Source organism: Nocardioides marmoribigeumensis, from assembly GCF_031458325.1.
Classification (GTDB): domain Bacteria; phylum Actinomycetota; class Actinomycetes; order Propionibacteriales; family Nocardioidaceae; genus Marmoricola_A; species Marmoricola_A marmoribigeumensis.
The window spans coordinates 901,300-956,142 of sequence record NZ_JAVDYG010000001.1; the positions used below are offsets into that span (position 1 = coordinate 901,300).

A 54,843-nucleotide genomic window follows, 5' to 3' on the forward strand; every position below is an offset into this window, starting at 1 on the left:
GCACATCGTGGCCCTCGGGGCGTGGTCGACCCCGGCGGAGGCGGTGCGCATCTCGGTGGTGCAGCTGGCGGTGATCGCGGTGCTGGGCCTCGCCTTCGGCGCCCCGGGAGGGATCACGCTGCCCTCCTCGACGGGCGTGTGGCTCCAGGTGGTCTACATGGCGGTCTTCGCCGCCGGCCTCGCGCTCGCTGCCCAGACCTGGGCCCAGGCCCACCTGCCTCCGACCCGCGCGGCGATCATCATGTGCACCGAGCCGGTCTTCGCCTCGCTGTTCGGGATCCTCATCGGCGGCGAGTCGCTGACCGGCCGGCTGCTCGTGGGCGGCTCGATCGTCCTCGCCGCGATGCTGCTGGCCGAGGCGGGGCCCAGGCGCCACGTCGAGTCGGAGGTCCCCCACCTGACGGTGTGAGCCCGGCGGCCCGGCGCGCCCGGCCCGGCCCGGCGTACTCCGACGTACGCGTGGTGAATCCATACTGGGAGCAGCACGTACGCCGGAGTACGCGCGACTCGGTGCCAGGAGGAGGTGGGGCGGCCGTGATGGCGTTCGGTGCGATCGAGCTGCTGCTCCTGCTGGCCGTGCTCGCGATCGGGGTCGTCGTCGTGGTCTCGGTGGTCGGGGCGGCCTCGCCGAGGCGGTCCGTGCCCCCCACGCCCACGCAGCCGCAGCTGCCCGGCCCGGACCCCGTGCTCGCGCGGGTGAGGACGCTGGCCTGGGACAGCCGCGAGATCGAGACCCCGCTGGCCGACGCGCTGATCGGCTACCTCAACGAGCACGAGCACGACCCGGACCACCGGGCCGTCCGCAACCAGGTGGGCGAGATCGCGTGGCAGCACCGCGAGACCTGCCCGAGCCTGTCCACGCTCGTGATCGACGCGGTCCGCAAGCCCGAGGCGTGATCAGGCCTCGACGACCACCGGGATGATCATCGGGCGACGGCGCAGGCGGTTGCCGACCCAGCGACCGATCACCCGCCGGATGGTCTGCTGCAGCTGGTAGCTGTCGTCGACGCCCTCGCGCAGGGCGGCCTCGAGCGCCGCGATGATGTCGGGGCGGATCTCCTCGAAGGTCTTCTCGTCCTCGCCGAAGCCGCGGGCGTGGATCTCGGGGCCGGTGATCACCTTGGCGTCGTTGAGGTCGACCACGACGATGACCGAGATGAAGCCCTCCTCGCCGAGGATCCGGCGGTCCTTGAGCAGGGACTCGGTGACGTCGCCGACCGAGCCGCCGTCGACGAAGACGTAGCCGCACGGCACCTTGCCGGCGATCTCGACCTTGCCGTCGACCAGGTCGACCACGACGCCGTCCTCGGCGACCACGACGTGCTCGGCCGGGATGCCGGTCGCGCGGGCGAGCGCCGCGTTGGCCTGCATGTGGCGGATCTCGCCGTGCACGGGCAGGACGTTCTTGGGGCGCACGATGTTGTAGCAGTAGAGCAGCTCGCCGGCGCTGGCGTGGCCCGAGACGTGCACGAGCGCGTTGCCCTTGTGCACCACGGTCGCGCCGCAGCGGGCGAGTCCGTTGATCACGCGGTAGACGGCGTTCTCGTTGCCCGGGATCAGCGAGGAGGCGAGCAGGACGGTGTCGCCCTCCTCGATGTGCACGAAGTTGTGGTTGCGCTGCGCGATCCGGGCCAGCGCCGACATCGGCTCGCCCTGGGAGCCGGTCGAGATCAGCACGGTGCGCTCGGGGGCGTAGTTGGAGATCTCCTTGCTGTCCACCAGCGTGTCCGCGGGGACGGTGAGGTAGCCCAGGTCGCGCGCGATGTTCATGTTGCGGATCATCGAGCGGCCGACGTAGGCGACCTTGCGCTTGTGCTCGACCGCGGCGTCGAGGATCTGCTGCACGCGGTGCACGTGGGAGGCGAAGCAGGCGGCGATGATGCGGCCCTGGCTGCGCTGGAAGACCCGGTCGATGGCCGGCCCGATCTCGATCTCCGAGGTGGTGAAGCCGGGGACCTCGGCGTTGGTGGAGTCGGTGAGGAAGAGGTCGACGCCCTCCTCCCCCAGCCGGGCGAACGCGCGCAGGTCGGTGATGCGGCCGTCGAGCGGCAGCTGGTCCATCTTGAAGTCGCCGGTGTGCAGCACCATGCCGGCCGGCGTGCGGATCGCGACGGCGAGCGCGTCGGGGATCGAGTGGTTGACCGCGACGAACTCGAGGTCGAAGGGCCCGAACGAGATCCGGTCGCCCTCGGCCACGACGTGCTGCGCGGTCTCCTTGAGCCGGTGCTCCTGCAGCTTGGAGCGCAGCAGCGCCAGCGTCAGCTTGGAGCCGACCAGCGGGATGTCGGGCCGCTCGCGCAGGAGGTAGGGCGTCGCGCCGATGTGGTCCTCGTGACCGTGGGTCAGGACGAGCGCCTCGACCTCGTCGAGCCGGTCACGGATCGAGGACCAGTCGGGGAGGATCAGGTCGACGCCGGGGTGGTTCTCCTCGGGGAAGAGGACGCCGCAGTCGACGATCAGCAGCCGGCCGGCGTGCTCGAAGACGGTCATGTTGCGCCCGACCTCGCCGAGACCGCCCAGCGGGATCACGCGCAGCGCGTCGTCGGCCAGGGGTCCTGCAGGGGTGAGCTCCGGGAAGTGGTGGGACACGGGTTCCTAGGGGGTCAGATGAGGCCCGACGCGGAGAGGCCCTCGCGGAGGGCCGCGACCTCCTCGTCGGTCAGGGGCACGAGCGGACCGCGCACGTGGCGGTTGGGCAGGACGCCCAGCAGCTCGAGCGCGGCCTTGGCGGTGGTGGCGCCGTAGTTGGGCACCCCCATGACCGCGGTGAAGGCAGGGATGAGGCGGGTGTACGTCGCCAGGGCGCCGGCGTGGTCGCCGGAGAGGAAGGCGTCGATCATCGAGGCGAGCTCACGACCGGCCGCGTGACCGACCACCGACACCAGCCCGCACGCTCCGTGGGCCAGGAAGCCGAGGGTCATGGCGTCGTCGCCGGAGTAGACGGAGTAGCCCAGCTCGGTCAGCAGCGGCACCTGGGTGACGTCGCCGGTGGCGTCCTTGGTCGAGGTGATGTTGGTGATGCGCGCGGCCTGCTCGTAGGTCTCGAGGCCGATGCGGGTCGCCGTACGCCCCGGGACGTCGTAGAGCATCACCGGCAGGTCGGCGGACTCGGCGACCGTGCGGAAGTGGTGCAGGACCCCGGCCTGGCCCGGCTTGGAGTAGTAGGGCGTCACGAGGAGCACCGCGTCCACGCCGATCTTGGCGGCCTGCTGGGTGAGCTCGACGGAGTGGGGCGTGGAGTTGGTGCCGACCCCGGCGATGATCGTGGCCCGGTCGCCGACGGCGTCCTTGACCGCCCGGAGGATGAGCCCGTCCTCCTCGGTGGTGGTGGTGGGCGACTCCCCGGTGGTGCCGGAGACGACGACGCCGTCGTTGCCGTGGTCGACGAGGTGGGCGGCGATCGCGGCGGTGCCCTCGAGGTCCACCGAGCCGTCATCCGCGAACGCCGTGGCCATCGCGGTGAGCATGCGCCCGTAGGGGGCCTCGACGGAGGTCATGGGGCCAGGTTATCGGCTCCCCGCCCCCCGACCGCGACGGTGCCGCTGGTGACGTCCCGGTCGTCGCCGGTCCTCAGGCCCGGACGAGCCTGACGAAGTCGAACGCGGTCCCCTCGTGCTCGTGGGCCTCGCGGGCGACCTCCCGCCAGGCGGCCGGGTCGAGGGCCGGGAAGTGGGCGTCGCCCTCGGGTGAGAGGTGCACCTCGGTGAGGACCACCTCGTCGGCGAGGTCGAGCGCCTGGGCGTAGACCTCGCCGCCGCCCACCACCATGACGTCGCCCTCGTGCCCGGCGCCCACGGTCAGGGCCTCGCCCAGGGAGCCCGCGGTCAGGACGCCGTCGGCCGACCACGAGGGCTGCCGGGTCACGACCACGGTGGTGCGCCCGGGCAGCGGCCGGCCGATGGACTCGAAGGTCTTGCGGCCCATCACCAGCACGTGGCCCATGGTCGTGCGCTTGAAGTGCGCGAGGTCGGGCGGCAGCCGCCACGGCAGGTCGCCGTCGGCCCCGATCACGCCGTTGTCCGCGACGGCGACGACGAGGACGACCTTCCCGGTGGTCGAGCTCGTCGAGACCTCGTCAGACGGCAATGGGGGCCTTGATCCCGGGGTGCGGGTCGTAGCCCTTGACGTCGACGTGCTCGAGGTCGAAGGCGTCGAGCTGGGTGACCGCCGGGTCGAGCCACAGCGTCGGCAGCGGCCGCGGCTCGCGGGTCAGCTGCAGCTGCGCCTGCTCGAGGTGGTTGAGGTAGAGGTGCGCATCGCCGAGCGTGTGCACGAAGTCGCCGACCTCGAGCCCGGTCACCTGGGCGACCATGTGGGTCAGCAGGGCGTAGGAGGCGATGTTGAACGGCACGCCGAGGAACACGTCGGCGGAGCGCTGGTAGAGCTGGCAGCTCAGCCGTCCGGGCCCGCCGTCGAGCCCGGGGACGACGTAGAACTGGAACATCGTGTGGCAGGGCGCGAGCGCCATCCGCGGGATGTCGGCGACGTTCCACGCCGAGACGATGTGGCGGCGCGAGTCGGGGTCGCGGCGGATCTGCTCGACCACCTGCGCCAGCTGGTCGACGTGGCCGCCGTCGGGCGTCGGCCACGAGCGCCACTGGGCGCCGTACACCGGGCCGAGGTCGCCGTCGGCGTCGGCCCACTCGTCCCAGATCGTCACGCCGCGGTCCTGGAGCCACGTGACGTTGGTGTCACCGCGCAGGAACCACAGCAGCTCGGCGAAGACCGACCGGGTGTGGACCTTCTTGGTGGTCACGAGGGGAAAGCCCTCGGCGAGGTCGAAGCGCATCTGGTGGCCGAAGACCGACCGCGTGCCGGTGCCCGTGCGGTCGCCCTTCTCGACGCCCTCGTCGAGGATGCGGCGGAGGAGGTCGAGGTACTGCTGCACCGGCTCAAACTAGCACCGGGGAGACTGGGGCCCATGGCTGCACACACCCCCACCGCCGACCACTCCGTGCGCGTGGCGTGGGCCGACGACGCCGCGGCGATCGCCGCGGTGCAGGTCGCCACCTGGCGCGAGGAGTACGCCGGGGTCCTGCCCGCCGAGGTGCTCGACGCGATGGACCCCGAGCAGTTCGCCGCCGCCTGGCACCAGGCGCTGCAGAAGCCGCGGGACGCCCGCAACCGGGTGCTGGTCGCCCTCGAGCGCAACGACGTGCGCGGCTTCGCGGTCACCCAGCCCTCCCCCGACCCCGACTCCGACCCGGTCGCCGACGGCGAGGTCGCCGAGCTGGTCGTGGCGCCGGAGCACCGCGGCGCCGGGCACGGGTCGCGCCTGGTCCACGCCGTCGTCGACACGCTGCGCGCCGACCGCTTCACCCGCGCCACCTGCTGGCTCAACGCCGACGACGACGTGCGCCGCCGCTTCCTCACCGACTCCGGCTGGGCCCCCGACGGGGCGCACCGTTCGCTCGACCTCCACGACGACGGCTCGGTCCTGGTCAAGCAGGTGCGGCTGCACACCGATCTCAGGGAAGACTGACCCCACCATGGGCGTCGGGGAGCTCGTGCGGAGGTGGCGCAGTCGCGCCGGCCTGACGCAGGAGGAGCTCGCCGCCCGGGCCGGTCTCAGCGTCGACGGGGTCGGCGCCGTCGAGCGGGGCGTCCACGCACGGCCACACCCCCACACCTTGCGCTCCCTGGCGGACGCCCTCGGCCTGACGGACGAGGAGCGCCTGGAGCTGCAGAGCGCCGCACGCCCGTCCGACGACGGCCGACCCGGCGCCGGCGCCGGCGAGGGCAGGCGACCGCACGGTGGCGGCCTCCCCGCTCCCACCACCCCGCTCGTGGGCCGGGAGGCCGACCTCGGCAGGCTCCTGTCCCTGCTGGGCCGGCAGGGACAGCGGCTGGTCACCGTGACCGGGCCAGGCGGCGTGGGCAAGACGCGGCTCGTGACGGCGGCGGCAGCCGTCCTCGCCGACGGGGGCAGCGCGGTCAGCGTGGTCGAGCTCGCGTCCCTGACCGATCCCGGGCTCGTCCCGGCGACGACGGCCCTCGCACTGGGGGCCGCCGCGACCGGTGACGACACCGTGCGCAGCATCGCCGAGCACCTCGCGGGGCAGCGGCGCCTGGTGGTGGTCGACAACGTGGAGCACGTCGTCGACGCCGCCCCCTTCGTTGCCGAGCTCCTGGAGGCCTGCCCAGGGGTGACGGTGCTGGCGTCGAGCCGGACGCCGTTGCGGCTCCGTGGCGAGGCGGTGCTGGTCCTGGACCCGCTGGGGCTGTCCGACCTGGACGACGTCGACGCGGTCTCCTCCGCACCGGCGTGCCGTCTGCTGGTCGAACGCGTGCGAGCGGTGGACCCGACGTTCACCCTGACTGCGGCCAACGCTCCTGTGGTCGCGGACCTGTGCCGGCGCCTCGGCGGCCTTCCCCTCGCCCTGGAGCTCGTCGCCCCCCGTGTCCGGTCCCTGGGCCTCGCCGAGGTCGCCCGGCGTCTCGACCAGGCCTGGACCTGGGAGGGCGCGCGCGACCTGCCCGCCCGGCAGCGCACCCTGGATGCCGCCCTCAGGTGGAGCCACGAGCTCCTCGCACCCGGCGAGCAGCGGCTCCTGCGGTGGCTCGCCGTGTTCGCCGGCGGGTTCGACGTGAGGGCGGTGGAGGGGCTCGTGGACGGACCGGGGGTCACGGGTGAGGACCCGGCGGCCCCGCTGGAGCGTCTTGTCGAGCACTCGCTGGTGGTCGCGACGCCGTCGACGCCCGCGGCGCTGTCGGTGCGCCACTCGCTGCTCGAGCCCGTGCGACAGTTCGCGCTGCGGCTCCTGGACGAGTCCGGCGAGACCCTGGACGCGCAACGCGCGCACGCGGCGTACTTCCGCGACCTCGCGGTCCGGGCCGGGGACGGGCTGCACCGCGAGGAGCAGGTCGGGTGGCTCGAGGTGCTCGACGTCGAGACGCACAACCTGCGCGCGGCGATCACGCGGAGCCTGGCCGCCGGGCTCGCCGACGTGGCGGTCGACACTGCGTGGCCCCTCGCGCTGCACTGGTGGTCGGCCGGGCTCCTCGACCACGTCGCACGCTGGATGGAGCAGGCCCTGCGCATGCCGCTGTCCGACGTCTCTCGGGTCCGGGCGCTGTTCTGCCTGGCCAAGATGCGGCACGGCGTCGGCGACTTCGCCGAGGCGTCCACCGCGCTCGACGAGGGCACGACGCTTGCCGCGACCCGGGGCGACCTGTCCGCACGGACGCACGGGACCCTCCTGCGCGGGCTGGTCGCGTTCGACGCGGGCGACGTGGCGCGGGCCACCGCGCTGCTCGAGGAGGCGGTCGACCTCGGACGCGACCTCGACGACGACGTCCTGCAGTCCATGGCCGCGGTGTGGCTCGGGACGGTCCTGCTCGACGCGGGCCGGCCCGCCGCCGCGCTCGAGCTCTTCGACGAGGGCACACGCCTGGCCCGGGCGCGCGGTGACAGGCTGGTCCTCAACGAGGCCTTCCTCAACCGCGCCGGGTGGGCGCTGACGAGCGGCCGCGACGACGACGCCGAGGCGTGGTTCCGCCAGAGCGCGCCGCTGTCCCTGGAGACCCAGGACCACCCCGACCTGGCGTTCGCGCTGGACGGCCTGGCCGTCGTGGCGGCCCGTCGGGAGCGCTGGGAGCGCTGCGCCACGCTCCTGGGCGCGGTGGGCGCGCTGCGACGCACGGTGGGCGGTCGTCACTACAACTACTACGTCCCCGACCCCGCCCTTGTCCGCTGGGCACGCGAGACCGCCCGCGAGTCCTTGGGCGAAGAGGGGTACCGCCTCGCGAGAGCCGCCGGGGAGGGCCTCTCCCCCGCTGAGGCCGTCGCACTCGCCGGCGACGTGACGGACGTGGGCCGCGACGGTCTTTGAGGGCCGGCCCGTACGTCGCCCGTACGAGTCCCGTCTCCTTCGCCCCGACCCTGGTGAGACGTGCGGCGGGGGCCACAGGCTCGTCCCGGCAGACCGGCCGTCCGGGCCGGCACCTCGTCGAAGGGACCACCCGTGACCTCGCTCCCGACCGCGCGCAACGCCGCCCTCCTCGCCTCCACCGCCCTGGCCGGGCTGACCTCGATGGCGGTCGTGGCCGCGCCGACGTCCGCCGCCGTCCCAGCCGCGGTGGTCCACACCCAGCGTGACACCGTCGCCGACGTCTGGCTGCAGGGCGAGACACCCGACCTCTGGTCCGAGCACGGCGCCCGCCGCAATGTCGACCTCACCGCCAGCCGGGTCCGCCACGCCCCGCGCATGATCACCACCACCGGCTGGTTCACGGACCTCGTCCGCACCGAGGACCGCACCTCGACGGTGTTCTGGATCCTCACCAGCGCGGGCCGGACCTACCGCGTCCAGCACACGGCGGGCCCGTCCCGCCGCTCCGGCCAGGTGTTCTTCAAGCAGTACGTCGACGGGCGGCTCCACGGCCGGTCGTGCCCCGGACTGACCAACCAGGTGAGCTACGCCGACGACCTCATGCGCGTCGTGATCCCGCGCCCGTGCCTGGGCCGGCCGGCGTGGGTGCGCTTCCACGGGGTCGCGGTGGCCTTCGACGAGGAGTCCGGGGCGAGGTACTCCGACGCGATGATGGACAGCGGGCCCGACAACCAGCTCTACTCGCCGCGGATCGTGCGGGACGACCCGCCTCGTGGTTGACGCGTCCCGGGAGTCTTGTGGTCCCGGGACCAAGGGCCCAGACTCGGTTTCGTCGGTGCCATGCCGGGTATCCCCCGGACGAGGCACTCGGGCCTCACTCGGAGGGGGTAGGCATGACTCTCGGACACCTCCCGGCGCGCTACCAGGTCGCGATCTGGGTCGTCGGACTGATCAGCAGTGCCGGGCTCGGCGCATGGCTCGCGTGGTCGATGGCGCTCCCCGTCCTTCCCGTCTCCGGCGCCGTCGTCGGCGCTCTCCTCGGCATCGCGTTCGTGGCCGGGTTCCTGCACTACTTCGGCACCGCCCCGGAGGAGTCCCCCGCCCGCCGCTGACCCCCTCGCCGTCTGCATGATGGTGCGGTGACGTCCGCACCCCCGACCCCGCGCGCGGTGGCCCGGGAGGGGCTCACGGTCGGCGTCGCCGTCGGCTTCTACGCGGTGTCCTTCGGCGCCGTCGCGGTCGCGGCCGGCCTGTCGGTGCTGCAGACCTGCGCGATGTCGCTGCTGATGTTCACCGGCGCGTCCCAGTTCGCGTTCGTCGGGGTCGTCGCCTCCGGGGGCACACCGGTCAGCGCGACGGTGACCGCGACCCTGCTGGGCGCTCGCAACGGCCTCTACGGCCTCCGCCTGCGGCCCCTGCTCGGGCTCACCGGATGGCGACGCGTGGCCGCGGCCCACCTGGTGATCGACGAGTCCACCGCGATGTCGGTGGCACGGCCGGACCGGCCGACCGTGCGCGCCGGCTTCCTGGCGACAGGCCTCGGCGTCTTCGTCAGCTGGAACCTCTTCACGCTGGTCGGGGCGCTCGCCGGCAACGCGCTCGGCGATCCCCGCGACTTCGGTCTCGACGCGGCGATCGGCGCCGCGTTCCTGGCGATGCTCTGGCCCCGGCTGCACGGCACCGTGCACCGGGTGACCGCGCTGGTGGCCGTCGCCGTGGCGCTGGGCCTGGTGCCGCTGGCCGCGCCCGGCGTGCCCGTCCTCCTCGCGGGGCTCGTCGCCGTCGCCGTCGGCGCGGTGGCACGCCCCGGCTCGGTGGAGCCGCCGGGCGACGAGCCCGTGGAGGGACAGGCGTGAGCGACCTCTGGCCGTGGCTGCTCGGGTCTGCGGCGCTCTGCTACGGGCTCAAGCTCGCGGGCATGAGCGTCCCGGAGCGCGTCCTGGACCACCCTCGGGTGTCGCTGGTCGCCGACCTGCTCCCGATCGCCCTGCTCTCCGCGCTGATCGCGGTGCAGGTGCTCGGCCGGGACGAGTCGGTCGTCCTCGACGCGCGGCTCGCCGGGCTCGCGGCGGCCGTGGTCGCCCTGCTCCTGCGGGCCCCGTTCCTCGTGGTGGTCGTGGTGGCCGCGGCCTCCGCCGCGCTCGTCCGCCTGGTCTGACGCCTCCACCCCGGCGTACTCCGCCGTACGTGCTGCTCCTGCCCGATTTGTACAGCGCGTACGGCGGAGTACGCGGTGGGGTGGTGCAGGCGCACAGGCGGGCCATGGACGGGGCCCGGTCGCCGTCCTAGCGTGAGGAGCATCCGCCCCGCTCGGAGGGAGCCCCCATGTCCCGTGTCCTCCGCCTCGCCGGTCCCGCCTCCGCCCTCGCGCTCCTGGCCGCCGCCCTGCCACTGGCCGCCCAGGCCGCGTCGCCGCCGTACGTCGCGCTCGGCGACTCCTACTCCTCCGGCGTCGGCACCCGCACCTACATCTCCGACGGGACGAGCTGTCAGCGCTCGGTCTACGCCTACCCCTCGCTGATCGCGACCGCGCGCGGCTACGCGCTCAACTTCCGGGCCTGCTCGGGAGCCCAGGTCGCCGACGTGCAGAACACCCAGCTGACGCCGCTGAGGGCGACGACGGCCTACGTCTCGCTCTCGGTCGGCGGCAACGACGCCGGCTTCGCCTCGGTGCTCACCACGTGCGCGAAGCCGTCGTGGGCCAGCGACTGCTACGGCGCGATCGACAAGGCGCAGACCTTCATCAAGAGCACGCTGCCGGGTCGCCTGTCCACGTTGTACGCCGCGATCCGCAGCAAGGCGCCCAACGCCAAGGTGGTGGTCGTCGGCTACCCGCGGATCTTCAACGGCGAGGACTGCAACGCGTTCACGTGGTTCTCCCCGACCGAGGAGTCACGGCTCAACGCGACGGCCGACCTGCTCAACAGCACGACGTCGACCGCGGCCTCGGCCAAGGGCTTCACCTTCGCCAACCCGACCAGCCGCTTCGTCGGGCACGCGGTGTGCGACGACGTGGAGTGGATCAACGGGCTGTCCAACCCGGTCAGCGAGTCCTACCACCCCAAGATCGCCGGGCACCGGGACGGCTACACGCCCGTGGTCAGCCCGCTGCTCACCGGCTCCACGGTCACCGCGACGACCGCCGTGATGCGCGCGGCCGCCGGGTCGGCCGACCGGCTGGCGCGCCAGCAGCGCGCGTACGCCTCGCGCGACGCCTCGATCCGTCCCGAGTCGTTCCGCGCCCCCGACCTGCACAGCCCACGGGTGCTGCGGGCCGCGGCGAGGGCCGGCGTGGACGTCGACGACCCGGCGAGCGTGGCGAGGGCCGACCGCACCTACGACCGCCTCGCCCGCGCCTCCCGCTGAGGGCGCGCGCTCGGCGGCGGCCGCGCGCCGCGTACTCCGACGTACGTGCTGGACATCTCGGACATCCACCACGCGTACGGCGGAGTACGGCGGGCTGGAGCGCCGGCTCAGCCCAGCGGCATGAACTCCTCGAGCCCGACCGTCAGCCCGGGGTGGGACCCGATCTCGCGGAGGCCGAGGAGCACGCCGGGGGTGAAGGAGGCGCGGTCCATCGAGTCGTGGCGGATGGTCAGCGTCTCGCCGATGCCGCCGAGCACGACCTCCTGGTGCGCGACCATCCCGCGGATGCGCAGGCCGTGCACGTGGATGCCGTCGACGACCGCGCCGCGTGCGCCCTCGAGGGAGGTCGAGGTGGCGTCGGGCACGGGCCCCACGCCGGCGTCGGCGCGGGCTCGCGCGACCAGCTCCGCCGTACGACGGGCAGTGCCGCTGGGCGCGTCGGCCTTGGTGGGGTGGTGCAGCTCGACGATCTCGACCGACTCGTAGAACGGGGCCGCCTCGGCCGCGAAGCGCATCATCAGGATCGCGCCGATGGAGAAGTTGGGGGCGATCAGGACCCCTGTCGACGAGGAGCCCAGCAGCGACCGCAGCTCGGCGAGACGGGACTCGTCGAAGCCCGTCGTGCCGACCACGGCGTGGATGCCGTGCTCGATGCAGAAGCGCAGGTTGTCCATCACCACGTCGGGGTGGGTGAAGTCGACGACCGCCTCGGCACCGGCCTCGACCAGCGACTCGAGGGAGTCGTCGGCGTCGACGCGGGCGACCAACTCGAACCCGTCGACGTCCTCGACCGCGGCACAGACCTCGCGCCCGACCTTGCCCAGAGCGCCCAGCACACCGACCTTCATCACGTCACTCACGCGGGAAACCCTACTCAGCCGACGTATCGTCAGCGCATGCGCAACCGGGTCCTCGTGGTCGGCCTGGACCCCCACCGCGTGCCGGGGCCGTGGGACCCCGAGCCCGTCGCGACGGCGGTGGCGGCCGGCATGGCCGAGCTCGCGGACGCGGGCTTCGCTGCCGTCGGCTGCTGGGTCGGCCTCGACGGCAGCGACGACGTCGAGGCGGTGGTGACCGCGGCCCTCGCGCGCGAGCCGTGGGACTGCGTGCTGCTCGGCGGCGGTCTGCGTGGCGGGGACGTGGTGCTGTTCGAAGCTCTGGTCAACCTGACAAGAAAGCACGCGCCTCGGGCGGCCATCGCCTTCAACGAGCGTCCGGACGGTCTCCTCGCGGCCGTGAGACGCCAGCTGTCCGGCTGACGGGACCGACGGACCTCAACCCAGCAAGGGGAGACGCTCAGCCAGGGCGCCGAGGGCCGCACGGTCGTCGTCGGTCAGGGGGAGGCGCCCGGTCCCCTTGAGCGCGTAGTCGCGGTCGCTCCAGCCCGAGGGGGCCCGCCCTCGCAGCAGCCCGTCCAGCACGCGACGCACCTCGGCGAGCGCGGCGGGGGTCACCGGCGGCCCGGGCACGTGCCCGGTGAGGTCGAGGTGGTGGACCGTCGCCTCGACGACGAGCGTGCTGAGGAAGTCGGGCAGCGCCAGACGGTGACCCTGGGTCGCCACCACGTCGTCGAGCGGCGCCAGGAGCGCGGCGCGACCGGCTGCCGCGGCGGTCTCGTTCCACTGCTCGACCACCACGCGGGGGGAGGAGTACGCCGCCACGGCCGCACGAACGAACCGCAGGTGCGCCCTGCCGTCGCCCGACGCGGGGTTCCAGTCGAGCCAGTAGGACACCGCGTCGGTGTCGGGTGGCTCGTCGGCCGGGGTGGCGAAGGTGACCAGTGCCCGCTGGGCGTCGAGCAGCAGGTGGAACAGCAGCTCGGCGACCGTCCACTCGGTGCGGGTGGGGGCGCCCAGCTGCGCCTCGTCGAGGTCGCGCGCCCAGGCCGTCACGCCGTCGTACACCTGGCACAGCAGCGCACCGGGGTGCATCAGGCGGGCGGCTCCTCCGCGGGCGGGGAGGACGGGGGCGGCGGAGGCAGGTCGGTGGACCTCCCCTGCGCGGCGGAGTCCGCCGCGGCGATCGCCTTCTGCACCTCGGCATCGGCGCTGGAGGAGTTGGCCTTGCGCTGCTCCTCGAGCTCGGTCAGCGAGGGGCCCATGTCGACCCGGTGCTTGACGCCGCCGGTGTGCTGCGGGATGCCGGCGACCTCGTGGACCGCGGACCCCAGCCCCTCGAGCGCCTTGGTGATCTCCGACGGCACGACCCACACCTTGTTGGCGTCGCCCTCGGCGATCTTGGGCAGCATCTGGAGGTACTGGTAGGCCAGCAGCGACTGGTCTGGCTGACCGTCGTGGATGGCCTGGAAGACGGTCTGGATCGCCTGCCCCTCGCCCTGGGCCTTGAGGATCGCGGCCTCCCGCTCGGCCTGTGCCCGCAGGATCCGGGCCTCGCGCTCGCCCTCGGCATTGAGGATCGCGGCCTGCTTGTTGCCCTCCGCGGTGAGGATCGCGGACTGCCGCTGGCCCTCGGCGGTGAGGATGACCGCGCGCTTGTCGCGGTCGGCGCGCATCTGCTTCTCCATCGAGTCCTTGATCGACGGCGGCGGGTCGATGCCCTTGATCTCCACGCGCCCGACCCGGATGCCCCAGCGCGTGGTCGCCTCGTCGAGCACGCCGGACAGCCCTCGGTTGATGTCCTCACGGGAGGTCAGGGTCTGCTCGAGGTCCATGCCGCCGACGATGTTGCGCAGCGTGGTCATGGTCAGCTGCTCGACCGCGGAGATGTAGTTGGCGATCTCGTAGGTCGCCGCGACCGGGTCGGTGACCTGGAAGTAGATGACGGTGTCGATCGAGACGACCAGGTTGTCCTCGGTGATCACCGGCTGCGGGGGGAAGGAGACCACCTGCTCGCGCATGTCGATCATGTAGCGCACCCGGTCGACGAACGGCGTGACGACGTTGAGGCCGGGCTGGAGGGTGGTGCGGTACTTGCCGAAGCGTTCGACGACCCCGGCCCGGGCCTGCGGGACGATCCGGATCGTCTGCGCCAGCAGCAGGATCACGAAGATCGCCAGGACGCCCAGCAGTGCGAGTGCGACTGTCATGTGGTTCTCCTAGGTGAGCTCGGGACGCTGCAGGACGTAGGCCGTGGCGCCCTTGACCCGGACCACGTCGACGACTGCCCCCTGCGGGATCGTGTCGTCCTCGAGGTAGGGCGCGGCCGTCCACTCCTCGCCCCCGATCTTGACCCGTCCGGTCTGGTGCGGGGTGATCTCGCGCAGCACCGTGGCGCGGGCGCCGATGAGCGCCTCCGCGCCGGTCTTGAGGTCGGGACCGGCGTGCAGCCGCTTGACCATCGGGGGGCGGACCAGTGCGAGCAGGCCGACCGCCGTGGCCAGGGCGAGCCCGACCTGCAGCCCGAACGGTGCGCCGACCAGCGCGGCGACCGCCCCGACCCCGGCGCCGCCGGCCAGCATGACGAGGAAGAGGTCGAGGCTCACGATCTCGGCCATCGCGAGCAGCACCGCGAGGATCGCCCAGGCGGCGGCGGCATGCTCCGAGAGCCAGTCCATAGCCGGAGCCTAGCCGGACGGCCCTGGCGCTCCGACGCACTCGGGAGCAGGATGCGAGGCATGGCGACGACCGAGACGCACCGGCGCATCTGCAACCTCGTGCCCTCCAAGGGCACCGACCGCGACTGGACCTTCGACGACGCGGTCGCCGGCGGCATGGTCGCGGCGCGCGCGGCACTGCCCGAGGCGCACGACCTGCGCGAGACCTGGTGGAAGGTCGGCGACCAGGGCTACACCGGGTCCTGCGTCGGCTGGGCCACCGCCGACGGCGTCGGCCGGTGGCTGATGGTCACCGCCGGCAAGATCACCCAGCGGCAGCGCCTCTCCCCCCGCTTCGTCTGGATGGCCTCCAAGGAGACCGACGAGTTCCGCGACCGCCCGACGTCGTTCGTCGAGGAGTCCGGCACGTCGCTCAAGGCCGCCATGGACGTCGCCCGCAAGTACGGCTACGTCATGGAGAAGGACCTCCCGTTCGAGGTCGAGACCGCGATGTTCACCGGCCCCGAGAACGCGTTGTACGCCGGGGCGTCGGGTCGGCGCGTCTCCTACGTCAACCTCGGTCTCGACCTCCAGCGCTGGAAGCGGTGGCTGGTCCACAAGGGCCCGATCCTGGCCGGCCTCTGGGTCGACGACGCCTGGATGTCGCTGGGCGCCGACGGACTGCTCGACGAGTGGGGCGGCGGGACGTACGGCGGCCACGCGGTCACGATCGTCGGCTACCGGGCCGACGGGCGCTTCATCGTGCGCAACTCGTGGGGGAGGTCGTGGGGGCACCGCGGCTTCGCCTACGTGACGCCGGCCTACCTCCACGCCGGCTTCTACCCCGAGTCCTACGGCGCCACCGTCTGACGTGTCGCACCGTCGTACGGCGGCGGCGGGCCCCGATGATCGAGCCATGAAGACCACCCCGTCCTTCGCCGTCCTCGCCGGGTGCGGCGCCGTCCTGTGGTTCCTCGCCGGCTTCGTGCAGGGAGGGCTGCGGAGCTCCGCCGACCCGGAGCTCGTCCTGGGCTTCGGCGAGGCGTTCCGCGCCCTGGGGTGGGTGGCGGTGATCGGCGCGGCCCTCACGCTCGTGCGGCGCACCTGATGGAGATCTGGGTCAACCCGGCGTGCTCGAAGTGTCGGGCCGCGACCGCGGCGCTCGACGAGGCGGGCGTGGACTACACGGTCCGGCGCTACCTCGACGACCCGCCGAGCCGCGCCGAGCTCGAGGAGGTGCTCGCGCGCCTCGACCTGGAGCCGTGGCACGTCACGCGCACCGGTGAGCCGGAGGCCACCGCGGTGGAGGGTCTCCCCCGCACCCAGGAGGCGCGTGGTCAGTGGCTCGACGCCCTCGCGTCGCACCCACGGCTGATCCAGCGCCCGATCATCACCGCCGACGACGGCACGACGGTCGTCGGTCGCGACCCGGCCTCCCTGGCCAGGGTCCTGCCCGGACGGCGACCCGACGCCGACGACGGGGCGCGGGAGTCCTAGCCTCGGAGCATGGCAGCGACGAAGAGCAGGAAGCGCTGGTCCGACCTGACCCCCACCCAGCAGCGGCTGATCGTGGCGGGTGGTGCCGTCGAGCTGGTGATGACCACCGTGGCGGCTCGCGACCTGGCGCGGAGGTCGAGCGACCAGGTCCGCGGCCCGAGGGCGCTGTGGGCCGCGGCGCTCGTGGTGCAGCCGGTGGGCCCGCTGGCCTACCTGCGCCTCGGCCGCCGCTGAGGTCCGGGCACGACGAGGCCCCCACCGGTCGGCGGGGGCCTCGAGGAGCGGTGCGGGTCAGCCGAAGTAGGCCCACCCGGCGCCGGTGCTGCAGGACAGCTGCGAGCTGCAGGCGTAGTCGTAGCCGTTGAAGGCCACGCCCCGGGCGCCGAGCTGCATGCCGGTGCTGCTCACGTGCCAGCTGAGCGACTCCTGGACCGTGTAGTAGCCGGTGCCGACGTTGAAGTTGACCTGCGGGAGCTTGACGCTGCTGTGGTAGCCCATCGAGTAGGCGTAGGTCGCCGACTTGTAGAGGGCCCACGCCGAGCCGTTCCAGCGGTAGACGCGGTACTGGATGCGGACGTTCTGCGCGGCGGTGGCGCTCGGCGACCGGCCGACGGTCGGGCCGGGGACGCGGACCTGGCGCTGGAGGCAGTTGCCGGCCGGGTAGCAGGTGTTGGTGGTGCCGGCGGTGACGTAGCCGGGCGAGATCGAGCCGTAGGAGCCGGAGGCGCCGTAGAGCTGCACGGCCTGCGCCGAGCCGAGGTTGGTGCCGAGGAAGGCGACGAGCGCGGTGAGGAGGACGGCGAACGAGCGACGGACGGTGGACATGAGGTTCTCCTTGGGTGTGGGGCCCCGGGCGGGGCCGTTGTGATGACTCTGGATCGAGTCGCTTAGCGGCCGCTTAGGGCCGCTCGGGGTCGGTCGCCGCCGTCAGGCCTTGACCTTGACCTGGATGCGGACGACGTCGCGGATGCCGTCCCCGACCGGGTTGTGGACGGCGTGGAGGTACCACGTGGCGACCTGGCCGACCTTGGTGGTGGAGCCGACCTTGAGGGTCATCACCACGCTGCGGGTGGCGCCCGGTGCGACCTCGAGCAGCGAGTAGGTGCCGGCGGCGACCTGGGAGGTCACCTTGGTGCCGTTGCGGCTCCAGGTGCGGCTCATCCCGGCGGTCCCGGAGCGGGCCTCGGCCAGCGACCAGTTGTCGGCCGCGTTGCCGTCGTTGCCGATGCGGACCGTGAAGGTGCGGCTGGCGCCCTTGCGCAGCGACACCGCGATGGTCTGGCCGGTGCCGGTCCGGTTGTAGACCCCGTTGCCCCTCCAGGTGCCGGTCCCGACGCGGACCTCGCCGTCGGGCCGGAAGACGGGAGCCGGCGGGGTGGTGGGCGTGGGCTCGGGCGTCGGCTCCGGGGTCGGCTCGGGCGTCGGCTCCGGGGTCGGCTCGGGCGTCGGCTCCGGCGTCGGCTCCGGCGTCGGCTCCGGGGTCGGCTCCGGGGTCGGCTCCGTCACGGGCTGCTCGATCGCGTCGCCCAGCGCCTTGCGGGCCTGGTCGAGGGCGCTCTGGCCGAAGGTGGTGGAGTACGCCGCGGCGTCGAGGTCGCCGCCCAGCAGCGACAGCGCCGTGCTGCGGGCCAGGGCGGCCGTCCCGGGGTCCGAGGCGGCCAGCTTCAGGTACTCGTAGTCCTCGCGCCCGTCGCGCATCCGCTTGAGCCGGATGGACTCGACCGGGATGTCGGTGGTGCCGCCGATGCAGCCGGGCGCCGTGCCGGGGGTGCAGGCCCTGCCGGGGTAGAAGAGCGTCGCGTCGCCGTTCATGCCGGACTCGTAGAGGCAGTTCGTCCCGCCGGCGCCGCACTGGTTCCAGGCCTGGCCGAGGCGGTAGTCGACTCCCCAGTAGAGCTCGCCGGTCGCATCGAGCAGGAAGGCGGTCCAGGGCATGGCGCGGGCCTGGGAGGCGGGCTGGTCGATGCCGTAGCCGGCCCAGCCGTTGTAGAACGGGTCGTTCCAGCCCTCCTCGCCCGGGTTGTTGCACGCCGCGGACTCGCACGAGCTGTAGAGCCAGACCTTGTTGCGCTGCCCGTCGGCGCTCTCCGCCGCCCAGGCGTCGTACGTCGGGCGCTGGTTGCCCTGGAAGGTGCCGTTGCGTCCGTCCATCATCCGGCCGAGGACGACCAGGTCGTCGATCCACCCGTCGGCGCCGTTGGCCTTGGCGTAGGGCAGCGGGGTGGTGACGAGCTCGCGCATCCTACGGGACTGGGCGACGGTGTGGTTGTCGGCGCAGGCCGCCCAGTTGGTGCTGCTCTGGTTGGGCTCGTCGCAGGTGTAGTAGCTCAGGCGGTCGGCGAAGCCGTCGGTGGTGGCCTGGGCCTTCCAGGCGTCGAGGCAGCTCGCCTTGCAGTAGTGCCACAGGACGAGGTTGGTCGCCCTCGCGCCGGGGAGACGGATCGGGCTGCCGACCGACGCGGGGGCGGCGGTGCCGTTGACGATCGGCAGCACCTGCTGGCGCCAGCTGCTCTGCATCGCGCCGGACAGCGCGGCACCCCGGTCGACCTGCCACGGGGTGGAGATCGAGATGCGGTTCTCCAGCGCGACCCGCTCGTAGACGGCCGAGAGGCGGTTGGCCTCGGCGACGTCGCCGTTGCAGGTGCCGGAGCCGGTGTGGACCTGGCACTGCTTGGTCGGCTCGGTGAGGAAGACCCCGTCGAGGGAGGACGTGGAAGGAAGGGCGAGGTTGCGGACGGTCACGCGGACCGAGACGGTGCCCACCAGGGTCGAGCCGTCCTTGACCCGCAGGCTGCCGGTGTAGGTGTCGGGAGCCTGGTCGCGGGAGGCCAGGACGTCGACCCAGAGCACGGCGCGACCGTTGGCCGGCACCGGGGTGCGGAACGCGGAGCGCTCCTGGTGGTAGATCGGGTCGACCTGCGGGACCAGCGCGTCGGGCCACTGACCCACCGTGGACTCCCCGTCGCTGAGGTGGTCGGCGGAGACCTTGAGGTAGGACTCGCGGTAGACGGTCAGCGCGCTCGCGGGGAGCGTGCCGCCGCGCGCACCCGTCAGGTCGCCGGCCTCGACCCGCAGCTGGCCGATCCCCTCGCCGTCGGCACGCACCGCGACCTGGAAGGACTCGAACTCGTTGCGCGCCACGGTGAGGTCGGCCCCGGCTGCGCCGGCGGGCGTGGCGTCCTCGGCCTTGAGCGTGACCAGCGGGCCCAGCACGGTGAGGTCCGAGACGGCCGCCTGGGCGGTGCCGGGGACCAGGGCGAGGAGCGAGGTCCCCAGCGAGGTGGCGAGCGCGAGGGCGGCGGTGCGGCGTCCGAGGTGCATCGGTGTCTCCTTCGAGCGGCCCCTGGTGGGCCGGTGGAAGGAGACTGCGGGTCGGCGCTTAGCGCCGGCTTAGCAGCGCGCTCAGCGCCCGACCCACCGCGAGGTCGCCCGCGTCCGGATGACCATGAGGACGTCGGGGTTGCCGGAGGTGTTGGCGATGTTGCGGCTGCTCACGCCCTTGACGTTGCGCCGGTCGACGCAGGCGACCTCGCCCCTGGGCGGCTTGCCGTCGGACAGGCACGCCTTGACCAGCCGGTAGGACGTCGCCCCCGTCGCCCGGCGCAGGATCCGGACGTCGGGCCACCGCTTGCCCCCGAGCACGGTCGCGTCGAAGCGCATCCGGATCACCGCGGGACGGGAGACGGTCGCGGACATCGAGGTGGCGTGCACGTCGAACGGGTAGCCGAGGTCGCTCGAGGCGCGGCTGCCGACCCGGCGCACGACGACGTCGGCCCCCGAGGTGTCGGTGCTGGGCAGCCGGAAGTCGGCGCTCTGCCGCCGGTCGGGGTCCGGGTCGCTGGTGGTCTGGGTGCCGCAGGTGGTCGTGGCGCGCACGCACCGGCCGGTGCCGTAGGTGGTGCCGGCGCCGACCGTCGCCGGGGTGGCCGTCGCCCTCGGGAGCAGGAGCGTGCCGGTGCGGACCGTGACCCGCCCGGGGGTCGGCTGGAAGTAGACCGCACTGACCAGCGTGCGGCCCGTGCCACCGGTCTTGATGACCAGCCCCTGGTCGACCAGGGTGCTGAGGGCGGCGACGCCGGTGTCGGACTGGATCTTGCCCTCGAGGTAGCCACCGTCGCCCTCGAAGCGCAGGGTGCCGGTGCCGGCGGCGGACGTGCGGTGGGGACGCAGCTCGAGCCGGGTGCCGTGGTCGGCGGCGAGGTAGGCGCCCGAGCGGACCCGCAGGAGGCCGCGCACGACGGTCGTCGTCCCGTCGCCGAGGTTGACACCCCCGCCCTTGACGTCGACGGTCCCGCGGTCGTCGACCTCGACTCGGAACGGGTCGTTGTCCAGGGCGGCCGGCGGAGAGGAGCACCCCTCCTCTCCGGGGTAGGGGTTGCCCGCCCCCGGGAAGTAGGTGCACTCGCGGGTCAGGAGCGTGCTCGCTGCCCCCGGTCCGTTGCTGGTCAGGCCGAGACGACCGAGGACGTGGAGCCTGGCGATGCCCCCGAGGGTCGCACCGACGACGTCGAGGGACCCGCCGCTGCGGACGACGGAGTCCTGGCCGGAGGCCTGGTCGCCGAAGAGGAAGAGCTTGCCACCCTGCTCGACGGTGAGGGTCGCACCGCCCGCGACGTCGAGGGTGCGGAGGTGCTCCTCCTCGCCGCCTCGGATCCGCGGCACACCCCCGGCGGGGATGCAGGCGTCGCCGTCGACGGGGACGCCGTTGGTCCAGTTGCCGGGCGTCTCCCACACGTCCGTGGCGCCAGGTCCGACGCCGAGTCCCTGCCACCTGCTCGCCCCGGCCGTCTGGCAGAAGGCCGGCAGCGAGCCGGTCGGCGTCGCGTCGGCCGAGCGCGCGGACGTCAGCAGCGTGCTGAGCAGCAGCAGCGGAATGAGTGCGATCGTCGCCTTCACGGCGTCCCTCCCCCGGGTGCGACCCCCCAGGCCGGTCCCGTCAAGGGCGTCATCGTAAGCCGAACCGTTAGGTTTCGTCGCATGGAGATCCGGTTGCTCGGCCCCGTCGAGGTGGCCGTCGACGACCGGACGGTGCCGCTGGGCTCGCCGCGCCAGCGGGCGGTGTTCGCCATGCTCGCGCTGGCCGCCCCCGGGATCGTGTCCGTGGACCGCTTCGTCGACGGGCTCTGGGGCGAGGAGCCACCCGGCAACCCGGCGGCCGCCCTCCAGGTGTTCGTGCACGGCCTGCGCAAGGCGCTCAAGACCGAGTCGCTGGACCACGTGGTGGTGCGCGAGCACGCCGGCTACCGCTTGGCGGTCGACCCCGGCGCGGTCGACATCGGCCGGGCCTCGACGCTGCACCAGCGCGCCCGGGACGCCCGCGAGGAGGGCGATCTCGCCGCGGCCGCAGCGGCGCTGGCCGAGGCCCGGGCGCTGTGGCGGGGGCCGGCCCTCGCCGACGTCCGCGCGACCCCGTTCGCCGAGCCCGAGGCGGTGCGGCTCGACGAGCTGCGCCTGCTGGTCGAGGAGGACCTCTACGACGCCGAGCTGGCGCTGGGCCGGCACCACGCGCTGGTCGACCCGCTCTCCAGCGCGGTCACCGACCACCCCATGCGCGAGCGGTTCTGGGGCCAGCTGATGACCGCGCTCTACCGCTCCGACCGCCAGGCCGACGCGCTCGCGACCTACGCCCGGGCGCGCGAGCGACTCGCCGACGAGCTCGGCATCGATCCCGGTCAGGCCCTCCAGCAGCTCGAGCTGGCGATCCTGCGCCAGGACCCCTCCATCGCGGCCCCCGCCCCCGCGGCGCCGCAGCTGCCCGTCGTCGTCGCCCCGCGGTCGCCGAGCCGGGTGCCTCGACCCACGACCCCGACGTTCGGCCGCGAGCACCTGGTCGAGCAGGTGCACCTGCTCCTGCGACGCGACGACGTGCGCGCGGTGACCCTCACCGGACCCGGGGGGTCGGGCAAGTCGCGGCTGGCCGCGCTGGCCGCGCTCGCCGCCGAGGACGACTTCGCCGGCGGTGTCGTCCACCTCGCGATGACCGAGCGCACCGACGTCGACCAGGTGCTCGCCGAGGTCGCGCTCGCCCTGACCGGCAACGACGACCCGGCCGGCCTCGACGGGCTCGACACCGACGCCCTGCTCGTGCTCGACAACCTCGAGTCGGTCGACGGCGCCGCGGGCCTCGTCGCCGACCTCGTCGAGCGGACAGCGGGTCCGACCGTCCTGTCGACCAGCCGCCTGCCGTTGCGCATCCGCGCCGAGCACGACGTCGCCGTACCTCCCCTGGACGTGCCGGCCGCCGACGCCTCCCCCGCCGAGGTGCTGGCGGCGCCGGCGGTGGCGATGTTCCTCGACCGGGCCCGGGCGATCGCCGCCGACGGCGACCACGAGCAGCGGCTGGCCGAGGTCGCCGAGCTGTGCCGCTTCCTCGACGGCTTCCCGCTGGCGATCGAGCTCGCCGCCGCGCAGGTGCGCCTGCTCGCCCCGGGCGAGATCCGGGCAGCGCTCGACCAGGACCTCGGCGTCCTCCAGGCGCGCGGCCTCGACGTGCCCGAGCGGCAGCAGACGCTCGCGGCCACCATCGAGTGGTCCTACGAGCGGCTCGACCCCGACGCGCGGAGGATCGTCGACCGGCTCGCGCTGTTCGAGCGCAGCTTCACCATCGAGGCGGTCGAGGCCGTGTGCGACGACGTCCCGGACGTGCTCGCCGCGCTGGCCCAGGTGGTCGAGGCGCGGCTCGTGCGGTCCGCGGAGTCGCGGGTCGAGGTGCGGTTCGTCGCGCTCGGCACCGTGCGGGCCTACGCCCGGGCGCGGCTGGCCGAGCAGACCGACGTCGCCGCCCGGAGGGACGCCCTGTCCGACCACCTGCGCCGGCGGGTGCTCGCCTGGCGAGAGGAGCTCGACGGCCCGACCGGCACCGCCGTCCTCGGACGGTACGACGACACCGCGGCCGACCTCGACGCCGCGCTCGACCGCGCCCTCGCCGAGGGGGCGACGGACCTCGCGGTCGAGCTGGCCTCGTCGCTGACCGACCTGTGGATCGCCAGCGGTCGCCTCACCGACGGCCTCCGGCGTACGACGGCCCTGCTGGACCTGCCCGACCTCACCGACGGCGACCGTGCCGTGCTGCACCTCGTCGCCGGCAAGCTCGCCTACCACCTGACCGACTGGTCCCGGGCGGCCTCGGAGTGCCGGGCGGTGCTGTCGCTGACCACCGACGAGCGGGTGCTGGCCGACGCGCGCTGCCACCTCGGGGCGGCCCTCGTCGTCACCGGGTCGGAGGACGAGGGCACGGCGCTCGCGCAGCAGGCGCTGGCCGCGGCCGAGGCTCTGGGCGACTACCGGATCACCGTGGTCGCCCTGTCCATGCTGGCGATCGGGTGCGCGGTGCGGGGCGACGTCGAGGCCGAGCGCGCCTACTACGAGCGGCGGCTCGAGGTGGTCGGCGAGCGGGGTGACGCCGCGCGCCTGGCCGACACCCTCAACACGCTGGCCGAGATCGCGCTCGACGAGTCCGACCCCGCCAGCGCCCGCGCCTACGCCGGGGAGTCGGTGGCGATCGCCGGGGCCGCGCTCCCGCTCGAGCGACGCGACGCGACCATCAGCCTCGCCCGTGCGGCGGCGCTGGACGACGACGCCGCCGAGGCCGCGACCCACCTGCGCACGGCGCTCGAGCTGTCCGACCGGACCGGCCAGGCGCTCGCGGTCGCGCAGTGCCTGCGGGTCGGCGGCTGCCTGGCGGTGCTGTCCGCCGACCACGTGCTCGCGGTCCGCGCGTTCGCGGCCGCCCAGAGGGTGTCCCCCTCGCCGTCCGGCACCGACGACCCGATCGAGGCCGACCTCGCCGCGCGGCTGGGTCAGGCCCGCGACTCGCTCGGCGCGGACCGCGCCGCACGCGAGTGGACGCTCGGCCGGACCCTCCCCCTCGCCTCGACCCGTGCGGCCGTGGACGGTCTGGTCTCGCAGGGGCTAAGCGAGCGCTAAGCGCACCGCTGCACCCTCGCCTCATCGGGCCCGCCGGGCCCTCGGAGGAGACGACCATGACCCGCACCCGCACGACCCTCGTCGCTGCTCTCGTCGCTGCTGCCGTCCTGGGAGGCACGGGGGTGTCCCAGGCCGGCACGGCGGTGGACCCGGTCCCGCAGCGCACGCACGCCGGCGCCACGACCGGTGACAAGCACGCGGCGGCCCGGCCGGAGGGGGGCCGGGCCGCCGCGTTCGACGACGTGACGCGCCTCGCGCGGGTCACGGGGCGGGTCGAGGTGACGATCACGCTCGCCGACGCGCCGACCCAGGCGCCGGACGCCGATGTCCGTCGTCACCTGACCTCCCAGGCGCGGGCCGGCCGGGCGGCCGTCCTGGAGGCACTCGGCGGGCCCGGGTCCACGCACAGCGTGCCCGGCGCCCCGGTGATGTCGGCGGTCGTCGACGCCCGCGACGTGGCGGCCCTGCGCAGGGAGCCCGCGGTCCTCTCGGTCTCCCGCACCAGGACCTTCACCCAGGCCGGGACCTCCACCTTCGGGATCACCAACGGGGTGCAGCTGCCGCGGTGGTGGCACCAGAAGCGGATGGGTCTCGACTGGAGCTACGCCAACGGCTACAACGGCTACGGCCAGAAGATCGTGGTCATCGACAGCGGGGTCGACTACACCCACCCCTGGCTGAAGGGGCACGTCGTCGACGGGGCCTGCTTCTCCCAGGACGGCTGCGGCAACGGCTACACCTACCGCTACGGCCTCGCGGCGGGGAAGAACTGCACCTACTCCTAGGCCTGCGCCCACGGCACCCACGTGGCGCACACCGCTGCCGGCAAGTACGGCGCCGCGCGGTCGGCCGGCATCGTCGCGGTCAACGCCAGCGTCCGCAGCAGCGCGGGCAAGCCCACCTACAAGGACGTCGACCTGGTCAATGCCCTGTGGTTCGCCTACACCAAGGTCAGCCCCGCTCCCGCCGCGGTCAACATCAGCCTCGGGTCCCGCGACATCTACTCGACCACCTGCGACAGCCGCAACCAGGACCTGGCCGGCTGGATCAGCGCCCTGCGCAGCCGCGGCACGGCGACGGTGATCTCCGCCGGCAACAGCAACAGCAGCGTGGGCATCGGCTACCCCGCATGCATGAGCAGGGCCGTGGTCGTCGGCAACGCGACCCTGACCAGCGCGAGTGGCGTCCCCGCCGTCCTGGGCGGCACGACCGGCGGCTCCAACAGCAGCTCCCTGGTCGACCTGTGGGCCCCCGGCACCGACATCTGCTCGGCCGTGCCCACCACGCTGGACAAGGACGGGACGCGCGACGGGGTCGACTGCAGCTACTACGGCACCTCCATGGCCGCTCCCCAGGTGACGGGGGCGTTCGCGGTCCTCAAGGCGGCCCGGCCGTCGTACTCCGTCGACCAGGAGCTGACCGCCTTCGCCCGCAACGGCTACGGGATCACCGACTCGCGCAACGGCGTCCGCCGCGCGATGGTCGACCTCGCCAACGCGGTCTACTACGGCTGAGGCAGCACGGGACGCTGCGCCCCGACCTCCCGTGGGTGCTGGTGGAGGGCGAAGAGGTCCACCTGGCGTTCGCAGGCAAGCGGGACGCGGTGGTGCTGACGACAAGCGCCGTCTGCCTCACCTCGGAGGGGTCAAGGGCGACGTCGACACCGGCCACCTCAACCGCACGATCGGCGAGCTCGTCCTGTGACCGGTCAGGTCAGCCCCGCATCGTCGTGCTGACCGCCGCGCCCGTCCGGACGCCCCGGACCGCCTGGTCGCGGATCGGGGCCCTGATCGTCCCCTCGACCTCCATGCGCTGGTCGGCGAACCTCACCCTGAGGCAGAGCGACCGTCTGCTGACCGCGAGCACCTCGACCCGTGACGCGGCGTCGATCGGGCTGAACGAGCTGAACCGCTCGTCGACCTGCGTCAGCAGGCTGAAGCTGGCACCGCTCCCATCGGTCGTGAAGCGGTCGCCCGGGGCGACCGGGTGCCCCACCCGGCCGCGCAGCTCGAGCCCGACGAGGTGCTGGCCGAGACCTGCGGCGTTGGCCAGGACCGAGCCGCCCTCGGCGAGCTCGAAGTCGGCCGCGACGACGTAGAAGAAGAAGCGGTCGCTGTTGCCCTCCGCCGCGGCGTCGCGGGCGACCGACGTGGACTCGCCGCCGACGACCAGGTCGAGGTCGGTGCGACAGGGGCCCGCGCCCGCCCGGGCCCCGAGGGCAGCGAGCGCGCCGGCCACGAGGACGAGGCACGCGACGACGACCACCCTGCGGCGCACCCGCTCGCCGTCGGGTCCGTAGAGCTGGAGGCCGGCCACCGAGCCAGCCTAGGCACGCCGACCAGCGGACCCGGTCCAGGTGATGCGCCCGCGTTCAGCGGGGCACGGAGTAGCGCACGTGCGTGGCCCACCGCGAGCTGACCACCTTCACCACCTCGAGGTCGAGGTCGTGCTCGAAGCCCTCGAAGAGCCGCTTGCCGCTGCCGAGCACCACGGGGGCGACGGAGAGGACGAGCTCGTCGACGCGACCTGCGGCCAGGGCCTGGCGGATGACGTCGGCGCCGCCACCGATCGACACAGCCGCGTCGCCCGCGATCTCCGCGGCCTGGTCGATCGCCGAGTCGAGGTCGTCGACGAAGCGGAACCCCCGGTCCTCCGGCGGCTGGTCCTCGGTGCGGTGGGTCAGGACGACGAGGGGACCGCCGGGGAACGGGTTGGTGCCGCCCCAGGCGCCCGCGGCGTCGTACATCCCGCGACCCACGACGCCACCGCCGATGCCCGAGACGAGCTCGTCGTAGAACTGCTTGTCCGCGCCGTGCATCGCGATGGCGTGACCGCCGGCGTAGGTCCACGGCCCGCCCATCACCCAGTAGTGGAGGCGTTCGCCGCCTCGCCCGAGTCCTTGTCCCGCGCGGTCGTCCGGACCCGTGACGTAGCCGTCCACCGACGTCGAGATGGATGCGATCACCTTGCCCATGGGCTCCTCCTCAGATCGACAAGAAGTCGGACCCGTCCGCGCCGTCGGACTCATCGGCGAGCACCGGACTGAACCTTTGCTGAGACCAACGACTTTGTGGTTTGGAGAACAAATAACCGGGCATGACTGTGGTGCCATCAAGGCTGAGCGGTCGTCTGCCGTAGGCACCGCCTCGGTGTCCCGGTCGGGCCACCGTGAACGACTACAGGGAGGCCCGTGCCATGTTGTGGACCATTCTGATCATCCTGCTCATCGTTGCTCTCGTCCTGTTCATCCTGGGACGCGTGCGCGGCGGTCGCGGAGTCTGATCGACCGAACCACCAAGCAACGGCGGCCCCGCCACCCACCCGGGTGGCGGGGTCGTCGCATGTCAGCACAGGCGGCCCGTCGCGCCCTAAGGTGAGGTCCATGGACTCCCGCACGACGTACCTGCTCGTCGACGGCGAGAACATCGACGCCACCCTCGGTGCCTCGATCCTCGGCCGTCGCCCCAAGCCGGAGGAGCGACCCCGGTGGGAGCGGCTGCTGCAGTTCGCGCGTGAGCGCTGGGGCCAGCCGACCACGGGACTGTTCTTCCTGGCGGCCAACAACGAGCTGCCGATGTCGTTCGTCCAGGCCTTGATCGCCATCGGCTACAAGCCGATCCCGCTCTCCGGCGCACCGGGCGAGAAGGTCGTCGACATCGCGATCCAGCGCACGCTCGCCGAGCTGCGCCACCGCGATGCCGACGTCTTCCTGGTCAGCAACGACGGCGACTTCGTCGAGCAGACCCGCGACCTGCTCGACGGCCGCCGGGTCGGCGTCATCGGGTTCGTCGAGTTCCGCAACAGCGGCTTCGTCGAGCTGGTCGAGGACGGCCTCGAGACCTACGACCTGGAGTACGACGTCCGCGCGTTCAAGGAGACCCTCCCCCGCGTCCGCATCATCCCGATCGACGAGTTCGACCCGACGCTGTTCCTCTGACCAGGCGGGTCCCCTCCGGGGGGACTGCTGGCTGCACCGATCGAAGGCGAATCCCCTCGACCCGACGCTCGGGCGTGGGATTCGCCTTCAGCCTCCCGCCGGCCCGAGCCGCTCAGGAGTAGCGGTGGCTCTTCGCCTCGTGGCCGTGCTCGCGGGTGCAGGTCCGACCGTTCATCGACCGGTGCCCGCACAGCTCCGGTGCCGCGGCAGGTGCTGCCCCGGCAGGTGCCGCCGGCTCGGCCGGTCGGGTCCTCGCGGGTGCCGGCGCGGCCGGGCTCGCAGGCGCCTTCGCGCGGGCCCCCGCCCGGGACGCCTCGTACTTCGCCTCGCGCATCGCGCGCAGACCGTCCAGCTTGCTCATCGTCGCCTCACCGCCCGACCGTACGGCGATGGCCCGGGCCCCGGCGGCAGGCTCGCCGCCGGACGACCCGGACCACGTGCCCGGACCGGGTCCGGCCGCTAGGGCAGCGTGAGCGACCAGGCCCCGCGACCGTGGCTCGCGGCGTACAGCACGTGCGCGTCCTGGGCCAGGGTGAGCCCGTAGACCGCGGCGTTGGGGAAGCCGGTGCCGGCGCGCAGCCAGCTCGTGCCGCCGGCGGGGAGCCGCAGCACGCCGAAGTCGGTCGCGGCGTACAGGTCCCCGTTGCTGTCGTTGCGGGCAATGCCCGTGACCGGCTGGTCGCCGAGGTCGTAGGACCGGTCGGTGTAGGTCGTCCGCTGCGGGTTGCGCGCGTCGTAACGGACCTCGATCACGTGCTGCGGCGTGCCGGGCGTGTAGGCGCCGTAGCCGGAGTAGGACACCCAGGCGTGGTTGGGATCCCGACCGTCGATCGCGATGCCGGAGATGAACCGGCCGGGCGTCGACGCGGTGTCCAGACGCGTGAAGTGGACGGTGCGCGGGTTGGCCGAGCCGGCGTCCTTGGAGATCCACAACCGTCCGGTGCGGGTCGCGGCCCACATCGTGTTCTTGTCGGACTCGGCGCGCTCGGTCGCCACGACGAACTGGCCGCCGCGGTCGTTGACCGAGCCGGAGGTGAGGTCGTTGCCCATCGGCACCCAGTCGCCGCACGGGCCGGCGTCGCGGGTGAGCGCGTTGCAGTGCTCCTCGAGGTAGGCCCGCGGGCCACCGTTGTCGTCGGTGCGCCAGACGTGCTCCAGGCCGATGAAGGCACGGCCTCCGACCTGCGGATCGGCCTTGAACGGCACGTAGAACGAGCGGTTCTCCTTCGAGCTCTGCAGCGGGTCGTAGATCGCCAGCCACGTGGTGGGGTCGTCGCCCTTGAAGTTCACCTCGGGCGTCGCGTCGTAGTAGTTGTGGTAGCGGGTCTGCGTGCGCGCGATGTCGAAGCCGGACTGGCCGCCGTCGCCGCCGATGGTCTCGAACCAGGTCGGCGAACCGGTGAACGACCAGGTGCCGTTGTCCTGCGTGCCACCGAGCAGGCTGCCGGTCGGGTTGGACGGGTTGTAGGACAGCGACTGGAACTGGATCGTGTTGAGGCCGTCGTTGAGCGGCTCGATCGCCCCGGGGATCGCCTTGAGCAGCCGCTTGCAGTCGGCCAGGTCCTCTGGCCCGAGCGGCTCGTCGGTCGCGGCGTTCTTGCGGGTGTCACAGGCCGCGGACTTGTCAGTCGTGGTCCGCAGGTCGATGCGCACGACGCCTCCGTCGGAGCCGACGAACGCGATGCGGGGGTCGGCGGAGGCGAAGACGACCGCGTGCTGGTCGGGGTGGATGCCCTTGGTGAAGGGGTACGACGGCGCGGAGCCGATCGTGGCGCTCATGTCGGCCCAGGTCACGTCGGCCGCGGGGGCGCCGGCGTTGGTGGAGCGGATGACGCCGCGGCCGTTGGAGCGCGGCGGGGCACCGGCGTAGCCGGGCAGCTCGTCGTAGTTCATGGAGCCGCCGAGCCACAGGTCGCCCGTGCCCCCGGCGACGCCGGGCTGCTCGGCCGGGGAGACCACGAAGTCGTCGTAGCCGCACTGACCGTTCTGGCAGTAGTTGTAGGCCAGGAAGCCGTTGGTGCCGTTCTGGGAGCTGCTCAGCTCGGTCCAGCCGGCGTTGTCGTAGCCACCGTCGGGCGCGCCGGCGATCGCGGCCGCGTCGTCGGTGCGGTAGACCTTCGCGACCCCGAGGTCGTCGGAGGAGTCGCCGAGGTAGATCCGCGTCCTGCCGCCGCCCAGGGGCACGGCCGAGAACTCGGTGCGGTCGCCGAACAGGTCGTCGGGGTTCATGGTCTGGAACACCTGGGTCCAGGTCGCGCCGCCGTCGGCCGAGCGCCACACGCCGTAGCCCAGCACGCCGGCGTACAGCGTGCCGGGGGTGACCGGGTCGAACTGGAGCTTGGTCACGCCGCCCTGGAACCAGTCGGAGCCGGTGCCGGCACCGGGCGGGGTCCCGTTGGCCGGCGTCTTGGACTGCAGGTCGGTGGAGAGGGTGAAGCTGGCGCCGCCGTCGGTGGAGCGGTAGACCCCGAGCGCCGGCGCGTTGGGCGGCGTACGACGGCCGCCGTTGACCGAGGACGACCCGTGCCGCGCCACCGCGGTGCCGATCACGATGGTGTCCGGCCGGCCCTGGCGGATCGCGATCGAGCCGATCGAGCGGTTGGTCGCCACCGAGGCGGAGCCGGGCACCAGCGACCAGGACCGGCCGCCGTCGGTGGACTTGAACAGGCCCAGGCCGGCCTCGGAGTCACCGGAGCCGTTGGGCTCGCCGGACCCGGCGTAGAGGGTGTTGCCGCTGGCGTCGTTGGGGTCCACGACCAGCGAGCCGAAGGCGTTGGTGGGCAGGTCGCCGGGCGGGGCGATCCACGCGGGGTGGGCGGCGAGCGCGTCGTCGGTGCGCCAGATGCCGCCGCCGGCGGCCGCGACCCAGAGCCGGCACGGTGCACCGCTGGGCGCGGAAGACTTGCCGCAGCTGGGGTCGATCGCCAGCGCGGTCACGCGACCGGACTCCTGCGTGGAGGGCCCGCTCTGCGTGCGGTAGTCGTAGAACTGAGAGGCCTGGGAGGCCACGTCGGGCGTCACCGGGCCGAGCGCCTGCCAGGCGCCGGGCGTCGCCGAGAGCGAGGCGGCGAAGGTCTTCTGGGAGCCGTAGTCCGAGCGGTCGGCCTTGTGCGCGGTCCGCTGGTACTTCGCGCGGGCACCACGGGAGCGCTTGTCGTCGACGTAGCTGCGGGGGTAGGCGCGGTTGTCGACCTGCTCGGCGGCGGGGTTACTCGGGCCCTTGCGGTCGGCCTCCCCGACGGCCGTCTCGAACCGGGCCTCCTTGCGTGGCTCGGCGTAGCCGTTGGGCCGCTCCTCCGACTCCTCCTCGTCCTCGCTCTCGGCGGCGAAGTCACCGTCACGGTGACCGACCCCGGGGTGGGCGCTGCTGCTGCGGTCGCCTCCCCCGCTGGTGCAGCCCACCGCGGCGAGCATGAGTAGGACTGCGATCAGGGCGATCCACGACCGGTGCTTCATGAGCCCTCCCGGAACTGAGAAATCTCAGGTGAGACTAAGCAGATTCTCAGCCTCCGGATAGACCCCTGGGGAGCGCAATCAAGGTGGGACCGATGCGGTCCCCCGGCTGTCCGCCACGAGCGTGCACTCGTCCGATCGGCGCGAGCCGGACGACGGGGTGCGGCGGCACGATCGACGCATCGATCCGACCTCCAGACAGGAAACACCGTGCTCATCGCCGTCCTCGACCTCCGCACCGACCCGACCGACCGCCCCGCCGCCCTCGCCCAGCTCGACCGCGAGCGGGCAGAGATCCGCGCCATGCCGGGCAACCTCGACTTCCGGGTGTACGCCGCCCGCGACGACGCCGGGGCCGTGACGGTCCTGCACGAGTGGGCCGACGAGCCGTCGTTCGCGGCCTACCTGGCGTCCGACGCCTTCGCCCGCTCCGGCGCGGTCCTGCGGCCGCTGGTCACCGAGCCGCCGCTCAGCCGCCGCTTCAGCGCGGACCTGATCGAGACGGTGTGACCACGCGTCGCGGACTAGGGTGACGGGGTGCGGGGCGAGCCGTGAGGCGTGAGGCGTTCGCGTTCGCGCGGGACTTCGAGCCGGCCCCGCCGTCGGAGCTCTGCGTGGGCCGGCACTACCTGCTGTGCGCCTCCCGCGGAGCGCTCCGGCTCGAGGCGCACGGCACCTCCTGGGTGCTCCCACCGGCACGCGCGGCACTGATCGCGGCCGGCGAGCCCATCCAGGTGTCGATCCCTCAGCCGGTGACGACGTCGTCGGTCCTGTTCGTCCCCGGGTTCACCCCGGACCCGCCGGCACCCCTCACGGTCTTCGACCTCACGCCCCTGGCCCGGGGCCTGGTCACCGAGTGTGCCGAGTGGCCCGAGGCCGAGGGCCTCCTCCCGCCGTACGCCCGCAGCATCTTCGGCGCGCTGGCGGCGGTGACGTGGCGGCTGGCCGAGCGGCCCAGTCCCGTCGCCGTCCCTGCCGGACGGTCACCGGAGCTGCGTGGAGCCCTCGCCCTGACCGCTGAGCGCCTCGGCGAGGACCTCGCCTTCGAGGAGGTCGCCCACCACGTCGGGCTCGCCCCCCGGTCGCTGGCGCGACGGTTCGAGGAGGAGTGCCAGATGACGTGGCGCGCGACGCTGCGCCGGATGCGCGTGCTGCGGGCGGTCGAGGAGCTGGCCGCCGGCGAGGACTCGGTCACCACGATCGCGCACCGGGTGGGCTACACCTCGCTGTCGGCCTTCAACGCCGCGTTCCGCGACCTGACCGGTCGGACGCCGACGGACTACCGCGCCACCTTCCGGCCCTGAGAGCGTGCTCGTCGGGTCAGGGGGCGCGGCTCATGAAGCGGAACTGCACGCGCACCGAGCTGTCGAGGCGCACCATCAGGGTCGAGTCGCTCGGCGACCACCGCTCCGGCACGAGGAACATCGTGCCGTCGCCCTGCACCAGCACCCGGAACCCGCGGTAGCGGAAGCGGAACTCGTCGCCCTCGGCGGCCGGGAGCGACGTCACGGTTACGATCCCGTCGGTCAGGAACAGCGGCTCCTGGGTGTCGAGGATGACCGGCGCCAGCTGGTCGAGGTGGCGTGCGGTCCGCATGCCGTTGCCCAGGCCGGTCCACTGCGCGACGGTGGCGGTCGCCCAGAACACGCAGCCCACGATGGCCACCACCGTGAACGCCAGCACGCCCCGGCGCAGGTTGACCTCGTCAGGGTCCGGCGAGCGCAGGAAGTCCGGCGACCCGGGCATGCGCATCGTGTAGAGCACGGCGGCGCTGCCGGCGGCGAGGAGCAGCGGCGTGACCAAGGGGTACGCCGGCCAGTCGCCGAACGCGGCGTACCCCCCGACGAGCACGACCCCGGCGGCCACGCCGAGGATCCCGGCGGCGAAGGCCACCCGGACCGCGCCCACCGACAGGGGTCGGCGCCTGATCGCCAGGTGGAGGAGCAGCAGGCCGGCGCCACCGAGCGAGATCGCGAGCAGGGGCACGAGCAGGGCCTGCGGGCTGCGCATCACGTAGTCACGCGTGCTGAGGCCGACGGTGTCGACGTCCAGGCCGAAGTAGCGGTACTGCGCGCGGGTCGAGACGTAGCCGAAGTAGAACAGCAGTGAGCTCAGCAGCGTGGCCGGGGCGACGAACTTGCTGCCGACCGCCCACCACCTGTCGAGCAGGGCTGCCCGTGACTCCTCGTCCGCCACCCTCAGCCCCCGTCGTCCGCGGAGGGCGCCGGCTGGAGCTCGATGGACTGCGGTCCGGCCGCCTCGACCTCGGCCTTGAACGACTCGCACTCGTCGACCCGGTCGGCCGGGCAGGAGATCTCCCCCGAGGTGAACGACAGCAGGCCCGGGTCCTGGGTCGAGCCGGTCCAGGTCACCGCGACGTAGCACCGCTGGGTCGTGGTGATCCGGACCTCGCCCTCCAGGCAGGGTGGGGTGTCGCCCTCGCAGGTCTCGTCCGACAGCGCGAACTCGCCCTCGGGGCTGAGCTCGACACCGGTCACCGTCACCGCGATCCAGTCGGGGAGGTCGGGCGGGTTGGTCCAGCCGACGTCCGCGCACTGCAGCGTGTCCGACACGACGATCGAGCTGCCGCCGATGGGGAGGCCGGGCAGCTCGACGGCGACGTCCTGGTTGCCGGAGTCGTCGGCCTGCTCGGTGGCCGCGGTGTCCTCGGCCTCGGGCGTGCTCGTGTCCTCGACGACCGTGTCGCCGGCGGTGTCCTGGGTGGTGTCCCCCGTGCTGCCGCTACCGCCGCACCCGGCGAGGAGGAGCAGCGCGCAGACCAGTGCGCCGAGAGGTCCTCCCCCGACTCTCGGGGCGGTCCGAGTCCTCCGCACGGCGCCTCCTCAGGCCCCGACGTCCGCATGAGGCAAGGCGTCTGCGCCCTCCACGGTGCTCTCGTGGGATGACCCCGTCAAGGGCCGTGGTGCCCCGGTCAGTCGCGGGGGCGCTTGTGACGCGGTTTCTTGTCACGCTTGTCGAAATCGCGGCGCGGCGGCCCGGACCGGTCGGCGCGCGGAGCGGCGTCCTCGCGGCGCAGCTCGATGAGCTTGCCCGAGATGCGGGTGCGCTCGAGGGCGGCGTGCTGCTCGGAGGTCAGCGAGGCCGGCAGCTCGACGTACGAGTGGTCGCCGCGGATGTCGATCTTGCCGAAGTCCGCGCGCTCCAGGCCGCCCTCGTTGGCCAGGGCGCCGACGATCTGGCGGGGCTCGACGCGGTGCCGCTTGCCGACGGCGATGCGGTAGGACGCCAGCGGCACGCTGGACCCTCGCGACGGTCGCGACTGACGGAACTCGCGGTCGCTCGTGGGCCGCGAGGGCCGGTCGCCGCGGTCGGACCTCGCGCCCTTCTGGAACACCTGCTTCGGCGGCTCGGCGACGGGCGCGTCGGAGTTCAGCAGCAGAGGGGTGTCGCCCTGGGCGACGACCGCGAGCGCGGCCGCCACGTCGACCTCGGGCACGTCGTACTCGTTGACGTAGTGCTTGATGATGTCGCGGAAGCCCTCGATGCGGTCGGTCTGCTGGAGGGCCTCGGTGATCGCGTCGTCGAACCGGGCCAGGCGCGTGGTGTTGACGTCCTCCGCGGACGGCAGCTGCATCTGGGTCAGCGGCTGGCGCGTGGCCTTCTCGATGATCTTGAGCAGGTAGCGCTCGCGGGGCGTGACGAACGAGATCGCGTCACCGGTGCGGCCCGCACGGCCGGTGCGACCGATGCGGTGGACGTAGGACTCGGCGTCGGTGGGGATGTCGTAGTTGACGACGTGGCTGATGCGCTCGACGTCGAGCCCGCGGGCCGCGACGTCGGTGGCGACGAGGATGTCGAGCTTGCCGTCGCGGAGCTGGTTGACCGTGCGCTCGCGGACGTTCTGGGCGATGTCGCCGTTGATCGCGATCGCGGAGTAGCCACGCGCGCGCAGCTTCTCGGCCAGCGTCTCGGTCTCGTTCTTCGTGCGGGCGAAGACGATCATGCCCTCGAAGTTCTCGACCTCGAGGATGCGCGTGAGCGCGTCGACCTTCTGCGGGTAGCTGACCAGCAGGTAGCGCTGGGTGGTGTTGGCCGACGTCGTGGTCTTGGACTTGACCGTGATCTCGGCGGCGTCGGTGAGGTACTTCTTCGCGATCCGCTTGATCTGCGCGGGCATGGTCGCGCTGAACAGCGCCACGTGCTTGTCGGCCGGGGTGTCGGCCAGGATCGTCTCGACGTCCTCGGCGAAGCCCATCTTGAGCATCTCGTCGGCCTCGTCGAGCACCAGGAACCGCAGCTCCGAGAGGTCGAGGGTGCCCTTCTCCAGGTGGTCCATGATCCGGCCGGGCGTCCCGACGATCACGTGCACGCCGCGGCGCAGGGCCGAGAGCTGCTGGCCGTAGCCCTGGCCGCCGTACACCGGGAGGACGTGGAGGCCCGGGAGGTGCGCGGCGTAGCGCTCGAACGCCTCGGCGACCTGGAGCGCGAGCTCACGGGTGGGGGCGAGCACGAGTGCCTGCGGCGTCTTCTGCTTGAGGTCGATCTGGCTGAGGATCGGGATGGCGAACGCGGCCGTCTTGCCGGTGCCGGTCTGGGCGAGCCCGACGACGTGACGGCCGTCGAGGAGGGCCGGGATCGTGGCGGCCTGGATCGGGGACGGCGACTCGTAACCGACGTCCTTGAGCGCCTTGAGCACGCGCTTGTCGATGCCGAGGTCGTCGAAGGTGGTGGGTGTGTCAGATGACTCGTCACTCGGCATGGGTCAAGGGTAGGGCCGCGCGTCCCTCTGGCCCGAATCTCACGGGTACGACGTGGGCGGACTCACGCCGACCGGCGCGGCCTCGATCTGGTCGATCTGACCCGTCCGGGCTATCGACGCAGGCCCGAGCACGGGCACTCTGGAGGGACCGGACCCCGGGGAGGCCGAGATGGACGCCGTCAGTGTCGACCGGATCGTCGTCGAGCAGACCGATCTCGTGCAGGCGGACGCCGACGTGCTCGTCGTCCCCGCGACCTCGTCGGGCACGTTCGGCCCGTCCTGGTCGGAGCTGGTGGGCCGTCTGGCCGGGCTGGAACGGGTCGAGGAGATCGAGCTCGGCGGCCTGCGGACCGTGCCGGTCACGACCGCCCGGGCCGTCCTGCTCGCCTTCGCCGCGACCCGCGGCCCCGGCGAGGACGCCGGCGAGGACGCCGACGAACGGATCGTGGAGAGCATCGGCCGCGCCCTGGCGGACCTCTCGCGCGACAACCCCGCGGTGCGGGTGATCGCCTCCCCCAGTCTCGGCACGGGCGCGGGTCGGCTCCCGCTGGAGCGCTCCGTCCCGGCTCTCGTGCGTGGCTTCCTCGCCGAGCCGTGCGACGCCCAGCTCATGCTCGTCGCTCGCGAGCCGGACGTCGTCGATCGGATCAAGGCCGTGCTGGGCAGTGAGGACGCCGGGTCGGTCGACGAGGCGTCGGGGACGACGGGTGCCACGACGGACCGCATGTTCGCCTCGAGCGTCGCCGACACCGTGCCGCTGCCCGGCGGCGGACGCGTCCGCGCGGCCGACCGCCTCGACACCGCGGCCGACGTCGAGATGCTCGCCTCGGTGATCCTCGCGAGGAACACCAGCCTCCCCCTGGCGATCGGGCTCTTCGGCGACTGGGGCAGCGGCAAGAGCTTCTTCATGGCACAGCTCGAGGAGCGGCTGGACGAGCTGTCGCAGACGGCCCGGACTGACGAGCAGAGCCCGTTCCTGAGCGAGCTCCGCCAGATCCGGTTCAACGCCTGGCACTACGTCGACGCGGACCTCTGGTCGAGCATCGCCTCGACGATATTCGACGGGCTGGCGGTGACGGGCGCCGACGGGACGCGGCTCGACGAGGCCCGCACGGCGCTCGGCGAGGCAGCCAAGGAGGCCGAGCAGGCGCGGCGGGAACGGCTGTCGGCCGAGCGGGAGGTGCGGTCGCACCAGGAGGACGCCAACCGCTCGGCGCAGAAGGTCCTCACCACCCTCCCCGCCCTGGTCCAGGAGCTGACCCGCGCGCCCGACCCCGACGCGCCGACCACGCCGGGAGCCGACTCGGGGTCCCGGCCGACCCTCGTCGCCGCCGACCAGGTCGCCGTGCTGACCGGCTTCTGGGCTCAGCTGAAGGTCGCAGCCCGCGCCGGCTGGGCCGAGCTGCGCGCGTCCCGAGGCTGGACCATCGGGTTCCTCGCCCTCGCGGTGGTGCTCGGCGTCGTCGCCACCCAGGTCGCCTCCTCCGGCTGGTTCGCAGCCCTGCTCCGGGTCGTCGTCCCTCTGCTCACCGCGCTCGCTCCGGCGCTCACGTTCCTCACTCGCGCGCTCAACGGCATCAGCAGGGCACGCAAGGCACGCGAGGCCGAGCTGCACGACGTGCAGCTCGCCCTGACCCGGGCACGGGTCCGCGAGGAGCAGGCCGTCCACGCCGTGGAACGGCAGCAGGAGCAGCTCGACCTGCTCCGCGACCGAGGCGCCCAGCTGCAGACGCTCGTGCAGTCGGCCGCGGTCGAGTACCGCAGCGGGCTCGGCATCATGTCCCGCCTGCGCAAGGACTTCGAGCAGCTGACCCTGCTCGTCGGTGCTCGGCCCGACGGGCCGGACGACGCGGCGCCCGCTCCTTTGCGGGAGGCCGCCCGGACGCTGGCCAACGCGGAGAACGACATCGAGCGGATCGTGCTCTACATCGACGACCTCGACCGCTGCTCCCCCGACCAGGTCGTCAAGGTGCTCCAGGCCGTGCACCTCCTGCTGGCCTTCCGCCTGTTCGTCGTGGTGCTCGGCGTGGACAGCCGCTGGCTCGAGGCCTCGCTCGCCTCGCACTACGAGACGCTGCTGGAGAAGCCCGCGGACTACCTGGAGAAGATCATCCAGGTCCCGTTCCTGCTCCGCCCAATGACCAAGGACGGCTTCTCCTCGATGATGTCGGAGCTCTCCCGGCCGCCGGTCGCGCAGAGCATGCCCGCTCAGCGCGGCGAGGGGACCGCCGGGATGCAGGGCACCACCTACGGCGCGGCGATCGACACCGGAGGGTCCGCGGGTCCGGCGTCCGAGCCGGTCGCCCCACCTCCCGGTCGCGCGCTGACCCTCACCCAGCCCGAGCTGGACCTGCTCGCCTCGCTCGGTGACGTCGTCCCGAGCCCGCGGGCCGGCAAGCGGCTGCTCAACATCTACCGCATGCTGCGGGTCTCGGCGGACAACGGCGACGCCCTCACGGCCGAGGACTCCCCGGACTCCAAGGTCGTCGTCCTCCTGCTGGGTCTGCTCGTCGGCTGCCCCGACGAGGCGTCAGAGGTGTTCACCACGCTGGCCGGCGCCGACTCCGGCTCGTTCTGGGAGATCCTCCGCTCCGGCGACCACCGAGGAGCCCTCACGCGTCTGGCGCCGCTCAAGCCGCTCGCCGAGACCGCCGACCTCGCCACCGTCCAGCTGTGGCTGCCGCGGGTGCGTCGCTTCTCCTACCGGATGTCGCGGACGCCGGTCCCCTGAGCCCTGCTCGGTCACGCCGGCGGCGCGCTCCCGTGCCGGTGGACGACCTTCCACTCGACGACGGTCGAGCAGGGCGCCGATCCCGGCCCGGCCGTGGGCGTTGCGTCGGCCCCCAGGACGGACACCGAGTCGTGTCGGGACCACAGGGCGCGGCGGGGGCCGGGACGCTCGACCCTGGTGAGCCAGGTGTGCCGAACCTAGGGTGACGCCACCGCGCCACGAAGGAGGGCCCATGAAGACCTTCACCCCTCGCCAGGTCGTCGTCATGGTCGTGGCGGTCTGTGCGGCCGTCGCGCTGGCGCCGGCGGGAGCGATCGCCGCCGCGACCCTCATGACGATCTCGGACCCCAGCAACGGCAGCAGGGCCCGCGTGGACGCCGGCCGGCTCCGGGTGGGCGACGGCACCGGAGCGCTCACGGTGGACGGCACCACCGGACCGGCCGTCCCGGCCAAGCCGTTCGCCGTCACCGCCCAGATCAGGGCCACCGGCCCCACGGGCGTGCTCCTCGCGAGCCGCAAGGGCGCGTCCCGGCTGGCCGTCACGGCGATCACCAACCACCTCGACGTCAACAGCTTCCAGGTCGCGCACTACACGTCGTACGTCGTCGACGTGACCGGGTTCGCCTGCCCCGGCAAGCCGGACGCCCTGGCACCGGCCGACCTCGAGCTCGACGTCCCGCTGGCGGTCGTCAAGGCGACCACGAGCACGGCCTACCCGACGCCGCTGGTCTTCTTCCGCACCGCGACCGCGGGGTCGACGTCCTGCCTCTACGTGTCCTCCACGCAGGTGGGCGCCGCGGACTTCGACGTCTCCACGACGATCAGCGGCTTCTGGGCGCCCTGACCTCACTGGTGGACCTTGGTCCACGACAGGAGTAGGCCTTCTGTCTGCACCCCGGGTCTGCCGAGTCACTGCCAGGCTGACCGAGTCGCCCGTCTGGGACGACCTGCCTGAGAGTTGCGGGGCTCGGTGGCCCGGGACGTGCAGATCGGCCATAGGGCTTTGCGCCAAGGCTTGCCGGCCTGGAGCGCCTCAGTGAGCGACCGACCGTCACGTCCCGGACCGGAGTGCTGAATCCGTGGGCTAGACGGAAGGAGAGCACTCACATGGAGGCTACGCCCGCACGAATCACCTTTGCCGGGATCGACTGGTCCTGGCAGCACCACGCGGTCTGCGTGATCGACGCGCAGGGTCACCGGCTCGAGGAAGCCACGCTCCCGCACTCGCGTTCCGGCCTGGCCAAGATCACCGCGCTGCTGCGCCGCCACGAGATCACGCAGGTCGGAATCGAACGTGGCGACGGACCGGTCGTCGAGCACCTCCTGCGCGAGGGGTTCGAGGTCGTCGTGATCTCCGCACGCCAGGTCAAGTCCCTGCGGGTCCGCTATGGCTCGGCGGGCAACAAGGACGACCGCTTCGACGCCTTCGTCCTGGCCGACGCGCTGCGCACCGACGCCGGACGCTGGGCGATCGTGCGTCCCGATACCCCCGAGACGGTGGCGCTTCGGATGCTGGTCCGCGCCCGCCAAGACCTGGTCGGGCACCGGATCGCGGTCCACAACCAGCTGCTCGCCGTGCTGCAGCACAACTTCCCCGGCGCGATCGGCCTGTTCAGCGGCCTCGACATCGCCATCAGCCTGGCGTTCCTGCGCCGCTTCCCCTCCGAGGCCAAAGCCGCCTGGCTCTCGCAGAGCCGGCTGGCGCACTGGCTCAAGGCCAACGCCTACTGCGGACGCCAGACACCCGCCGAGCTCGTGGCACATCTCCATGAGGCCGCGACCGGACGCGTCGATGGAGCAGCCGCTGAGGCGAGCGAGCTCATCGTCCTGACCCTGGTCGAGCTGCTCACCACCCTGCGCCGCCAGCAGACCGCGCTCGAGACCCGGATCAAAGAAGCACTGCTCGCCCACCCCGACGGACCGATCTTCCAGTCCCTGCCCCGCTCCGGCACCGTCCGCGCCGCCACCCTGCTCGCCGAGATCGGCGACTGCCGGGCTCGCTTCCCCGACGCGGGCGCTCTGGCCGCCGCCGCCGGCGTCGCACCCTCCACCCGGCAGTCCGGGACTTTCCGCAACGTGGGCTACCGACGCGGCTGCAACAAACACCTCCGCGACGCCCTCGTCGACTGGGCCCAGGACACCCCACGCGCCAACGCATGGGCCCGCGACACCTACGACCGCGCCCGCCAACGCGGCGCACGCCACCCCCACGCAGCACGGATCCTGGCCCAGGGCTGGACGCGGATCCTCTGGCGCTGCTGGACCGACCACCAGCCCTACAACCCCGACCTACACGGCCGCCTCAACGACCTCCAACACCAGGCCGCTTGACATAGGGCTCTCAGGCCTCCTTGACCACGGCGTACCAGACCCGGTCCGCGACCCGACTGATCCGCTCCCCCACCTCGAGGGTGCGGCGGTAGAGCTCGGCGCGTGCGGTCATCTCGCGCACGTCGGCGACGTCGAGCAGCGCGCGCATCGCGACGCGGTAGGTCTGTTCCATGCGTCCCTCGCACTCGACCGCGGCATCGGCCTGCGCCGTGGCCCTCTCGGCCGACCGGCCGAGCTCGCCCACCGCCACCCGGAGCCGCACCACCGCGTCCAGTGCCTCCTGCGCCATCGCGGCGAGCGGCTCGTCGGGGGCCAGCCCCCAGATCTCGGCCTCGCGCACGACGTTCTTCTCAGCGGCCACGACGGCCACGAGCCGCTCCCCCAGCGTGTAGAGGTCCTCCTGGTCGACCGGCGTGCTGAACGCCTCGCGCAGCTGGAGGCCGAGGGTCCGGCGCAGCTCGGCGACCCGTTGCCCGCACTCGCGGACCCGGCCGTCCTGGGACCCGTCGCCGGACGCCCAGGCGGCGAAGGCCGTCGTACCGTCTGCGGCGGCGTCCGCCATCGCGCCCAGCGTGGCGAGCACGTCGGGGTTCTCGGGCAGGAACCAGTGTCGCTTCACAGCACCATCCTCTCCGCCAGCGCGACCGTCGCGCCGAGCGCTGCACAGCACGGCAGGGTCACCAGCCACGCCAGGGCGATCTCGCGTACGACGGGCCAGCGCACGTGACGCCAGCGCCGGCCGGCCCCGACGCCGGCGACCGACGAGGCGACCACGTGGGTCGTGCTCACCGGCGCCCCGACCACCGCGGCGGCCCCGATCACGAGCGAGCTGGTGCCCTGGCTGGTCAGCCCGTCGAGCGGCCGGATGCGGTAGATGCCGCGCCCCAGCGTGCGGACGATCCGCCAGCCACCGGACGCGGTGCCGATCGTGAGGGCACCGGCGCAGACCAGCTTGACCCACAGCGGCACGACGAAGGCCGACAGCGACCCCGACGACACCAGCGCCAGAGTGATGAGGCCCATCGTCTTCTGGGCGTCGTTGGTGCCGTGGCTGAACGACAGCGCGGCCGCCGTCGCCCACTCTCCGCGGCACAGCCACCGCGTGACCCCGCGGCGGGCGCGCCGCAGGCTCCTGGCCGCGAGGCGCGACGCGGCCCACCCGACGAGGCCGCCGAGCAGCGGTGACAGGGCAAGGGCGGCGAGCACCCCCACGATCCCGTCCGGCCGCCAGCCGGTGAAGCCGCCCCACCGCACCGCACCGAGTCCGCCGGCCGTGAGGGCCGCACCGACGAGCCCACCGACCAGCGCGTGCGAGGACGAGGACGGCAGCCCGCGCCACCAGGTCAGGAGGTTCCACACGACGCTCGCGACCAGGGCGGCGAGCAGGATGTCGAGGGTCTCGGTCGCGCCGACCTCGACGAGGCCACCGACCGTGTCGGCCACAGCCGTGCCGGCGAGCAGCGGGCCGAGGGCCGTGAACACCGCCGCCACCGCGACCGCAGCCGCCGGTGTCATCGCACCCGTCGCCACCGGGGCGGCGACCGAGTTCGACGAGTCGTGGAAGCCGTTGGTGACGTCGAAGACGATCGCCAGGACCACCACGACGACAGCGGCCGCAGCCACGCCGCTCACGTCTCCAGTCTCCAGGGTTGCGCGCCCCTCCGTAGGCTCGAGGAGGCGTTCTGTTCGTCACTCGTCAGTCCCCGGAGGAGATCGCATGAGCAAGGTCTGGTTCATCACCGGTGCGTCCAGGGGCTTCGGTCGCGAGTGGTCGGAGGCGGCCCTGGAGCGGGGCGACAAGGTCGCTGCGACGGCCCGCAGGCCCGAGACGCTCGACCCCCTCGTCGAGGCGTACGGCGACGCGGTGCTCCCGCTGCAGCTGGACGTGACGGACCGTGCTGCGGGGCGGGCCGCCGTGCAGCAGGCGGCCGAGCACTTCGGGCGGCTCGACGTGGTGGTCAACAACGCCGGCTACGGCCACTTCGGGATGGTCGAGGAGCTGACCGAGGAGGAGGTCCGCGCCCAGCTCGAGACCAACCTGTTCGGGGCGCTGTGGGTGACCCAGGCGGCGCTGCCGATCATGCGCGCGCAGGGCTCGGGCCACATCGTCCAGGTGTCCAGCATCGGCGGGATCAGCGCGTTCCCGAGCGTCGGCGCCTACCACGCGTCGAAGTGGGCGCTCGAGGGCCTGAGCCAGTCACTGGCACAGGAGGTCAAGGGCTTCGGCATCCACGTCACGCTGGTCGAGCCGGGTGGCTTCTCGACCGACTGGTCGGGCCCATCGGCGACGCACAGCGAGGAGATGGAGGAGTACGCCGACGTGCGCGAGGCCGCCAGCAAGCGTCCCACCCGTCGCGACCCCGGCGACCCGCACGCGACCCGCGGGCCCATCCTCGAGATCGTCGACGCCGAGGAGCCGCCGCTGCGGGTGTTCTTCGGCAAGGCGCCGCTGGGCATCGCGGCCGCCGACTACGAGTCGCGCCTCAAGAGCTGGAACAAGTGGCAGCCGCTCGCCGAGCGGGCGCACGGCTGACCCTCACGGTCGCGCGGCTCGCCACCAGTCCATCGTCACGCCGTACCACCGGTCCGTGCTGCCCTGCCGGGTCATGCCGATCCGCTGCATGACCGCGAGCGACGGGTGGTTGTCGGCGTACGCCACGGCGTGGATCTCCGCGAGGCCGAGAGTGGCGAAGCCGTGCTCCAGCAGGGCTCTCGCGGCCTCGGTCGCGTAGCCGTGGCCCCAGTGGTCGGGGTGCAGGTGCCAGCCGACCTCCACGTCGTCGGTCTGCACCCCGTCGCCGTCCGGGAGACGCGTGAGCAGCGCGGTGCCGATCGCACGACCATCGGCCTCGATCGCCAGCACACCAAGGCCGTCCGGCTCCTCCGCGGACCTCTGGACGTAGCGCACGAGCCGGTCACGAGTCACTTCCGGGCTCGCGTCCACCTGCGGTGTGGCTCCGAGGAAGCGCACGACCTCCTCGCGGCGGTAGAGGTCGTACGCCGCGGCGACGTCGGCGTCGCCGTCCGGGCGCCAGGGGCGCAGCACGAGGCGGTCGGTCACCAGCCGGGGAGCGGTCATGGGAGCACCCTGTCACCGACCCGCACCCGACCCGGACGGGTGACGACCGCGTCGACGCCGAAGGGCAGGTCGGGGCCGCCGATCGCCTTGAGCAGCGCGCGGTCCCGGACACCGGTCAGCGGGTCGAGATCGACGACCGCGCAGCGTGGGATCGTCGCGGTCACCTCGACCTCGGCCTCGCCGATCCCGACCCGCCGGCCGACCCACTGGTCCTCGGTGCGTCGCTCCCCAGCCCCGGAGTCGACCACGAAGGTCGACCGGAACCGCTCGGCCGCCACCTCGGTCCCGGCGCGTCTCCCCAACCAGCGCAGGGCTTCGGTGGTCACCAGGCTCACCGGGCCGGCGTACACCACCGCGCCGGGCGCGACCCGCGCGAGCACGACGGCGTACCCCAGGAAGCGGGAGTACGCCGCCGCCCACGGCCCGTCGACGACCTCGAGCCGAGCGACCCGTCCCCAGTAGTCGACCTCGACCACGTCACCGCTCCCGATCGGGGCGCCCTCCGCGATGCCGAACGGCAGCCGGACCGACAGCACACCGCCGTGCCAGTGGGCGACGGTGCGCACGAGGCTTGGGTTCTCGACCGTCCGCAGGACCCGTCCTCGCGCCCGGTCGACCAGGCAGAAGGCCCGGTCCCCGACGGGGCCGCTCGCGTCCAGCACGACCGACTCGTGGGCGACGTGGCGCCCGCCCTTCACCGGCGTGAACCCGATCCGCTCCACTCGCACGACCGCGAGTCTGGCACCCTCGAACGACATGAGCGCCCTCCCCGACCGGCCCCTGACCGCCGACCTCGTGCTCGAGGGCGGTGGCGTCCTCGGGGTCGCGCACGTGGGCGCGCTGTCGGTGCTGGAGGAGTCGGGCTACGGCTTCGCGCGGGTCGCCGGCACGTCGGCCGGCTCGATCGTCGGGGCGTTCACCGCGGCCGGGATGCCGGCCGCGCGGATGACCGAGATCATGCAGTCGCTGGACTACCGGCGCTTCACCGACCGGTCGCTGCTCGACCACGTGCCCGTCGGCGGTCCCCTGCTCTCGCTGCTGCTCGACAACGGCGTCTACGAGGGCGACGCGGTCCGGGAGTGGGTGGGCAACGTGCTCCTCGACGAGTGCGCCGTGGAGACCTTCGGCGACCTCGCGATCGACGACCCGCACACGTCGCTGCCCCCCGAGCAGCAGTACAAGCTGGTCGTCACGGCGACCGACGTCTCCCGCGGCGAGCTGGTGCGCTTCCCGTGGGACTACGGCGTCACCTACGGTCTCGACCCGTCGACCCAGAGGGTCGCCGATGCCGTGCGTGCGTCGATGTCGATCCCGTTCTTCTACGAGCCGACCACGATCACCGCCGCTGACGGGACCGTGTCGACGCTGGTCGACGGCGGGGTGCTGTCGAACTTCCCGATCGACCTGTTCGACCGCACCGACGGGCGTACGCCGCGCTGGCCGACCTTCGGCGTCAAGCTCATCCCCGACCTGCCGATGGACGCCGACAAGCTCGTGCCGGTGCTCGGGCTGGTCAAGCACGGACCGGTGGCGCTGGCCGCGCAGGTGACGATGACCGCGATCGTCGGGCACGACCAGGCCCAGCTGGCCAAGCCCTGGGTGAGCGCGCGCACGATCCGGGCCGACACCGAGGGCGTGAGCCCGGTCGACTTCGGGCTCAGCCGCGCGGACGCCGACAAGCTCTATGCCAACGGCCGAGCGGCGGCGACGGACTTCCTGCGGACGTGGGACTGGGACGACTACCTGGCGCGCTTCCGCACCACGTCCTGACCTCAGCCGGCGCTTGCGGCGTACTCGTCCAGCGTCCTGCGCCACATCCTCGAGATGACGCGGTGCATCGGCCCGCGGTGGAGCAGCCAGAGCAGGACCTTGTCGCGCAAGCCCGCCGCCTCGCCGTTGCTCCAGGCAGCCTGGAGGCGGCTGCCGGCCCCGTCGGGGAGGATGCGCACCTCACCCGAGCCGAGGCCGCCCCAGCTGGTCTCGACATCGGTCCACCGCACCACGCCCGGGTCGGACCAGTCGTAGCGCTCGACGACCCAGAACGGCGACCCGGCGGTGCTCTCCTTGGCCACGGCCCAGGTGTCGCCCTGCTCGCGCAGCTCGTAGGTCCTGGGATCCAGCGTGCGGTGCCAGATCTGTGGGCGACGGTCGGAGAAGTCGGTCAGCGCGCTCAGCACCTGCTCCGGTGAGGCCGTGGTCGTCAGCTCGAGTCTCATGTCGTCAGCTCCTCCACCAAGGGTCGGTGAGCTCGCGGAGGTCGGCCAGGGTCGTGTGCAGCTGGTCCAGACGCTCCTCCCCCACGTGGTCGGCCCACTCGTCCATCACCCGCTGCACCTCCTCGCCGGCGGCGTCGATCATCGGCTGCGCCTTCGGGGTCAGCCGCACCAACCGGGCGCGGCCGTCGCTCGGGTCGGGCACGCGCTCGACGTACCCCGCCTTCTCGAGCTGCTCGACCGAGAACGCCGCGGTCTGCTTGGTGACCCTCGCCTGCTCGGCCAGCACGGAGACGCGGGTGCCGTCGGGCCCGATGCGCGCAGCGACACGTGCCTGTGCCGGCGTGATGTCGGTGATGCCGGCGGCGACGACCGCGTCGAAAGCCCGCTCCTCCAGCGCGCGGTTGGCGACGAAGAGCAGGATCCCGAGCTCGAGGCGTTGACGACGGTCGGCCACGGTGCCATTTTAGACAGATATTCTGTCTATCGAGCAAGGGAGGCCCGCCGTGGACAGCGACACCGTCTGGCGGCACATCGACACCGAGCGCACCTGGATGGCCGACCTCCTCGAGCCGCTCCCCGCCGAGGACTGGGAGCGCCCGAGCCTGTGCGAGGGGTGGACGGTCCGCGACGTCGGCGCCCACCTCTGCCTCGCGCAGAGCTCCGTGCTCAGCGTGCTGGGCCCGATGCTCAAGGCCGGCTTCCGGTACGACGTGTTCGTGCGCGACACCGCGCTGCGCAGCCCCCTCACCCACGAGCAGATCGTGGCGACGCTGCGCGGCTTCATCGGCTCGCGCAGGAAGGTCGCGTTCATCACCGAGCTCGAGCCCCTCATCGACGTCCTGGTCCACAACCAGGACATCGCCCGCCCGCTCGGCGTCGACCACCCGATCCCGCCCGACGCCGCGGCGGCGGCCGCGGACCGGGTCCTGTCCATGCGACCCCCGCTCCGGCGCTGGAAGGCACCGCGCGGGGTGCGCCTGGTCGCCACCGACATCGACTGGTCCTACGGCCAGGGCGAGGACGTCCGAGCCCCCATGGGCCAGCACCTGCTTGCGATGACGGGGCGGCTGCCCCTGGTGGCGACGTCGAGCGCGTGAGGCGCGACCTCCCTCCGATCGGGTGACCGCCGTTTGTCACGCTCCGCCCTCTGGGTAGCGGTTCCTCGAGGGACCCGCCCGGGTCCCCGAGAGGAGCAACGATGGCTGTCACCGAGTTCCAGGACCTCCCACTGGCCGACCGCGACCACGACTGGGACGGCAGCGACGCGGAGAAGCGCGTGCGCAAGTGGGCCGGCGCGGAGGACGAGCCCAACGAGAAGTACCGCAAGGCCCACGTCTGGTACGACGGCGACAAGGCGCAGAACTTCACCGCCTACAAGCTGCTCATCGCCGACGTGGTCGACGACCGGCTCAAGGTCGTCCCGCACGGGCTCATGGCCGCGGGCAACGTCATGCAGGGCGGCCGCGGGGGTGTCGACCTGCCGAAGGACGACGTCGACCGGGTGAAGAAGCACCTCGCGAAGTACTACGACAAGCTCGGCGACGAGCCGCCGTGGGAGCGCTGACGCCTCGCCGGCCGGTCAGCCCTCGCTCGGCTTCATCGCGAGGAGCTGCACCAGGTTGCCGCAGGTGTCGTCGAGGACCGCCACGACCGCGGTGCCGATGTCGGTCGGGGGCTGGGTGAAGGTGACGCCGAGGCCGGTCAGTCGCGCGTGCTCGGCCTCGACGTCGTCGACGGCGAACTGCACCAGCGGGATGCCGTCCTCGACCAGGGCGTCACGGTAGGGCTTGACCGCCGGGTGACCGGCCGGCTCGAGCAGCAGCTCGGGGCCGTCGGGCCGCTCCGGCGAGACGACGGTGAGCCAGGCCGAGTCGGGGCCGAGCGGGATGTCGTGACGCTTCGAGAAGCCGAGGACCTCGGTGTAGAAGGCGAGCGCGGCTCGCTGGTCGTCGACGAAGATGCTCGTCAGCTCGATCCTCATGCGGGTTCCTCTCGGGTGGTCGGCCAGCGTCGCGCGATCTCCGCGAGCGGCTCGGGGGTGAAGTGGTGAAGCTTGGTGCGGCCCTGTCGCCGGGTCCTCACGAGGCCTGCCTCCTCGAGCACCGCGAGGTGCTGCGAGATCGCCTGGCGCGACGAGCCGACGCCGTGGCGCATCGCGAGGGTCGTGCAGATCTCGAACAGGCTCTGCCCGTCGCGGGCCGCGAGCTCGTCGAGGATCAGGCGCCTGGTCTCGTCGTCGAGGGCCCGGAAGACGTCCGTCACGCCCCCACCATAGGCAAGTCAGCACTTGCCTATCAAGGCTCATGTGCGATCGCGTCCATTCGGAGGACTGTGTCCGGCCTCAGCCGCACCTACGGTGCCAGCCATGGACGGCGACCCGACCGCGAAGCGCATGCGACTCCGCTACGCGGGGACGTGCAGCGAGTGCACGGCCACGCTGCCGGCTGGCACGCAGGCGATCTACGACCGCGTAACGCGGTCCGTGCGGTGCCTCACCCACGATGACCCGCCAGCCACGCTCGGGCCTGTCGAGGCGGAGGCGCCACCATCGACGCCCCTCGAGGAACCGACACCCGACCCGTCACCGGCCGAGCTCGACTGCGGCACGCCCGGGGCCTCCGCGCGGCGGGAGTACGAGCGACGCAGGACCAAGCGCGAGGACGACGTCCGCGGCAGGCATCCCAAGCTCGGTGGGCTGATCCTGGCGCTCAGCGACGAACGCCGGACCACGCGGGTGTGGGACACCGGTGCCCTCGGCGAGGAGGCACTTGGCTCCCGGCTCAACGAGCTCGCCGGCGACCGGCTCAAGGTGCTGCACGACCGGCGGATCCCCCGCACCCGCGCCAACATCGACCACCTGGCCGTGACGCCCACAGGCATCTGGGTCATCGACGCGAAGCGCTACAAGGGAAAGCGCCCGGCGCTCAAGGTGGAGGGCGGGATCCTGCGGCCGCGGGTGGAGAAGCTGATGGTCGGCGGCCGGGACAGCACCAAGCTGATCGACGGCATGACCCACCAGGTCGAGGTGGTGCGCGGGATCGTCGGCGACGAGGTGCCGGTGCGGGGCGTCCTGTGCTTCCTCGAGGCCGACTGGCCTCTTCTGGAGGGTTCGTTCGAAACGCGCTCCGTGCACGTGGTGTGGCCCAGGCGTCTCTACAAGTGGCTCAGGCAGGACGGTCCGCTCGAGCCGCCGGAGATCGCGCAGAGGCACCGGGCCCTGGCCGAGAGGCTCGCCTCAGCCTGATCACCGGACCGGGACTCGACCTCCTCGAGGTCCCGAACCGCCCTGCCGCGACCGGGTCTCCGGCGAGGACCCATCGTCTGCGGGAACTGCCACACCATCGGGATCGGGGTGAACCGCGACGGCGTGTTCGCCGACCTCGACCCGGACCTCGGCGCGCTCTACGACCCACTGGGGCACGAGGCCTCCTCCCGAGAGGAGGACCCGCGGCTCACGCCTGCTGGTGGGCGCGGACGGTGGCACGGTCCGGGCTGGTCGCCGAGGTCGTGGTGGCCGGTGCACTGCGCGGCCAGGTCCAGGCGCACCTCACGATGAGGGCGAGGAGCATCAGCTCGAGCGCGATGCCGAGGCCGTAGAACAGCAGCCAGGACTCACCCGTCCCGTTGAAGGCCGTCACCGGGACGTAGACCGCGGCGACGACGAGGTTCGTGGTGCGGTTCGCCTTAGCAGGCAGCGTCGCCGACAGCACGATCATGAGGGCCGGCACGGACACGAGGGCCAGCGCCGCGGTCGAGAAGGTCTGGGAGAGGTCGAACTCGAAGACCCTGCCGTCGAGGATGTCCTGGACGACGCCGGGTGTGTAGAAGTTGAGGATGTCGACGTAGGCGTAGAGGAACATGAAGCTCGTCCACGCTGCGGCGAGCTTGACGCGCACCGGGATCGGCTGGTCGTCCAGGGTGGTGATGGGTCGAGGTGTCGGCATCTCGGTCTCCGTTGCTGTGGTGAGGATCGGTAGGTCCACGATCGCGGCGCCCGGCGGTTCTGCGGATCCGCCCGGAGACCCGGGTCGGCTCAGCCGATGGCACGGCCGGCGTCTCCTTCTTTCGGCCGGTACGCCGAGGCGTGCTGGTCCCTAGGCTGGTGCCGTGGTCACTGTGCCGGGCTCCCTCTGGGACGAGCCACGGCCTGCCGGCGCCCCGCCCGTCGGTCGCCCCGACTGGCTGCTGGTGGGCGTGGTCGCGACCGCGGCCTGCATCGAGGGCGTCGTGCGTCCGGACCTGGCCTGGCGGCCGCTCGTGACGATCCTCGCCCTGGCGCTGGTGCCGGCCCTGCTCTGGCGGCGGAGCCGCCCACTTCTTGCTGCCGTGGCCGGGTGGGGCGTCGCGGGGCTGCTCTCGACCCTCCAGCTGGCTGCGCAGACCGGCGACCTCGGCCTCCTGTCCATGACGGCGGTCCTGGTGCTGCTCTACTCGCTCGTGCGGTGGGGCTCAGGACGGGAGATCGTCGTGGGGACGGCGTTCGTGGCAGCCGTCGTCGCGCTGGGGATGTACGCCTCCTCCGCGGGCTGGGCCGACGCGTTCGGAGGGAGCGTCCTGCTGCTCCTGCTGGTCGCCCTCGCGGCGATGTTCCGCTATCGCGCGGGCCTCTGGCAGCGCCAGCAGCGCGAGATCCGCAACGAGGAGCGGGTGGCGCTGGCGCGCGACCTGCACGACACCGTGGCCCACCACGTCTCGGCCATCGCGGTGCAGGCGCAGGCCGGTGGCGTGGTCGCCGGCCTCCAGCCCGAGAAGGCCGTCGAGGTCCTTGCAGCGATCGAGTCCGAGGCGTCGCGGACCCTGGCGGAGATGAGAGCCATGGTGCGGGTGCTGCGTGAGGAGGAAGCCGTCGCCTACGCGCCGCAGCCGGGGGTCGCCGACCTGCCTGCGCTGTCGCGCGCCGACACGACGCCCACTGTCGAGGTCTTGCTGGAAGGTGCGCTGCGCCGGCTGGCACCACCCGTGGACGCCGCGGTCTACCGGCTCGCGCAGGAGGCCCTGACCAACGCCGTGCGCCACGCACGGAGCGCGACCCGCGTCGCGATCGTCGTACGCCGCGACGGCGACGCCGTCCGGCTGCGGGTCAGCGACGACGGGCGGACCGAGTCCGGGTCGACCCCGGAGCCCGGGTTCGGCCTGCTGGGCATGGCAGAGCGCGCCCACCTCCTCGACGGGTCCTTCTCCGCAGGACCAGGGCCCGACGGCGGCTGGGTGGTCGAGGTCGTCCTGCCGGTGCAGGCACCGGCATGAGCATCCGTGTCGTCGTGGCCGACGACCAGGACCTGGTCCGCACCGGGCTGATGATGATCCTGGGCGCGCAACCCGACGTGGAGGTCGTCGGGGAGGCCGCGGACGGGCCCGCAGCGCTCGACCTGGCCACCCGGTTGCGTCCCGACGTCCTCCTCGTCGACATCCGGATGCCCGGGCTCGACGGCATCGAGGTGACCCGGCGCCTGGCCGGGCCCGACGTGGCGGACCCGATGGCGGTCGTGGTGATCACGACCTTCGACCTCGACGACTACGTCCTCGGCGCCCTGCGCGCCGGCGCCCGCGGCTTCCTGCTGAAGGACGCCGGGCCGGACCTCCTCGTGCAGGCCATCCACGCGGCGGCCGACGGGGACGCGCTGATCGCCCCCAACGTCACCCGCCGGCTGTTGGCGACCTTCGCCGACCAGGCGCCGCCGGTGCCGGTCCAGCCCCTCGAACCGCTCACCGCCCGCGAGGAGGAGGTGCTCGCGCTGGTGGCGCGTGGCCGCACCAACGCCGAGATCGCCACCGAGCTCTTCGTCGGCCTGAGCACGGTCAAGACCCACGTCGCCTCGCTGATGACCAAGCTCGGCGCCCGCAACCGCGTGGAGATCGCGATGTGGGCCTACGACACCAGGCGCGTGAGAGCCAGCTAGACCCAGCGGCCTTCTCAGACCTGGGCGAGCCGCCGGGCGAGGTACGGCGCCGTCACGCTCCCGTCAGCCGTGGCGATCTCGGCCGGCGGCCCGCTCGCCACCACCTGACCTCCCGCGTCGCCGCCGCCGGGCCCGAGGTCGATGACCCAGTCGGCGCCGGCGACCACGTCGAGGTCGTGCTCGACCAGGACGACGGTGTTGCCGGCGTCGACGAGCTGGTGCAGCTGGCGCATGAGGAGGGCGGTGTCGGCCGGGTGCAGTCCGGAGGTGGGCTCGTCGAGCAGGTAGAGCGCGTGCCCCCGGTGGGCGCGCTGCAGCTCGGTGGCGAGCTTGATCCGCTGCGCCTCCCCACCGCTGAGCTCGGTGGCCGGCTGGCCGAGCCGGAGGTAGCCGAGCCCGACCTCGCGCAGCGTCTGCAGGCTCCGCGCCGCCGCGGGCACGTCGGCGAGGAACTCGGCCGCCTCGTCGACGGACAGGCCGAGCACGTCGGCGATGTTCTTGCCGCGATAGGTGATCTCGAGCGTCTCGTCGTTGTAGCGCGCGCCGTGGCAGGTCGGGCACGGCGCATAGGTGCCGGGCAGGAACAGCAGCTCGACCGAGACGAAGCCCTCGCCGTCGCAGGTCTCGCACCGCCCCTCCGCGACGTTGAAGGAGAAGCGACCGGCGCCGTACCTGCGCTTCCGCGCGGCGTCGGTGGCGGCGTACACCTTGCGGACGGCGTCGAACAGCCCGGTGTACGTCGCGAGGTTGGACCGCGGGGTCCGTCCGATCGGGCGCTGGTCGACCAGCACCAGCCGGTCGAAGGAGTCCACGGCCTCGGGGTCCTCCGACAGCACGCTGACGAGGCTGGACTTGCCGGAGCCCGAGACTCCGGTGACGGCGGTGAGCACGCACAGCGGGACGTCGACGGACAGCTCGCGCAGGTTGTGCCGCGTCACGTCGCGCAGCTCGAGCCAGCCCTGCGGCTCGCGAAGCTCGTGGACGACGGGCTCCGCGCGACCGAACAGGTGGTCGGAGGTCACCGACCCCGCGACGTCCTCCAGCCCCTCCACCGGGCCGCTGTAGAGCACGTGTCCGCCGGCCTCGCCGGCTCCCGGGCCGATGTCGACGACCCAGTCCGCGCGGCGTACGACATCCATGTCGTGCTCGACGACGAAGAGGGAGTTGCCGGCCGCCTTCAGTCGATCGAGTACGTCGAGCAGCGGCTCGGCATCGGCGGGGTGCAGGCCGGCCGACGGCTCGTCGAGGACGTAGACGACCCCGAACAGCCCCGACCGCAGCTGGGTGGCGATGCGCAGCCGCTGCGCCTCGCCGGGCGAGAGCGTCGTCGAGCTGCGCCCGAGGGAGAGGTAGCCCAGGCCCAGGTCGAGCAGCACCTGCACGCGCGCCACGAGGTCGGTGCAGATGCGCACCGCGACCTCGTTGGTCTCCTCGGGCAGCTCGGTGAACGGCCGCAGGAGCTCGATGAGACGGGTGAACGACTGCTGGTTCAGCTCGGCGATCGAGAGGCCGGCGAAGGTGACCGCGAGGGCCTCGGGCCGCAGCCCGCTGCCGTGGCACTGCGAGCACGGCGCGTCGACCACGAACTTCAGCGCCCGCTCGCGCATCCGCTCGCTCTTGGAGTCCGAGAGCACGTGCATGACGTGCTTGCGGGCGCTCCAGAACTTGCCGTAGTAGGCGTGGTCGACCCGGCCCTCCTCCGGCTCGATCCAGACCGACGGCTGCTCGTCGGTGAACAGCAGCCAGTCGCGGTCCTTCTTGCGCAGGCGCTCCCACGGCTTGTCGACGTCGATGTCGAGCCCCATCACGATGCTGCGCAGGTTGGCGCCCTGCCAGGCGCCCGGCCACGCGGCGATCGCGCCCTCGCGGATGCTCAGCGACGGGTCGGGGACGAGCAGCTCCTCGGTGACGTCGTGCACGACCCCGAGCCCGTGGCAGCGCGGACAGGCGCCGGCGACGGTGTTGGGCGAGAACGCCTCGGCCGCCAGGTGGTCGGCACCCCTGGGATAGTCACCGGCGCGCGAGTAGAGGATGCGCAGCAGGTTGGACAGCGTGGTGATCGTGCCGACCGACGAGCGCGAGGTGGCCGCTCCCCTGCGCTGCTGCAGCGCCACCGCCGGCGGCAGCCCGGTGATCTCCTGCACGTGGGGTGCGCCGACCTGCTGCAGCAGCCGTCGGGCGTAGGGCGCGACCGACTCGAAGTAGCGGCGCTGCGCCTCGGCGTACACCGTGCCGAAGGCGAGCGAGGACTTCCCCGACCCGGAGACCCCGGTGAAGACGACCATCGAGTCGCGGGGCAGGTCGACGTCGACGTTGCGGAGGTTGTGCTCGCTGGCGCCGCGGACGCGGACGTAGGGGTCGA

General features: G+C 72.8%; 57 protein-coding genes and 1 pseudogene (2 of these 58 cut by a window edge). 30 read left to right on the forward strand and 28 right to left on the reverse strand.

Annotated elements, in window-relative coordinates; translation table 11 throughout:
* Positions 1 to 409, forward strand: partial view of a DMT family transporter gene (locus J2S63_RS04345; protein ID WP_310299090.1) — the 3' portion only. The gene continues 491 nt to the left of window position 1, outside the view; 409 of the gene's 900 nt are visible here — the last part of the coding sequence; its start codon lies off the left edge, out of view; it ends in the stop codon at positions 407 to 409.
* Positions 406 to 897: a hypothetical protein gene (locus J2S63_RS04350; protein ID WP_310299093.1), complete on the forward strand. Its 492-nt coding sequence runs from the start codon at positions 406 to 408 to the stop codon at positions 895 to 897. The genes J2S63_RS04345 and J2S63_RS04350 overlap by 4 nt, the downstream gene beginning before the upstream one ends.
* Here J2S63_RS04350 and J2S63_RS04355 read toward each other — a convergent pair whose 3' ends face one another.
* The 4 genes from J2S63_RS04355 to J2S63_RS04370 form a co-directional block, all read right to left on the reverse strand.
* Positions 898 to 2,589 (reverse strand): ribonuclease J, encoded by a 1,692-nt coding sequence (locus tag J2S63_RS04355; protein ID WP_310299096.1) that lies wholly within the window; start codon positions 2,587 to 2,589, stop codon positions 898 to 900.
* Positions 2,590 to 2,603: 14 nt separating this feature from the next.
* On the reverse strand, positions 2,604 to 3,497 hold the full coding sequence (gene dapA / locus J2S63_RS04360) for a 4-hydroxy-tetrahydrodipicolinate synthase (RefSeq protein ID WP_310299098.1): 894 nt from the start codon (positions 3,495 to 3,497) through the stop codon (positions 2,604 to 2,606).
* A 73-nt stretch (positions 3,498 to 3,570) separates the two neighbouring features.
* Positions 3,571 to 4,086, reverse strand: coding sequence for a dihydrofolate reductase (locus J2S63_RS04365; protein WP_310299100.1), 516 nt, complete (start codon positions 4,084 to 4,086; stop codon positions 3,571 to 3,573).
* A complete protein-coding gene (locus J2S63_RS04370; protein ID WP_310299103.1) occupies positions 4,076 to 4,888 on the reverse strand; it encodes a thymidylate synthase in 813 nt (270 codons plus the stop codon). The genes J2S63_RS04365 and J2S63_RS04370 overlap by 11 nt, the downstream gene beginning before the upstream one ends.
* A gap of 33 nt (positions 4,889 to 4,921) precedes the next feature.
* Between J2S63_RS04370 and J2S63_RS04375 the strand changes: the two genes are divergently transcribed.
* From J2S63_RS04375 to J2S63_RS04405, 7 genes are all read left to right on the forward strand, one after another.
* Complete coding sequence (locus tag J2S63_RS04375) at positions 4,922 to 5,482, forward strand: GNAT family N-acetyltransferase (RefSeq protein WP_310299105.1); 561 nt, start codon at positions 4,922 to 4,924, stop codon at positions 5,480 to 5,482.
* A 7-nt stretch (positions 5,483 to 5,489) separates the two neighbouring features.
* Positions 5,490 to 7,832, forward strand: coding sequence for an ATP-binding protein (locus tag J2S63_RS04380; protein ID WP_310299107.1), 2,343 nt, complete (start codon positions 5,490 to 5,492; stop codon positions 7,830 to 7,832).
* Between the two features lie 132 nt (positions 7,833 to 7,964).
* Positions 7,965 to 8,612, forward strand: coding sequence for a hypothetical protein (locus J2S63_RS04385; RefSeq protein WP_310299110.1), 648 nt, complete (start codon positions 7,965 to 7,967; stop codon positions 8,610 to 8,612).
* 113 nt (positions 8,613 to 8,725) lie between these two features.
* Positions 8,726 to 8,944: a hypothetical protein gene (locus tag J2S63_RS04390; RefSeq protein ID WP_310299112.1), complete on the forward strand. Its 219-nt coding sequence runs from the start codon at positions 8,726 to 8,728 to the stop codon at positions 8,942 to 8,944.
* A 27-nt stretch (positions 8,945 to 8,971) separates the two neighbouring features.
* Positions 8,972 to 9,688, forward strand: coding sequence for an AzlC family ABC transporter permease (locus J2S63_RS04395; protein ID WP_310299114.1), 717 nt, complete (start codon positions 8,972 to 8,974; stop codon positions 9,686 to 9,688).
* Positions 9,685 to 9,990, forward strand: coding sequence for an AzlD domain-containing protein (locus J2S63_RS04400; RefSeq protein WP_310299117.1), 306 nt, complete (start codon positions 9,685 to 9,687; stop codon positions 9,988 to 9,990). The genes J2S63_RS04395 and J2S63_RS04400 overlap by 4 nt, the downstream gene beginning before the upstream one ends.
* A gap of 167 nt (positions 9,991 to 10,157) precedes the next feature.
* The gene (locus tag J2S63_RS04405; RefSeq protein ID WP_310299120.1) at positions 10,158 to 11,198 is read left to right on the forward strand and encodes an SGNH/GDSL hydrolase family protein; all 1,041 of its coding nucleotides are present in this window, start codon (positions 10,158 to 10,160) and stop codon (positions 11,196 to 11,198) included.
* A 107-nt stretch (positions 11,199 to 11,305) separates the two neighbouring features.
* On the opposite strand, the gene dapB is transcribed toward J2S63_RS04405, so the two are convergent.
* Complete coding sequence (gene dapB, locus J2S63_RS04410) at positions 11,306 to 12,049, reverse strand: 4-hydroxy-tetrahydrodipicolinate reductase (RefSeq protein ID WP_310306588.1); 744 nt, start codon at positions 12,047 to 12,049, stop codon at positions 11,306 to 11,308.
* 45 nt (positions 12,050 to 12,094) lie between these two features.
* Between dapB and J2S63_RS04415 the strand changes: the two genes are divergently transcribed.
* Positions 12,095 to 12,457 (forward strand): hypothetical protein, encoded by a 363-nt coding sequence (locus J2S63_RS04415; RefSeq protein ID WP_310299123.1) that lies wholly within the window; start codon positions 12,095 to 12,097, stop codon positions 12,455 to 12,457.
* A 15-nt stretch (positions 12,458 to 12,472) separates the two neighbouring features.
* Here the strand turns inward: J2S63_RS04415 and J2S63_RS04420 are convergent, their stop codons facing one another.
* From J2S63_RS04420 to J2S63_RS04430, 3 genes are read right to left on the reverse strand one after another with little or no spacing between them, the layout of a single operon-like run.
* The gene (locus J2S63_RS04420) at positions 12,473 to 13,129 is read right to left on the reverse strand and encodes a maleylpyruvate isomerase N-terminal domain-containing protein (protein ID WP_310299126.1); all 657 of its coding nucleotides are present in this window, start codon (positions 13,127 to 13,129) and stop codon (positions 12,473 to 12,475) included.
* The gene (locus J2S63_RS04425; RefSeq protein ID WP_310299128.1) at positions 13,129 to 14,244 is read right to left on the reverse strand and encodes an SPFH domain-containing protein; all 1,116 of its coding nucleotides are present in this window, start codon (positions 14,242 to 14,244) and stop codon (positions 13,129 to 13,131) included. The genes J2S63_RS04420 and J2S63_RS04425 overlap by 1 nt, the downstream gene beginning before the upstream one ends.
* 9 nt (positions 14,245 to 14,253) lie before the next feature.
* Complete coding sequence (locus tag J2S63_RS04430; protein ID WP_310299130.1) at positions 14,254 to 14,712, reverse strand: NfeD family protein; 459 nt, start codon at positions 14,710 to 14,712, stop codon at positions 14,254 to 14,256.
* 60 nt (positions 14,713 to 14,772) lie between these two features.
* Here J2S63_RS04430 and J2S63_RS04435 point away from each other — a divergent pair, with 60 nt between their 5' ends.
* The 4 genes from J2S63_RS04435 to J2S63_RS04450 are packed head-to-tail and all read left to right on the forward strand — an operon-like array spanning position 14,773 to position 16,422.
* On the forward strand, positions 14,773 to 15,561 hold the full coding sequence (locus tag J2S63_RS04435) for a C1 family peptidase (RefSeq protein ID WP_310299133.1): 789 nt from the start codon (positions 14,773 to 14,775) through the stop codon (positions 15,559 to 15,561).
* A 46-nt stretch (positions 15,562 to 15,607) separates the two neighbouring features.
* The gene (locus J2S63_RS04440; RefSeq protein WP_310299135.1) at positions 15,608 to 15,799 is read left to right on the forward strand and encodes a hypothetical protein; all 192 of its coding nucleotides are present in this window, start codon (positions 15,608 to 15,610) and stop codon (positions 15,797 to 15,799) included.
* The gene (locus J2S63_RS04445; RefSeq protein ID WP_310299138.1) at positions 15,799 to 16,188 is read left to right on the forward strand and encodes an ArsC/Spx/MgsR family protein; all 390 of its coding nucleotides are present in this window, start codon (positions 15,799 to 15,801) and stop codon (positions 16,186 to 16,188) included. The genes J2S63_RS04440 and J2S63_RS04445 overlap by 1 nt, the downstream gene beginning before the upstream one ends.
* Before the next feature lie 9 nt (positions 16,189 to 16,197).
* The gene (locus J2S63_RS04450; RefSeq protein ID WP_310299140.1) at positions 16,198 to 16,422 is read left to right on the forward strand and encodes a PLD nuclease N-terminal domain-containing protein; all 225 of its coding nucleotides are present in this window, start codon (positions 16,198 to 16,200) and stop codon (positions 16,420 to 16,422) included.
* Positions 16,423 to 16,479: 57 nt separating this feature from the next.
* On the opposite strand, the gene J2S63_RS04455 is transcribed toward J2S63_RS04450, so the two are convergent.
* From J2S63_RS04455 to J2S63_RS04465, 3 genes are all read right to left on the reverse strand, one after another.
* Complete coding sequence (locus tag J2S63_RS04455; RefSeq protein ID WP_310299144.1) at positions 16,480 to 17,013, reverse strand: cytochrome c family protein; 534 nt, start codon at positions 17,011 to 17,013, stop codon at positions 16,480 to 16,482.
* Positions 17,014 to 17,115: 102 nt separating this feature from the next.
* Complete coding sequence (locus J2S63_RS04460; RefSeq protein ID WP_310299147.1) at positions 17,116 to 19,509, reverse strand: DUF4091 domain-containing protein; 2,394 nt, start codon at positions 19,507 to 19,509, stop codon at positions 17,116 to 17,118.
* An 81-nt stretch (positions 19,510 to 19,590) separates the two neighbouring features.
* Positions 19,591 to 21,084 carry a hypothetical protein gene (locus J2S63_RS04465; RefSeq protein WP_310299148.1) on the reverse strand — a complete coding sequence of 498 codons (1,494 nt, stop codon included), beginning with the start codon at positions 21,082 to 21,084 and terminating at the stop codon, positions 19,591 to 19,593.
* Between the two features lie 81 nt (positions 21,085 to 21,165).
* Here J2S63_RS04465 and J2S63_RS04470 point away from each other — a divergent pair, with 81 nt between their 5' ends.
* The 3 genes and pseudogenes from J2S63_RS04470 to J2S63_RS04480 all read left to right on the forward strand — a co-directional run.
* Positions 21,166 to 24,114, forward strand: a complete 2,949-nt coding sequence (locus J2S63_RS04470; protein ID WP_310299151.1) for an AfsR/SARP family transcriptional regulator — start codon at positions 21,166 to 21,168, stop codon at positions 24,112 to 24,114.
* Positions 24,115 to 24,170: 56 nt separating this feature from the next.
* Complete coding sequence (locus J2S63_RS04475; protein ID WP_310299153.1) at positions 24,171 to 24,899, forward strand: hypothetical protein; 729 nt, start codon at positions 24,171 to 24,173, stop codon at positions 24,897 to 24,899.
* A gap of 18 nt (positions 24,900 to 24,917) precedes the next feature.
* Positions 24,918 to 25,628 (forward strand): annotated as a pseudogene (locus tag J2S63_RS04480) (S8 family serine peptidase); the annotation flags it as partial.
* Positions 25,629 to 25,827: 199 nt separating this feature from the next.
* On the opposite strand, the gene J2S63_RS04485 reads toward J2S63_RS04480, so the two are convergent.
* Positions 25,828 to 26,430 (reverse strand): hypothetical protein, encoded by a 603-nt coding sequence (locus J2S63_RS04485; protein ID WP_310299156.1) that lies wholly within the window; start codon positions 26,428 to 26,430, stop codon positions 25,828 to 25,830.
* Positions 26,431 to 26,485: 55 nt separating this feature from the next.
* Complete coding sequence (locus J2S63_RS04490; protein ID WP_310299159.1) at positions 26,486 to 27,088, reverse strand: dihydrofolate reductase family protein; 603 nt, start codon at positions 27,086 to 27,088, stop codon at positions 26,486 to 26,488.
* Positions 27,089 to 27,496: 408 nt separating this feature from the next.
* Here J2S63_RS04490 and J2S63_RS04495 point away from each other — a divergent pair, with 408 nt between their 5' ends.
* Positions 27,497 to 28,051 carry an NYN domain-containing protein gene (locus J2S63_RS04495; protein ID WP_310299162.1) on the forward strand — a complete coding sequence of 185 codons (555 nt, stop codon included), beginning with the start codon at positions 27,497 to 27,499 and terminating at the stop codon, positions 28,049 to 28,051.
* A 112-nt stretch (positions 28,052 to 28,163) separates the two neighbouring features.
* Here J2S63_RS04495 and J2S63_RS04500 read toward each other — a convergent pair whose 3' ends face one another.
* Both J2S63_RS04500 and J2S63_RS04505 read right to left on the reverse strand, forming a co-directional pair.
* The gene (locus tag J2S63_RS04500) at positions 28,164 to 28,412 is read right to left on the reverse strand and encodes a hypothetical protein (RefSeq protein WP_310299165.1); all 249 of its coding nucleotides are present in this window, start codon (positions 28,410 to 28,412) and stop codon (positions 28,164 to 28,166) included.
* A gap of 98 nt (positions 28,413 to 28,510) precedes the next feature.
* Positions 28,511 to 31,507: a WD40/YVTN/BNR-like repeat-containing protein gene (locus J2S63_RS04505; RefSeq protein WP_310299168.1), complete on the reverse strand. Its 2,997-nt coding sequence runs from the start codon at positions 31,505 to 31,507 to the stop codon at positions 28,511 to 28,513.
* Positions 31,508 to 31,714: 207 nt separating this feature from the next.
* Between J2S63_RS04505 and J2S63_RS04510 the strand changes: the two genes are divergently transcribed.
* Both J2S63_RS04510 and J2S63_RS04515 read left to right on the forward strand, forming a co-directional pair.
* On the forward strand, positions 31,715 to 32,014 hold the full coding sequence (locus tag J2S63_RS04510; protein WP_310299171.1) for a putative quinol monooxygenase: 300 nt from the start codon (positions 31,715 to 31,717) through the stop codon (positions 32,012 to 32,014).
* 41 nt (positions 32,015 to 32,055) lie between these two features.
* Positions 32,056 to 32,808, forward strand: a complete 753-nt coding sequence (locus tag J2S63_RS04515) for a helix-turn-helix transcriptional regulator (RefSeq protein WP_310299175.1) — start codon at positions 32,056 to 32,058, stop codon at positions 32,806 to 32,808.
* Positions 32,809 to 32,824: 16 nt separating this feature from the next.
* On the opposite strand, the gene J2S63_RS04520 is transcribed toward J2S63_RS04515, so the two are convergent.
* The 3 genes from J2S63_RS04520 to J2S63_RS04530 all read right to left on the reverse strand — a co-directional run bounded on the left by J2S63_RS04520 (position 32,825) and on the right by J2S63_RS04530 (position 36,224).
* Positions 32,825 to 33,700: a hypothetical protein gene (locus J2S63_RS04520; RefSeq protein ID WP_310299178.1), complete on the reverse strand. Its 876-nt coding sequence runs from the start codon at positions 33,698 to 33,700 to the stop codon at positions 32,825 to 32,827.
* A 2-nt stretch (positions 33,701 to 33,702) separates the two neighbouring features.
* Positions 33,703 to 34,338: a hypothetical protein gene (locus tag J2S63_RS04525; RefSeq protein ID WP_310299181.1), complete on the reverse strand. Its 636-nt coding sequence runs from the start codon at positions 34,336 to 34,338 to the stop codon at positions 33,703 to 33,705.
* Positions 34,339 to 34,436: 98 nt separating this feature from the next.
* On the reverse strand, positions 34,437 to 36,224 hold the full coding sequence (locus J2S63_RS04530; RefSeq protein WP_310299184.1) for a DEAD/DEAH box helicase: 1,788 nt from the start codon (positions 36,222 to 36,224) through the stop codon (positions 34,437 to 34,439).
* A 169-nt stretch (positions 36,225 to 36,393) separates the two neighbouring features.
* Between J2S63_RS04530 and J2S63_RS04535 the strand changes: the two genes are divergently transcribed.
* From J2S63_RS04535 to J2S63_RS04545, 3 genes are all read left to right on the forward strand, one after another.
* Entirely contained in the window at positions 36,394 to 38,955 is a 2,562-nt protein-coding gene (locus tag J2S63_RS04535) for a P-loop NTPase fold protein (RefSeq protein WP_310299187.1), read from the forward strand.
* A 232-nt stretch (positions 38,956 to 39,187) separates the two neighbouring features.
* Positions 39,188 to 39,799, forward strand: coding sequence for a hypothetical protein (locus J2S63_RS04540; RefSeq protein WP_310299189.1), 612 nt, complete (start codon positions 39,188 to 39,190; stop codon positions 39,797 to 39,799).
* 263 nt (positions 39,800 to 40,062) lie between these two features.
* A complete protein-coding gene (locus tag J2S63_RS04545) occupies positions 40,063 to 41,286 on the forward strand; it encodes an IS110 family RNA-guided transposase (protein ID WP_310299192.1) in 1,224 nt (407 codons plus the stop codon).
* Positions 41,287 to 41,296: 10 nt separating this feature from the next.
* Here the strand turns inward: J2S63_RS04545 and J2S63_RS04550 are convergent, their stop codons facing one another.
* Positions 41,297 to 41,905 carry a hypothetical protein gene (locus J2S63_RS04550; RefSeq protein ID WP_310299195.1) on the reverse strand — a complete coding sequence of 203 codons (609 nt, stop codon included), beginning with the start codon at positions 41,903 to 41,905 and terminating at the stop codon, positions 41,297 to 41,299.
* A complete protein-coding gene (locus tag J2S63_RS04555; protein WP_310299197.1) occupies positions 41,902 to 42,918 on the reverse strand; it encodes an inorganic phosphate transporter in 1,017 nt (338 codons plus the stop codon). Before J2S63_RS04555 ends, J2S63_RS04550 begins: the two co-directional genes overlap by 4 nt.
* Before the next feature lie 85 nt (positions 42,919 to 43,003).
* Between J2S63_RS04555 and J2S63_RS04560 the strand changes: the two genes are divergently transcribed.
* On the forward strand, positions 43,004 to 43,819 hold the full coding sequence (locus tag J2S63_RS04560) for an SDR family oxidoreductase (protein ID WP_310299199.1): 816 nt from the start codon (positions 43,004 to 43,006) through the stop codon (positions 43,817 to 43,819).
* Positions 43,820 to 43,822: 3 nt separating this feature from the next.
* Here J2S63_RS04560 and J2S63_RS04565 read toward each other — a convergent pair whose 3' ends face one another.
* Positions 43,823 to 44,365 (reverse strand): GNAT family N-acetyltransferase, encoded by a 543-nt coding sequence (locus J2S63_RS04565; protein ID WP_310299202.1) that lies wholly within the window; start codon positions 44,363 to 44,365, stop codon positions 43,823 to 43,825.
* Positions 44,362 to 45,093 carry an MOSC domain-containing protein gene (locus J2S63_RS04570; RefSeq protein ID WP_310299204.1) on the reverse strand — a complete coding sequence of 244 codons (732 nt, stop codon included), beginning with the start codon at positions 45,091 to 45,093 and terminating at the stop codon, positions 44,362 to 44,364. The genes J2S63_RS04565 and J2S63_RS04570 overlap by 4 nt, the downstream gene beginning before the upstream one ends.
* A gap of 28 nt (positions 45,094 to 45,121) precedes the next feature.
* On the opposite strand from J2S63_RS04570, the gene J2S63_RS04575 reads away from it, so the two are divergent.
* Positions 45,122 to 46,135, forward strand: coding sequence for a patatin-like phospholipase family protein (locus J2S63_RS04575; protein WP_310299206.1), 1,014 nt, complete (start codon positions 45,122 to 45,124; stop codon positions 46,133 to 46,135).
* Positions 46,136 to 46,137: 2 nt separating this feature from the next.
* Here the strand turns inward: J2S63_RS04575 and J2S63_RS04580 are convergent, their stop codons facing one another.
* Together J2S63_RS04580 and J2S63_RS04585 are read right to left on the reverse strand one after the other, a co-directional pair.
* Positions 46,138 to 46,581, reverse strand: coding sequence for an SRPBCC family protein (locus tag J2S63_RS04580; RefSeq protein WP_310299208.1), 444 nt, complete (start codon positions 46,579 to 46,581; stop codon positions 46,138 to 46,140).
* Positions 46,582 to 46,585: 4 nt separating this feature from the next.
* Positions 46,586 to 47,035: a MarR family winged helix-turn-helix transcriptional regulator gene (locus tag J2S63_RS04585; RefSeq protein WP_310299211.1), complete on the reverse strand. Its 450-nt coding sequence runs from the start codon at positions 47,033 to 47,035 to the stop codon at positions 46,586 to 46,588.
* Between the two features lie 49 nt (positions 47,036 to 47,084).
* Here J2S63_RS04585 and J2S63_RS04590 point away from each other — a divergent pair, with 49 nt between their 5' ends.
* The gene (locus J2S63_RS04590; protein WP_310299215.1) at positions 47,085 to 47,678 is read left to right on the forward strand and encodes a maleylpyruvate isomerase family mycothiol-dependent enzyme; all 594 of its coding nucleotides are present in this window, start codon (positions 47,085 to 47,087) and stop codon (positions 47,676 to 47,678) included.
* Positions 47,679 to 47,779: 101 nt separating this feature from the next.
* Positions 47,780 to 48,145: a hypothetical protein gene (locus J2S63_RS04595; protein ID WP_310299218.1), complete on the forward strand. Its 366-nt coding sequence runs from the start codon at positions 47,780 to 47,782 to the stop codon at positions 48,143 to 48,145.
* A gap of 15 nt (positions 48,146 to 48,160) precedes the next feature.
* Here J2S63_RS04595 and J2S63_RS04600 read toward each other — a convergent pair whose 3' ends face one another.
* Positions 48,161 to 48,562: a VOC family protein gene (locus tag J2S63_RS04600; RefSeq protein WP_310299221.1), complete on the reverse strand. Its 402-nt coding sequence runs from the start codon at positions 48,560 to 48,562 to the stop codon at positions 48,161 to 48,163.
* Entirely contained in the window at positions 48,559 to 48,843 is a 285-nt protein-coding gene (locus J2S63_RS04605) for an ArsR/SmtB family transcription factor (protein ID WP_310299224.1), read from the reverse strand. The genes J2S63_RS04600 and J2S63_RS04605 overlap by 4 nt, the downstream gene beginning before the upstream one ends.
* A 103-nt stretch (positions 48,844 to 48,946) precedes the next feature.
* Between J2S63_RS04605 and J2S63_RS04610 the strand changes: the two genes are divergently transcribed.
* The gene (locus J2S63_RS04610) at positions 48,947 to 49,825 is read left to right on the forward strand and encodes a nuclease-related domain-containing protein (RefSeq protein WP_310299227.1); all 879 of its coding nucleotides are present in this window, start codon (positions 48,947 to 48,949) and stop codon (positions 49,823 to 49,825) included.
* A 208-nt stretch (positions 49,826 to 50,033) separates the two neighbouring features.
* Here J2S63_RS04610 and J2S63_RS04615 read toward each other — a convergent pair whose 3' ends face one another.
* Entirely contained in the window at positions 50,034 to 50,525 is a 492-nt protein-coding gene (locus J2S63_RS04615; protein ID WP_310299230.1) for a DUF6326 family protein, read from the reverse strand.
* A gap of 163 nt (positions 50,526 to 50,688) precedes the next feature.
* On the opposite strand from J2S63_RS04615, the gene J2S63_RS04620 reads away from it, so the two are divergent.
* A complete protein-coding gene (locus J2S63_RS04620) occupies positions 50,689 to 51,828 on the forward strand; it encodes a sensor histidine kinase (protein WP_310299232.1) in 1,140 nt (379 codons plus the stop codon).
* The gene (locus tag J2S63_RS04625) at positions 51,825 to 52,481 is read left to right on the forward strand and encodes a response regulator (RefSeq protein ID WP_310299234.1); all 657 of its coding nucleotides are present in this window, start codon (positions 51,825 to 51,827) and stop codon (positions 52,479 to 52,481) included. Before J2S63_RS04620 ends, J2S63_RS04625 begins: the two co-directional genes overlap by 4 nt.
* 14 nt (positions 52,482 to 52,495) lie before the next feature.
* Here J2S63_RS04625 and J2S63_RS04630 read toward each other — a convergent pair whose 3' ends face one another.
* Positions 52,496 to 54,843, reverse strand: partial view of an ATP-binding cassette domain-containing protein gene (locus J2S63_RS04630; protein ID WP_310299237.1) — the 3' portion only. It continues 16 nt past the right edge of the window; only the last 2,348 of its 2,364 coding nucleotides appear in the window; its start codon lies off the right edge, out of view; its stop codon occupies positions 52,496 to 52,498.

Bases quoted from the DNA above. Each gene is read 5' to 3' on its own strand.
- J2S63_RS04380 (WP_310299107.1), top strand. From the start codon at position 5,490: ATGGGCGTCGGGGAGCTCGTGCGGAGGTGGCGCAGTCGCGCCGGCCTG.
- J2S63_RS04435 (WP_310299133.1), top strand. From the start codon at position 14,773: ATGGCGACGACCGAGACGCACCGGCGCATCTGCAACCTCGTGCCCTCC.
- J2S63_RS04495 (WP_310299162.1), top strand. From the start codon at position 27,497: ATGGACTCCCGCACGACGTACCTGCTCGTCGACGGCGAGAACATCGAC.
- J2S63_RS04375 (WP_310299105.1), top strand. From the start codon at position 4,922: ATGGCTGCACACACCCCCACCGCCGACCACTCCGTGCGCGTGGCGTGG.
- dapA (WP_310299098.1), bottom strand. From the start codon at position 3,497: ATGACCTCCGTCGAGGCCCCCTACGGGCGCATGCTCACCGCGATGGCC.
- J2S63_RS04425 (WP_310299128.1), bottom strand. From the start codon at position 14,244: ATGACAGTCGCACTCGCACTGCTGGGCGTCCTGGCGATCTTCGTGATC.
- J2S63_RS04600 (WP_310299221.1), bottom strand. From the start codon at position 48,562: ATGAGGATCGAGCTGACGAGCATCTTCGTCGACGACCAGCGAGCCGCG.
- J2S63_RS04475 (WP_310299153.1), top strand. From the start codon at position 24,171: ATGACCCGCACCCGCACGACCCTCGTCGCTGCTCTCGTCGCTGCTGCC.
- J2S63_RS04390 (WP_310299112.1), top strand. From the start codon at position 8,726: ATGACTCTCGGACACCTCCCGGCGCGCTACCAGGTCGCGATCTGGGTC.
- J2S63_RS04545 (WP_310299192.1), top strand. From the start codon at position 40,063: ATGGAGGCTACGCCCGCACGAATCACCTTTGCCGGGATCGACTGGTCC.
- J2S63_RS04610 (WP_310299227.1), top strand. From the start codon at position 48,947: ATGGACGGCGACCCGACCGCGAAGCGCATGCGACTCCGCTACGCGGGG.
- J2S63_RS04625 (WP_310299234.1), top strand. From the start codon at position 51,825: ATGAGCATCCGTGTCGTCGTGGCCGACGACCAGGACCTGGTCCGCACC.
- J2S63_RS04615 (WP_310299230.1), bottom strand. From the start codon at position 50,525: ATGCCGACACCTCGACCCATCACCACCCTGGACGACCAGCCGATCCCG.
- J2S63_RS04430 (WP_310299130.1), bottom strand. From the start codon at position 14,712: ATGGACTGGCTCTCGGAGCATGCCGCCGCCGCCTGGGCGATCCTCGCG.
- J2S63_RS04455 (WP_310299144.1), bottom strand. From the start codon at position 17,013: ATGTCCACCGTCCGTCGCTCGTTCGCCGTCCTCCTCACCGCGCTCGTC.
- J2S63_RS04460 (WP_310299147.1), bottom strand. From the start codon at position 19,509: ATGCACCTCGGACGCCGCACCGCCGCCCTCGCGCTCGCCACCTCGCTG.
- J2S63_RS04530 (WP_310299184.1), bottom strand. From the start codon at position 36,224: ATGCCGAGTGACGAGTCATCTGACACACCCACCACCTTCGACGACCTC.
- J2S63_RS04445 (WP_310299138.1), top strand. From the start codon at position 15,799: ATGGAGATCTGGGTCAACCCGGCGTGCTCGAAGTGTCGGGCCGCGACC.
- J2S63_RS04440 (WP_310299135.1), top strand. From the start codon at position 15,608: ATGAAGACCACCCCGTCCTTCGCCGTCCTCGCCGGGTGCGGCGCCGTC.
- J2S63_RS04420 (WP_310299126.1), bottom strand. From the start codon at position 13,129: ATGCACCCCGGTGCGCTGCTGTGCCAGGTGTACGACGGCGTGACGGCC.
- J2S63_RS04415 (WP_310299123.1), top strand. From the start codon at position 12,095: ATGCGCAACCGGGTCCTCGTGGTCGGCCTGGACCCCCACCGCGTGCCG.
- J2S63_RS04580 (WP_310299208.1), bottom strand. From the start codon at position 46,581: ATGAGACTCGAGCTGACGACCACGGCCTCACCGGAGCAGGTGCTGAGC.
- J2S63_RS04540 (WP_310299189.1), top strand. From the start codon at position 39,188: ATGAAGACCTTCACCCCTCGCCAGGTCGTCGTCATGGTCGTGGCGGTC.
- J2S63_RS04560 (WP_310299199.1), top strand. From the start codon at position 43,004: ATGAGCAAGGTCTGGTTCATCACCGGTGCGTCCAGGGGCTTCGGTCGC.
- J2S63_RS04470 (WP_310299151.1), top strand. From the start codon at position 21,166: ATGGAGATCCGGTTGCTCGGCCCCGTCGAGGTGGCCGTCGACGACCGG.
- J2S63_RS04405 (WP_310299120.1), top strand. From the start codon at position 10,158: ATGTCCCGTGTCCTCCGCCTCGCCGGTCCCGCCTCCGCCCTCGCGCTC.
- J2S63_RS04565 (WP_310299202.1), bottom strand. From the start codon at position 44,365: ATGACCGCTCCCCGGCTGGTGACCGACCGCCTCGTGCTGCGCCCCTGG.
- J2S63_RS04505 (WP_310299168.1), bottom strand. From the start codon at position 31,507: ATGAAGCACCGGTCGTGGATCGCCCTGATCGCAGTCCTACTCATGCTC.
- J2S63_RS04595 (WP_310299218.1), top strand. From the start codon at position 47,780: ATGGCTGTCACCGAGTTCCAGGACCTCCCACTGGCCGACCGCGACCAC.
- J2S63_RS04450 (WP_310299140.1), top strand. From the start codon at position 16,198: ATGGCAGCGACGAAGAGCAGGAAGCGCTGGTCCGACCTGACCCCCACC.
- J2S63_RS04500 (WP_310299165.1), bottom strand. From the start codon at position 28,412: ATGAGCAAGCTGGACGGTCTGCGCGCGATGCGCGAGGCGAAGTACGAG.
- J2S63_RS04490 (WP_310299159.1), bottom strand. From the start codon at position 27,088: ATGGGCAAGGTGATCGCATCCATCTCGACGTCGGTGGACGGCTACGTC.
- J2S63_RS04535 (WP_310299187.1), top strand. From the start codon at position 36,394: ATGGACGCCGTCAGTGTCGACCGGATCGTCGTCGAGCAGACCGATCTC.
- J2S63_RS04575 (WP_310299206.1), top strand. From the start codon at position 45,122: ATGAGCGCCCTCCCCGACCGGCCCCTGACCGCCGACCTCGTGCTCGAG.